This window comes from Tannerella sp. (assembly GCF_052170195.1).
GTDB lineage: Bacteria > Bacteroidota > Bacteroidia > Bacteroidales > Tannerellaceae > Tannerella.
In genome coordinates, this window is the sequence record NZ_JBQNAZ010000013.1 from 1 (window position 1) to 55,873 (window position 55,873).

Consider the following 55,873-nt stretch of genomic DNA (forward strand, 5'->3'; position numbering starts at 1 on the left):
GCCCCATCCCGCAAGGGTGGGGTATCGACATCCGGACCTTGTTCGGAGGGCTGAAAGCCTGAATGAAATTCATTCTTATTTCTTCTATCGCGGAATCTGGGTTAAAAAAGCGACGAAAAACCAAAAAAAAAGATGCAAATCGGCAGCAAAAACGGTCTTTTTCTGCGTTTATTGTCTTTTTTCAGAAAAAAAGCATGGTTGTTACAAAAAGATTACATACCTTTGCCTCAAGTAACCATTAAAAGTTGTGCCGTACTTATATATTATATCCGGATGTAATGGGGCAGGAAAAACAACGGCCTCATATACGATCTTGCCGGAGATGCTGGGCTGTAAAGAGTTTGTCAATTCGGACGAAATAGCGAAGGGACTGTCACCTTTCAATGCCGACAGTATCACGGTTGCCGTAGAAGCCAGCCGGATTATGTATAAGCGAATCAGAGAGTTGATCTCGGCAAACAAGACTTTTGCATTAGAGACGACCTTGGCCAGTCGTTCGATTGCCAGGCTGTTGCAGAATGCACAGGAAAAAGGATATTATGTGACATTGCTTTACTTTTGGCTCAATACGCCCGATTTGGCGGTGGAGCGGGTACGCAACCGAGTCATGGCAGGAGGGCATAATGTAACGGAAAGTACAGTGCGCAGGCGTTATGTAACCGGCATTCAGAATCTTTTCCAGTTGTATATCCCGATTTGTGACTATTGGATGATTACCGACAATTCGTTATCCCCGATGGAGGTGATTGCCAAAGGCTTTAAGAATGGAAAGAAAGAAATTTATAACACTGTTGTTTATAATAAATTAGAAACTTATGAATGAACGAGAGTTAAGCAAATTTGAAGAAAACGTCGTAAAAGGAGCCAGCTTGGCGTTTCAACGTTTGGTCAAGAAAAGAAAAGAGGAAAACGGAGAATTAGTTTTTGCTCGCAACGGACAAATATTTCGTGTAAAAGCCGTTGATTTGTAAGACAAACAGACTTTTCGACGAGAAAACGTCCGCCATTTCAATTAGCAAAAGACTATTTATATATCATCGATACCGCTTGACATAAGGAATACATTTTTACTCTTTCTTACTGTTTGATTGATTGTCGCAAAACGATGCAGTTATCCCCATCGTCTTTGTGTCTCTGTTTTTATCCCCGTACCAGATTGTCGGCGGCAACAATTCTTTAGAACTCCTGCGACTGCGGTTATTTTTCTATAGCTGAACATCCCCGGCAGAGGGCTGCAAACCTGACTTTTCATACAACAAAAGTCTTATTGGACAGCTGATCACATAGATCAGCAGAAGGCATGGTTAGGGGAGCAGACAAACACAAGGGGCAGACTCCGTCCCCATATAGGAATTGCTTTCCCCTACGTGGGAAATTGTTTCCCCTACGTGGGGGACGATTCGTCCCACGTGGAAGGAGTTTCGTCCGAAATCGAAAGGCTTGTAAGGACGCAATGAATTGCGTCTCTACTACACCTCCTATTGTTCGGGCAGGATTTCGATCCAATACCCGTCAGGGTCTTCGATAAAATAGAGCCCCATTTCTTCATTTTCGAAACATACGCACCCCATTTCCTTGTGATAACGCCGTACCTCGTCGTAATCGCCGGGAACACGCATGCAGAGATGATACTCACATTCTCCGAGGTCGTAAGGTTCGACACGGTCGCGCAACCATGTGAGTTCAAGCAGAAAGTCGGTCTGTTCGTCGGTCAGATAGACCAGAATAAACGAGCCGTCGGCCGCCACTTTCCGACGCTTTTCCTTTAACCCCAACGCCTTCTTATAAAACGCCAGACTGCGCTCCAAATCCAGCACATTAAAATTGTAATGATCGAATTTACTTTTGATAACCATTCTATTTCGATTTAAAAAGTGATACTTTCTCCTGTTTTTGTCCATCCGGCGAAATGACATCCCGCCCTTTCGGCATACGATCGGAAAGCGTTTGCCGTCTCGTACGACTCTCCGAAATGCATCGGCGCAAACCAATCCGTACGAATCGCATCGACAAACTGTTCCGCCCCGCGCATGTAGTTCGTTCCCAACCTCGCATCGACGGGAAACATCGCTAAATCGAGATGCTTCGTCACATTCGTCAAGGTTTTGAGCTCGCGAAGATAAAGTCGTTCGCTGGCCATCGCTTCTTCTTCCGTCGACTCCTCGTCCCAATGCCAGTTATTGAGATCGCCCGCGTGAAAAATCATTTTCTCCTCGGTCTGAATCAGAAACGAGACACCGACATCCGTCGAGCCGAAAGCCTTGACACGAACAAGTTCATCCTCCCACACGTCTCCCTTGATTAAAAAGGAGGCATCGTCTGCCGAAACAAGTTTCTTTTTCAAGATGTCTTTTGAAAACACATAGCGGATGTCGGGACATTTCTCCTTCCAAGTCAATATCTCCGGATTAAAATGATCGGGATGCCAGTGCGTACAAAGCACATACACTCGCCCGGAGAAATTCGACAAAGCACGTTCTACGACCTTGTTTTCCGAATCTTTCCAATAATCGATAATCAGTATGCTTCGCTCGTTTTCCAGAAGATATCCACTGTGAAAGATATATGTCAGTTTCATTCGTTATTCGTTTTTTTTTTGCAAAGGTACATTTTTTGCCCCAATCCCTCCTCGTCCCTTCGATTCATTCAGGTCCCATTTCTCTTTTCGTTTCCCGGAAAAATCATATCTTTGTGCCGACTTACCGGAACGAAATTACCAATTCTCCACATCGTCCGGTCACAGGTCAACTAAATCAAGCAAACATTTTTTGAGGAAACTGCTCCCTGCGAGACGAAAGTCCTGCAGGGAGGAAAAGAACGTATAATAACGATGAGAAAAAGAATGTTTGTGATATGCGTGGGATGGGTAACGGCCATCGCCGCCTGCGCACAAAAAGTGGCCGTAAAAAGCAATGTGCTTTACGATTTGACGACGACGATCAACGTCGGCGTCGAATATGCGCTTTCCGACCGGTGGACAATAGAGGTCAGCGGCAATTATAACCCGTGGACGTTCACTCAAACCATCAAAAACGGAGACGGAACGGTGTTAGAACGATACGACGGAATGTTGCGCCATTGGATGGTACAGCCCGAAGTAAGGCGATGGTTGCGCCACACGTTCGACGGCCATTTCGTCGGTCTGCACGCGCTGGCAGGCCAATATAACTGCGGAGGGCTGGGTATCCTGCCCAACGGATGGGCCGACGGACTGCAAGGTGCCGACGGACTGCAACACAAGCGCTTCGAGGGATGGATGGCCGGTGCAGGTGCGGCATACGGATATCTTCTGAAACTGAAGGGACGACTTTGGGTCGAATTTTCGATCGGAGCAGGCTACCTCTATCTCGACTACGACAAATATTCACCCCGCGAAAGCAAGCCGAGAGAAGACAGCCGTTATGCACATTATTTCGGACTGACAAAGGTTGGTGTCTCGGCTGTCTTCCTGCTCAAACAGTCCCCGCGCCGAAGCCATACGACACCCCGCTTGGGTTTTAGCAATTAAAATCATACCTTTGCACCGCGAACAAAAAAACAGAACATAAAGCGCATGATCAAAGCATTGCAGCAATTGGGCGAGTATGTCTTGCTGATGAATAAAGTGTTCACCATCCCGACACGATGGAGCATGTTCTTCAAGCAATTGATGCGTGAAATCTATAAGCTCGGCGTCGATTCGATCTGGATCGTCGTCATCATCTCCGTCTTTATCGGGACGGTTATCGCCATACAGATCTCGCTGAACATCACCTCGCCGCTTATCCCTAAATTTACCATCGGATATACGACGCGCGAAATCATCCTGCTCGAATTTTCGTCGTCGATCATGTGTCTGATTCTGGCCGGGAAGGTAGGCAGTAACATCGCCTCCGAAATCGGGACGATGCGGGTAACCGAACAAATCGATGCCATGGAAATTATGGGAATCAATTCGGCCAATTTCCTGATCATGCCGAAAATTGCAGGGATGATGCTCTTTATCCCCGTACTCGTAATATTCAGTATGACGACCGGCATCTTCGGTGGTATGTTCGCCAGCTATATCGTAGATGGGATGACCCCTTCATCGTTCGAATTCGGGTTACAATATTTCTTCAACCCGTTCTACATCTCCTATTCGATGATCAAGTCGGTCGTCTATGCCTTTATCATCTCTTCGGTCGCCTCCTTTTTCGGTTATAACCTGAAAGGCGGCTCGCTCGAAGTAGGTAAAGCCAGTACGAACGCCATCGTCATCAGCAGCATCCTGATCCTGCTGGCCGACGTAGTCTTAACCCAAATCATGCTTACCTGATGATCGAGATCAAGAATCTGGCAAAAGCCTTCGACGGACGCACCGTACTCAACGACATCAACGCCGTCTTCGAAACAGGAAAAACCAATCTCATCATCGGACGCAGCGGATCGGGCAAAACCGTTATGCTCAAAAGCATCATCGGACTGATTCGCCCTGACGAAGGAGAAGTCTTATACGACGGTCGTAACATCGTCCGGATGAGCAAAACGGAGCTGAACCTGCTGCGCCGCGAAACGGGCGTACTCTTTCAAGGCTCGGCACTCTTCGACAGCATGACGGTGCTCGAAAACGTGATGTTTCCGCTCGATATGTTCTCGAAAGAAACAGCCCGCGAACGTGAGAAACGCGCCAGATTCTGTCTCGAACGCGTGAATCTTTCCGAAGCATGCGACCTCTATCCCTCCGAAATCAGCGGGGGAATGATGAAACGAGCGGCCATCGCCCGCGCCATCGCGCTGCAACCCCAATACCTGCTCTGTGACGAACCGAACTCCGGACTCGACCCGAAAACCTCGTTAGTCATCGATAATCTGATCCAGAGCATCACGAAAGAATACAACATGACGACGATCATCAATACGCACGACATGAATTCGGTCATGAACATGGGCGAAAACATTGTCTTTATCAAGGAAGGGGTGAAAGAGTGGCAGGGTACCAAAGAACAGGTCGTTTCATCGAACAATAAAGCGCTGAACGATTTTATCTTCGCTTCCGATCTGCTGCGCAAAGCCAGTGAGCTGGAAGAGCAGCAACTGCGCGAAGGATAAGCCCTCTGCAATCCGCCCTGCATCCTTCAAAGCGGATCCGACCGGGTCCCCTTTCCAATACAACACAAAAAAATGCAGGTTCCCGCGTGCCTTACGCGAAATCCTGCATTTTCACTATCTACTGCTATGTGTATTACTCTGCCGCTTTTTCTTCGGCCGGGGTCTCGGCTACCACCGTCGCATCGCTGGCGCTCTTCTTACGCGAACGACGCGTCTTGGCTGCCGTCTTCTTCGTTTTAGCCGTCAACATGTTTTCGTTGAAGTCTACCAGTTCGATAAAGCACATGGCGGCATTGTCGCCGGCACGCGTACCCGTCTTAATGATACGGGTATATCCACCCGGACGATCCATCACCTTCGGCGATATTTCGGTAAAAAGAATTTTCACCGCATATTTGTCCTGCAACGAAGCAAATACGACACGCTGTGAATGATTCGTTACCTCTTTCGACTTCGTGATCAGCGGCTCTACGTATTTGCGTAATGCTTTCGCTTTGGCCGTAGTGGTAAAGATACGTTTATGTTTAATCAGCGACGATGCCATGTTGGCAAACATCGCTTCACGATGCGCCTTCGTGCGTCCCAAATGATTTACTTTCTTATTGTGTCTCATCGTTTTTTACTCTTTATCTAATTTATATTTTGAAATATCCATTCCGAAGGAGAGATTCAGATTCTCCAACAATTCGTCCAATTCAGTGAGCGATTTCTTCCCGAAATTGCGGAACTTCAACAAGTCGTTCTTGTTAAACTGCACCAACTCACCTACCGTATCCACATCGGCCGCCTTGAGGCAATTCAACGCGCGAACAGAGAGGTTCATGTCAATCAGTCTCGTCTTGAGCAGTTGACGCATGTGCAGAATGTCTTCGTCAAACTCTTCGTTTCCGTCAACATCAATCGTCTCCACAGCAATCTTTTCGTCGGAGAAAAGCATGAAGTGATGAATCAAGATCTTAGCCGCTTCTTTCAACGCATCTTTAGGATGAATCGAACCGTCCGTGGTGATTTCGAACAGAAGTTTCTCATAGTCGGTCTTCTGTTCTACACGAAAGTTCTCCACCGTATATTTCACATTGCGTATCGGCGTGTAAACGGAATCGATAGCTATGACCTGCACATCGGGGTTCGACGGATCTGCATTCTCTTCAGCCAGCACATAGCCGCGTCCCTTGTTCATGGTCAGCTCCATCTGGAACGAAGTTTTCGGATCCAAATGACAAATTTCCAATTTGGGATTCAGGATTTCGAAACCTGCGGGTTTCAGATCACCGGCTTTCAGCACCTCCGTATTGGCCACGGTCAAAACTACCTTGGGCAGCTCTTCCATCTCTTCGGCGATGCATTTAAAGCGCACCTGTTTCAGATTCAGGATGATGTTTGTCACATCTTCCATCACCCCCGGAATGGTTGCAAATTCATGATCCACCCCTTCGATTTTCACTGACGAGAAGGCGTAACCTTCCAGCGAAGATAAGAGAATACGGCGTAACGCATTACCGATGGTAATACCATAACCCGGTTCCAGCGGACGAAACTCAAACTTTCCGAAGAAGTTGTTCGCCTCCAACATCAAGACTTTATCAGGTTTCTGAAATGCTAATATCGCCATAAGATCATTATTTAGAGTACAATTCGACAATCAGCTGTTCCTTGATGTTTTCAGGAATATCCGCACGTTCAGGCACGTGAAGGAACTTTCCGCTCATCGCGCTCTGCTCCCACTCGATCCACGGATATTTACTGTGATTAAATCCGGAAAGGGCATCGCTGATCACTTCGAGCGATTTCGACTTCTCGCGTACGCCGATAATCTGACCGGGCTTCACACTGTACGACGGGATGTTCACGACTTTACCATCGACTACGATATGACGATGCGACACGAGCTGACGGGCGGCGTCGCGCGTCGGAGCCAGTCCGAGACGGAACACGATATTATCGAGTCGGCTTTCGAGCAACTGCAACAATACCTCACCGGTAATTCCTTTTGAACGGGATGCTTTTTCAAACATGTTCCGGAACTGTTTCTCAAGTACGCCGTAAGTATATTTTGCTTTCTGCTTCTCACGTAACTGCACGCCATATTCCGATGTTTTACGTCTGCGGTTGTTTCCGTGCTGTCCGGGAGGATAGTTCTTTTTCGAAAGGACTTTATCCGCGCCGAATATCGCTTCGCCAAACTTACGGGCAATTTTTGTTTTTGGTCCTGTATATCTTGCCATTTTATTCTTTATTTTTAATCGTTCTTCGGAATCCCGGAATCGTGCAGCCGCGATTGCAGAGAGGGTGAATAGTGCAATCTAATCACGTCTTCAGAGAATTCACTTGATCTGTTAATTATACTTTTCTTCTTTTGGGCGGACGGCAGCCATTGTGCGGCAGCGGCGTCACATCGATAATTTCCGACACTTCAATACCGGCTCCGTGAATGGTACGAATAGCCGATTCACGACCGTTACCCGGCCCTTTGATATACACTTTCACCTTGCGCAGGCCTAAATCATACGCCACCTTGGCGCAGTCTTGAGCAGCCATCTGAGCGGCATAGGGCGTGTTCTTTTTCGAACTGCGGAACCCCATCTTACCGGCCGACGACCAACTGATTACCTGACCATCATTATTGGTAAGCGACACAATAATGTTGTTGAAAGAAGAATGGATATGGGCTTGACCATACGCCTCTACTTTCACTTTTCTCTTTTTTGCTGCGACTGTTTTCTTTGCCATCTTTACTGATTATTTTGTAGCTTTTTTCTTGTTTGCAACTGTCTTTTTCCTTCCCTTACGCGTACGGGCATTGTTCTTTGTGCTCTGACCACGCAACGGCAGACCGATACGGTGACGCACACCACGGTAACAACCGATATCCATCAAACGCTTAATGTTCAATTGTACTTCCGAGCGAAGATCACCTTCCACCTTATATCCTTCACCAATGACCTCACGAATCTTAGCCGCCTGATCATCCGTCCAATCTTTGACTTTGATATTCTTATCAACGCCAGCTTTTTCTAAAATCGAGTTGGAAGCGCTGCGACCGATACCGAAGATATAGGTCAATGCGATTTCCCCTCTCTTGTCCTGTGGCAAGTCCACACCAACTATTCTTATCGCCATATTATTTAGATCTTTATTTATATTTGCTGTTTACTACTAACCCTGACGTACTTTGAACTTGGGGTTCTTTTTATTAATCACATATAAACGCCCCTTCCGGCGTACAATCTTGCAATCGGGCGTCCGTTTCTTTAAAGATGTTCTTACTTTCATCGTTCTATCTTGTTTTTAGTTTTTCTCATTTATAGCGGAATGATATCCGACCTTTCGACAAATCATAAGGCGACATTTCTACGCGCACCTTATCGCCGGGAAGTATCTTGATATAATGCATCCGCATCTTCCCCGATATATGTGCCGTAATCTCGTGCCCGTTCTCCAGCTCGACCCGAAACATTGCGTTCGACAATGCTTCCACGATCACTCCGTCCTGTTCTATTGCAGCTTGTTTAGCCATATATTATATTTCTTTTCCTACTACTTCTTCCAAATATTCGAATGATGAGAGAATCATCGGCCCTTCGGGACGTATGGCAATACAGTGCTCAAAATGCGCCGAGCATTTTCTGTCTTTCGTCCGTACAGTCCAGCCGTCCGATTCAAACACGACATGTTTACCGCCCTGATTGATCATCGGCTCGATACAGATACACATTCCGCTCTTCAGTACCGGTCCGCAACCGCGGCGCCCGTAATTGGGGACTTCCGGCTCTTCGTGCATCTTGCGTCCGCATCCATGCCCGACCAGCTCACGTACGACCGAGTAGTTTTGCTTCTCGCAATAGGTCTGCACCGCACTGCTGATGTCACCGACCCGATTTCCGACACGGGCTTGTTCGATTCCTTTGTACAAAGCTTCTTTCGTCGTACGCAACAACTTACGGACATCTTCAGCGACGTTACCGACACAAAACGTGTAAGCAGAGTCACCCACGAAACCGTTCAGCTTCGTCCCGCAATCGATCGAGACGATATCTCCGTCTTTCAAAACATCTTTATCCGACGGGATTCCATGCACGACATGTTCATTGATCGATGTACAAATCGAATTCGGGAAACCTCCGTATCCCAGAAAAGCAGGTTCCGCGCCATGATCGCGTATGAATGCTTCGGCAATCTTATCCAACTGGAGGGTAGTGACTCCCGGCGCAATGTGTTTCGCCAATTCGCCCAGAGTCTTTCCCACCAATTGATTCGCGGCGCGCATCAATTCTATCTCTTCATCCGTCTTCAGATAGATCATCGTTAATATGCGGCTATAGAACCTGTGCGTCCTTTGATGCGTCCTGATTTTAACAAGCCATCATAATGACGCATCAAGAGATGACTTTCTATTTGCTGCAAGGTATCCAATACGACACCGACCAGAATCAACAACGATGTACCGCCGAAGAATTGCGCAAAACCTTGACTGATTCCCAAGATCCGTGCAAAAGCCGGCATAATAGCCACGATGGCAAGGAAGATCGCACCCGGAAGCGTGATCCGGCTCATAATCTCGTCCAAGAATTCTTTCGTAGCCTTTCCCGGTTTTACTCCCGGGATAAATCCGTTGTTACGCTTCAAGTCGTCTGCCATTTGAGTCGGATTAATCGTAATGGCCGTATAAAAATACGTAAATGCGATAATCAACAAGGCAAAGACAAAGTTGTACCAGAATCCCGTATTATCCATAAATGCCTGCATGAAAGCACTGTTTTCGCCCTTACTGGAAAATCCCGCAAGCGAAATCGGAATAAACATAATTGCCTGAGCAAAGATGATCGGCATCACGTTAGCAGCATTTACCTTCAACGGAATATACTGACGCGCACCGCCATACTGTTTGTTTCCGATGATGCGTTTCGCATACTGAACAACGACTTTACGTGTTCCCTGTACTAACAAAATCGCACCGGCCATCACCAGAAGCAGGAACAAAATTTCAAAGAGGAACATCACCAGACCTCCGGATTTCTCCGTCACCCGCGATGTAAATTCTTCGAAGAGCGAATGAGGCAGACGCGCAATGATCCCGATCAGAATGATAAAAGATATACCGTTACCAATTCCTTTGTCGGTAATACGCTCACCCAGCCAAAGGACAAACATACTTCCTCCCGCCATGATGATGGTTGAAGAAACTTTAAACCACCAGTCGGTAGGCATCGCCGCTCCTGCACTTCTGAGCTGCACGTTCAGGTTCACCAGATAGGCCGATCCTTGCAGAATCAGCACAATCACGGTGAGATAACGCGTCCATTGATTAATTTTTTTCCGTCCGCTCTCTCCTTCACGCTGCATCTTCTGAAACGAAGGAATCACAATCGCTGCCAACTGCATCACAATCGAAGCAGAGATATAAGGCATGATTCCCAAGGCAAAAATCGACGCGTTCGAGAATGCACCTCCCGAGAACATGTCCAAAAGCGCCATCAGTCCACCGCGTGTTTGTTCGCCCAGTGCCGTCAGGTCTTTCGGATCGATACCGGGAAGTACGATATATGTGCCGAAGCGATAAATCAGCACCAATAAAAGCGTTATCAGGATACGCTTCCGCAGATCCTCTATCTTCCAGATATTTTTAATTGTCTCAATTGCTCTCATAATTATTCCGCTTTTTCGGCGTTGTCACCCAGTTTGGAAACCGTACCGCCGACTGCCACAATGGCCTCTTCCGCCTTTTTCGAGAAAGCATGTGCTTCAACATCGACTTTTGCAGACAAGGTGCCTTTGGCAAGTACTTTGACTAATTGCGAGGCAGAAATAAAGCCGGCACTCCGCAGTTCTTCCAGCCCGATCTTGTTCAGACTCTTCGCTTCGGCAAGCTCCTGCAAAGTCGAAAGATTAATCGCCTTGTAGGTAACCCGATTGATATTCTTAAAGCCGAACTTCGGCAAACGCCGTTGAATAGGCATCTGTCCACCTTCGAATCCCACTTTGTGTTTGTAGCCCGAGCGCGATTTAGCCCCTTTGTGACCTCTTGTCGAAGTGCCACCCAGGCCCGAACCCGGACCGCGACCGATACGTTTTCTGGTTTTTACCGAACCTGCTGCCGGTTTCAAATTAGATAAATTCATATCAATTTCTATTTTTTACCGGACACCTTTCTATAAAAGCGTCCTTCGATTATTATTTTTCAATTGAAACTAAATGTTTCACCACCTCTACCATTCCCCGGATCGAAGGAGTATCCTCGTGTTCAACGACACGATTCATTTTTCTCAGTCCTAATGCATCCAATGTTCTTTTCTGAACCTGCGGGCATTTAATTCTGCTTCTTACTTGTTTTATTTTAATTGTTGCCATTCGAACTTCCTCCTTCTTTATCCTTTAAATACTTTTTCAACCGACACGTTTCTGTTTTGTGCCACCATGGCCGGACTTCTCAGTTCGCTCAGAGCAGCGATCGTCGCTTTTACCAAGTTATGCGGGTTGGATGATCCTTTGGATTTAGCCAACACGTCCGTAATACCAACGCTTTCCAAAACAGCGCGCATAGCACCTCCGGCTTTCACACCGGTACCGAGAGTAGCCGGTTTGATCAGGACTTCGGCTCCGCCAAACTTTGCCGCTTGCTCATGAGGAATCGTTCCCTTATGAATGGGAATACGAACCAGGTTCTTTTTTGCCGACTCCGTACCTTTCGAAATTGCGGTCGTTACTTCACTGGCTTTTCCCAAGCCCCATCCGACAATACCATTTTCATTTCCGACTACGACGATGGCGGCAAAACTGAATGTACGTCCACCTTTCGTCACTTTCGTCACACGATTTATCGCTACCAAGCGATCTTTCAGTTCTAAATCGTTCGTCGATTTTACTCTATTATTTATTGCCATCTTTCTTAAAATTTAAGGCCGCCTTTCCGTGCAGCATCGGCTAATTCTTTAACTCTCCCATGATACAGGTATCCGTTACGGTCGAACACCACGGCCTGTACACCGGCTTCCTGTGCATTTTTTGCAATCACTTCGCCAACTTTCGCAGCGATTTCCTTCTTCGGAGCTTTGTCCGCCAACTTCAACGACGAAGCAGCAGCCAACGTCTTTCCGGTCGTATCATCGATTACCTGTGCGTAAATCTGCTTGTTGCTTCTGAACACTGTCAGACGTGGGCATTCCGAGGTACCTGATACTTTATTTCGTATGCTTTGTTTGATTCTTAATCTTCTTGTTTCTTTCGTTGCCATATATAGTCTATCTCCTATTTCATCGCTTACTTAGATGCAGATTTACCAGATTTTCTTCTAACCACTTCGCCCACAAACTTAATACCTTTTCCTTTATAAGGCTCAGGCTTACGGAACGAGCGAATCTTCGCACAGATCTGTCCGAGCAACTGTTTGTCGGCCGACTCTAAAATAATGAGCGGGCTCTGATTACGCTCCGACTTTGTCTCTACTTTTACCTCATTAGGTAACTGAAGGTAGATATTGTGCGTATAGCCTAACGAAAGGTCCAGCAACTGACCGGTATTCGCAACACGATAGCCGACACCGACCAGCACAAGCTCTTTTTTATATCCTTCGGATACCCCTACAACCATATTGTGAATCAAAGAGCGATAGAGGCCATGCAAAGCACGGTGCTCTTTTTCATCCGTCGGTCTTTCAACCTTTAATATTCCGTCTTCCACAGACACTTTGATCTCGGGATTCACTTTCTGTGTAAGTTCTCCTTTCGGTCCTTTTACAGTGACCATATTATCTTTCACTGTAACGGTCACACCACTTGGTATGTGAACAGGTAATTTTCCAATTCTTGACATCGCTATACTCCTCCTATTAATAAACGTAACACAATACTTCACCGCCGATCTTTAATTCGCCGGCTTCCTTATTTGTCATCACCCCTTTAGAGGTAGAAAGAATTGCAATTCCAAGACCGTTCAGCACTCGCGGCATCTCGCGGTAACCTACATACCGGCGAAGACCCGGAGACGATACGCGCTCTAATTTCTTAATCGCATTTACCTTATTCACGGCGTCATATTTCAGAGCGATTTTAATCGTTCCCTGCACGCCTTCGTCTACAAACTTAAAGTTAAGAATGTAGCCTTTGTCAAAAAGAATCTTTGTGATTTCTTTTTTCAAATTCGACGCCGGCACCTCTACTACGCGGTGCTGCGCCTTGATCGCATTACGCAATCTTGTTAAATAATCTGCTATAGGATCTGTCATAATATTTAATTAAATTGATCCGGACCATCCGGACAATATTTAACACTCATATACTTGCTGCTTTTACCAACTTGCCTTTTTCACTCCGGGAATGAGGCCGTTGGAAGCCATCTCACGAAACTGAATACGCGAGATACCGAACTGACGCATATATCCTTTCGGACGACCCGTCATCTTGCAACGGTTATGTAAACGCACCGGCGATGCATTTTTAGGAATAGACTGCAACGCTTCATAGTTGCCTTCTTTCTTCAACTGCGCCCGTTTAGCCGCATATTTCGCTACCAGCTTTGCCCGTTTTACTTCGCGGGCTTTCATTGATTCTTTCGCCATATCTCAATTCTTTTTTACATTCTTGAAGGGCAATCCAAACTCGCGCAGAAGAGCAAATCCCTCTTCATCCGTTTTTGCGGAGGTCACAAAGGTAATATTCATTCCCAATATTTTCGTAATATTATCAATATTTATTTCCGGGAAAATAATCTGCTCCTGAATACCGAGTGTATAATTACCCCGGCCGTCGAGTTTGCTTTCAATACCTTTAAAGTCACGAATACGAGGCAATGCTACACGTACCAGACGTTCCAAGAACTCATACATACGCTCATGACGCAGAGTAACCATGACTCCGATCGGCATTTTTTTACGCAGTTTGAAGTTGGAGATGTCTTTCTTCGAATACGTTGCGACGGCTTTCTGGCCGGTAATACTCGTCAACTCGTCTATAGCCACGTCAATAATCTTCTTATCAGCCGTTGCCATTCCCAGTCCTTGATTGATAACGATCTTCTTCAAAACAGGGACCTGCATAACAGACGTGTAGTTAAATTCTTTCTTCAACGCCGGTATAATCCGGTCTCTGTAATCTTGCTTTACTGTTGCTATCGTACCCATTATTTAATCTCCTCTCCTGATCTTTTAGCATAACGCACTAACTTCCCTTTCACTTCTTTGCGACCCACGCGCGTCGGTTTTCCTGTTTTGGGATCCAACGGATTAAGGTTCGAAATATGAACCGATGCCTCCTTCGTTTCGCGTCCGCCTTGTGGATTCTGGGCATTAGGTTTCGTATGCTTCGTAACCATGTTAACCCCTTCCACAATGGCACGTTTTTCTTTTACAAGCATCTCCAATACGCGCCCTGTTTTGCCTTTATCTTCTCCGGCGTTTACATAAACGATATCGCCTTTCTTTATATGTAACTTACTCATCACAATACCATTTTACTGATTAAAGTACTTCCGGTGCCAATGAAACAATTTTCATATTGGTTGCACGTAGCTCACGAGCTACCGGACCAAAAATACGGCTTCCCCGGATTTCTCCCGCCTGGTTCAACAATACACAAGCGTTATCATCGAAACGGATATAAGAACCGTCCTGACGACGGATTTCTTTCTTTGTCCGTACAACAACCGCCTTCGATACAGCGCCTTTCTTCATATCACTCGAAGGAATAACGCCTTTTACTGCTACGACAATGATATCGCCTACCGTGGCATAACGTTTACGCGTACCACCTAACACACGGATACACAGAGCTTCTTTCGCCCCGCTATTGTCCGCTACTACTAATCTTGTTTCTTGCTGTATCATTTTACTTAGCCCTTTCTATAATCTGTACCAAACGCCATCTTTTCGTCTTACTCAAAGGGCGTGTCTCCATAATCTTTACCGTGTCACCCACGTTACACTCATTCTTCTCGTCATGAGCATGATATTTCTTCGTTTTGTTCACGAATTTTCCGTAAATCGGATGTTTTTCTTTCCATTTTACGGCAACGGTGATGCTTTTATCCATCTTGTTGCTGAATACCACGCCCGTTCTTTCCTTTCTTAAATTTCTCGTTTCCATATCAGGCTTCATGATTATTCGTTATTCAATTCACGTTGACGCAGCACTGTTTTCAGACGTGCAATCGTCCGGCGTTGCTCTTTCATTGCGGCAGGATTATCCAACGGCGAAATGCTATGATTAATCCGCTTCTGATTCAAAGACGACACTTCCGCGTCAATTCTTTCAGCCAATTCTTTGGTACTTAATTCCCTTACTTCTTTAATCTTCATAACATTTACACTGTTTCATTTTGCATATCATAGTCGTAGCGCACAACGAATTTAGTCGTCACCGGAAGTTTCTGAGCAGCTAAACGCAACGCTTCCTTGGCGATATTAAACGGTACACCTTCCACTTCAAAAATCATACGTCCCGGCGTAACAGGAGCCACGAATCCTTCGGGATTACCTTTTCCTTTACCCATACGCACATCCAACGGCTTTTTAGTAATCGGCTTGTCCGGGAATATACGCACCCACACTTGTCCTTGACGTTGCATATAACGCGTAACGGCAATACGGGCGGCCTCAATCTGCCGGCCTGTGATCCATTTCGTACCTAACGATTTGATTCCAAACGAGCCGAAAGCCAACTGATTTCCCCGCTGGGCATTGCCTTTGGCACGCCCTTTTTGGGATCTTCTAAACTTTGTTTTCTTTGGTTGTAACATAGTTCTCTAACTGTTAAACAATTTAACGATTGGCTTTTTCTTTGTCTCTCTCTCTTCTGCGTTTGAACGGTTTGCCGCCGCGATCACCACGATCACCACGTCCCATACCGCCTTCACCTCCCCGACGACCGAAGTCTTTCGTAGTTGTAAATGAAGGAGACAGATCTCTTTTACCGTATACTTCGCCACGGCAAATCCAAACCTTTATTCCTATCAAACCGACTTTCGTCAGTGCTTCTGCCAGTGCATAATCAATATCGGCGCGGAATGTATGGAGAGGAGTACGTCCTTCCTTATACATTTCGGAACGTGCCATTTCAGCACCATTCAGACGTCCCGACACCTGCACTTTTATACCTTCTGCTCCCATCCGCATGGTCGAGGCAATAGCCATCTTCACGGCACGACGGTAAGCGATTTTTCCTTCCAGCTGACGCGCAATATTATTAGCTACAATCACGGCATCCAATTCCGGACGTTTGATCTCAAAAATATTGATCTGAACCTCCTTGTCGGTGATTTTCTTCAATTCTTCTTTGAGCTTGTCAACTTCCGAACCGGCTTTTCCGATGATGATTCCCGGACGCGACGTACACACCGTAATGGTGATCAGTTTTAACGTACGTTCGATCACGATGCGCGAAACGCTTGCTTTAGCCAGACGGGCATTCAAGTAGTTGCGGATTTTACTGTCTTCCAGCAAAGTGTCACCATAACTCTTTCCACCGTACCAGTTTGAATCCCATCCACGAATGATTCCCAAACGATTACTAATCGGATTTACTTTCTGTCCCATCTGTTCTTAATTTTGACTTTCTTTATTATTCTTTGCTTCTGCCTCTACATTTCTCGTATCGACGAACAGGGTCACATGGTTCGAACGCTTACGGATACGATACCCTCTTCCCTGAGGAGCCGGACGCATACGCTTGAGCGTTGCTGCTCCATCAACATTGACGGACGTAACGAACAACTCTCCGCTTTCTGCTTTCCGCTCATTCTTCTGCTCCCAGTTGGCAATCGCCGAACGAAGCAATTTTTCTACCGGTGTAGCTGCGTCTTTATTGGAGAATCTCAAGACACCCAGTGCCCTAAACACCTCCATGCCGCGAATCATATCGACTACCAGACGCATTTTACGCGGTGAACTCGGCACATTGCGCAATTTCGCAAAAGAAACACTTTTCAAGGCTTCCTTTCTGGCTTCTGCTGATATTTTCTTTCTTCTGCCCATTTATTTTACTTTTTTCATTTTCTTACTTCTTGTTTCCAGCATGGCCACGGAATATACGCGTCGGTGAAAATTCTCCCAGCTTGTGACCCACCATATTCTCGGTGATGAATACGGGAATAAACTTGTTCCCATTATGCACAGCAATCGTATGTCCTACAAAGTCCGGAGATATCATTGACGCTCTTGCCCACGTTTTTATCACCGTCTTCTTACCCGACTCATTCATCGCCAAGACTTTCTTTTCCAATTTTACATTGATATATGGACCTTTTTTTAACGAACGACTCATAGTTTTTCAATTAATCATTTTACTTCTTTCTTCTTTCAATGATATACTTGGAAGACGGCTTCTTCGGTGCTCTCGTCTTCATGCCCTTAGCATATAAGCCCTTGCGAGAACGGGGAAGACCTCCGGAGGCACGTCCTTCACCACCACCCATCGGGTGATCTACCGGGTTCATCACGACACCACGGTTGTGCGGACGACGGCCGAGCCATCTCGAGCGTCCTGCTTTCCCGGATTTCTCCAAGGCATGGTCCGAGTTGCCGACGCTACCTACGGTCGCTTTACATGCCGACAAGATCTTACGGGTTTCGCCCGAAGGCATCTTGATGATGGCATAATCACCTTCTTTCGATGTCAACTGAGCAAATGCACCAGCCGAACGAACCAACTTCGCTCCTTGTCCCGGACGAAGTTCGATGTTATGAATAATCGAACCGACAGGGATGCTCTGCATCGGCAAAGCATTGCCGACTTCCGGCGTTGCATCCTTTCCGGACATCACTGTCTGGCCTACTTCCAAACCATTCGGAGCGACGATGTAACTCTTGTCTCCGTCAGCATAATACAACAGGGCGATACGAGACGTCCGGTTGGGATCGTACTCAATCGACTTCACGGTTGCAGGAATGCCATCTTTGCTTCTCTTGAAATCAATAAAACGAAAACGACGCTTGTGACCGCCACCGATATAACGCATTGTCATTTTTCCGGTGTTGTTACGGCCGCCCGTTCTCTTTTTCCCGACTACGAGAGACTTCTCCGGTGTACTTGCAGTGATCTTATCAAATGCACCGATAACTTTGTGTCTTTGCCCCGGTGATGTGGGCTTCAATTTACGTATTCCCATTTCCTATCAAATGTTACTGAAAAAGTCGATGACTTCTCCTTCTTTCAATGTTACAATTGCTTTCTTATAGGCTGCCTGTTTTCCGTTGATGATTCCGGATTTCGTATAACGGCTCTTGCGCTTTCCCGAGTAATTCATCGTATTCACGCTCTCTACGCTTACGTTATACATCTCCTCAACAGCCTTCTTTATCTCTAATTTATTCGCATCCGGAGAAACACGGAAACCAAAGCGGTTAGGCTTCTTATCTGTAACTGCAGTCTGCTTCTCGGTTACGATCGGCTTAATGATAATTCCCATCTTTATTCCCTCCTTATGCGTTTAAAAGTTTCTCAATGACAGCGACAGACTGTTCTGTAAACACCAAGTTCGCAGCATCCATCACTTTGTATGTGTTTAAATCCGACGCGGCTATTACCTTCGCACGCGGCAGATTACGAGCCGACAAAGATACGAAATGATTGCTTTCCGGCAAAACCAGCAGCATCTTCTTCCCATCCAACTTCAAGACTTTCAACATCGAAAGGAAGTCTTTCGTTTTCGGAGTATCCATCGTAAAGTCTTCAAGAACCATAATCGAGTTCTCTTTTGCCTTATACGAAAGAGCCGAACGGCGGGCTAACGCTTTCACTTTCTTATTCAGTTTAAAGCTATAATCGCGCGGCTTCGGTCCGAATACACGACCTCCACCGACCAATACCGGCGAATTGATATCACCGCGGCGAGCTCCACCACTACCTTTCTGGCGAATAAGTTTACGGGTACTTCCCGACACCTCGCTTCTTTCTTTCGATTTATGTGTCCCTTGGCGATTATTCGCCATATATTGTTTCACATCCAAATAGATCGCATGATCATTCGGCTCAATACCAAACACTGCATCGCTGAGTTCAACCGTTCTGCCGGTTTCTTCCCCTTTCCTGTTAAATACGTTTAGTTTCATTGCCTTACTTCTCAATTAATACGATTGAACCTTTTGCACCCGGAATAGAACCCTTCACCAACAGCAAGTTGTTCTCCGGCATCACTTTGATTACTTCAAGGTTTTGAACCGTTACGCGTACATTTCCCATCTGTCCGCCCATGCGTGTACCTTTGAAGACCTTCGCCGGATACGAACAGGCACCAATAGCACCCGGTTTACGCGCACGATTGTGCTGACCATGCGTGGTCTGACCTACACCACCAAAACCGTGGCGTTTCACGACTCCCTGAAATCCTTTTCCCTTCGATGTGCCGATCACATCTACAAAGGTCGCATCATTCAAAAAGTCTACGGTAAGTACATCTCCGAGCTTATACTCGGCATCAAAATTCTTGAACTCGGCCAAGTGTCTCTGCGGGGCTACGCCTGCTTTCTTGAAATGACCGGCTTCCGGCTTCGTCGTATGCTTTTCTTTCTTTTCCTGAAAGCCCAACTGAATCGCCTCATAGCCGTCCTTTTCCATTGTCTTAATCTGTGTAACCACACAAGGACCTACTTCGATAACAGTGCATGGAAGATTCTTTCCCTCGGCACTGAATACGGATGTCATTCCGATTTTTTTTCCTAATAATCCTGGCATTTCACTCTGTTTTTAATTTTACACTTTAATCTCTACTTCCACTCCACTGGGCAATTCCAGCTTCATCAAAGCATCTACCGTTTTGGCTGTCGAGCTGTAAATGTCTATCAAACGTTTGTAAGACGACAGTTCAAACTGCTCACGTGACTTTTTGTTCACGAATGTCGAGCGGTTTACGGTAAAAATCCGTTTGTGAGTCGGCAGCGGAATAGGTCCGCTTACGACCGCTCCGGTAGCCTTCACAGTCTTGACGATTTTCTCGGACGACTTGTCGACCAGCGAGTAATCGTAAGATTTCAATTTAATTCTGATTTTTTGGCTCATATCGTTAGTTTCTAATATTATTTGACTAAATCAACCCGCCCTTGTACTTCGGTCAGCACTTGCTTGGCAATCGACGACGATACTTGTGCGTAGTGCGAGAATTGCATGGACGAAGTAGCACGACCGGACGTAATCGTACGCAAAGCCGTTACGTAACCGAATGTTTCGGCCAACGGTACTTTTGCTTTAACAATACGGGTACCCGTACGGCTCGACTCCATACCTTCCACATTGCCACGACGTTTGTTCAAGTCGCCAATTACATCCCCCATATTCTCTTCGGGCGTTACGACTTCGAGTTTCATGATCGGTTCCATCAGGACAGGACCGGCTTTTTCCGCCGCACTCTTGAATGCCTGAATCGCACAGATCTCGAACGATAACTGGTCGGAGTCAACCGGGTGGTACGAACCGTCGATCAACGTCACCTTCAGCTTATCCAACGGGTAACCGGCCAATACACCATTCGTCATCGCTTTCTCAAATCCTTTCTGTACGGAAGGAATAAATTCTTTCGGCACGTTTCCGCCCTTTACTTCGTCAACGAATTGCAAATGTCCCTCAAATGTTTCGTCTGCCGGTTCGATGCGAACAATAATATCGGCAAACTTACCACGACCTCCTGTTTGTTTTTTGTATACTTCGCGTAACTCAACAGACTGCGTAATCGCTTCTTTGTACGACACCAAAGGACGACCCTGATTACATTCCACCTTGAACTCGCGACGCAGACGGTCTACGATAATTTCGAGGTGAAGCTCACCCATACCACGAATGACGGTCTGACCGGTTTCTTCGTTTGTTTCCACACGGAACGTCGGGTCTTCTTCCGCCAGCTTGGCCAGTCCGGCTCCAAGTTTATCAAGGTCTTTCTGTGTTTTCGGCTCTACCGCCACACCAATCACCGGATCAGGGAATTCAATCGATTCGAGCGTGATCGGATTATTTTCGTCACACAGCGTATCACCGGTACGTATATCTTTAAAACCTACTCCGGCACCGATATCACCGCAGCCGATTTTCTCCATCGGGTTCTGCTTGTTCGAGTGCATCTGGAACAGACGTGAAATACGTTCTTTCTTTTCGGAACGCGTATTCAACACATAAGAACCTGCCGCAATCTCACCCGAATACACGCGGAAATAGCAGAGACGGCCCACATACGGGTCCGTAGCGATCTTAAACGCCAAAGCCGTGAGCGGTTCTTCGGGCGTCGGCTTGCGCTCGATGGTAACATCCGGGTTGCGCGGATCATGGCCTGTAACAGCCGGCGTATCATCCGGACTCGGCAAGTATGAGCAAACGGCATCGAGCAGCGTCTGCACTCCTTTATTCTTAAACGACGAACCACAGATCATCGGATTGATCTTCATATCGATCGTCCCTTTACGGATGGCCACACGAAGCTCATCTTCCGTAATTGTGGAAGGATCGTCGAAATATTTTTCCATTACCGCGTCATCACACTCGGCTACGGCTTCGAGCATTTTATCGCGCCATTCCTGCGCCTCAGCCAGAAGCTCTGACGGGATTTCTTCCACTTCATATTGGGCGCCCATCGTTTCATCGTGCCAGAAAACAGCCTTCATGGTCACGAGATCGATCACACCTTTGAAGTTTTCTTCGGCACCGATCGGAATCTGGATCGGACAAGGCGTTGCCCCCAACACGTCACGCACCTGACGAACCACTTCGAAGAAATTCGCTCCCGAACGGTCCATCTTGTTTACGTATCCGATACGCGGCACATTATATTTATCGGCCTGACGCCACACCGTTTCCGACTGCGGCTCTACTCCACCCACGGCGCAGAACGCAGCCACTGCACCGTCAAGGATACGCAGCGAACGTTCCACCTCGACCGTAAAGTCAACGTGACCCGGAGTATCTATCAAGTTGATTTTAAATCTCTCGTTGTTGTAATTCCAGAACGCTGTCGTTGCAGCGGAGGTAATGGTTATCCCTCGCTCCTGCTCCTGTTCCATCCAGTCCATCGTAGCGGCGCCATCGTGCACTTCTCCGATTTTATGCGTCAGACCGGTATAAAACAGAATACGTTCCGAAGTGGTCGTTTTTCCCGCGTCGATATGGGCCATAATGCCAATATTACGCGTATTTTTCAATGTTGCATCTGCTTTGCTCATCTTCTTTCTCTCATTAAACATTAAAAGCGGAAATAAGCAAAAGCACGGTTGGCTTCTGCCATACGATGCATATCTTCCTTACGTTTGAAGGCACCACCCTGACTGTTGAACGCATCTACGATTTCAGCGCTCAATTTTTCAGACATGGATTTTCCGCCACGTTTGCGAGCGTACTCTATTAAATTTTTCATTGAAATGGACTCCTTACGATCCGGGCGGATCTCGGTCGGCACTTGAAAAGTGGCACCACCCACACGGCGGGACTTTACTTCGACCTGAGGAGTTATGTTCTCGAGCGCTGCTTTCCAGATTTCGAGCGCTGACTTTTCTTCATTCGGCATCTTGGCTTTAACACGCTCCAATGCGGAATAGAATATCTCATACGATACGGTTTTCTTACCGTCGTACATCAAATGGTTTACAAACTTTGTAACCCGAACATCACCATAGACAGGATCCGGGAGAACCTGCCGTTTTTTAGGCTTTGATTTTCTCATTTTGTTTTCAGAATTTTCGTTCTTGTTCTTGGTTGTTGATTTCTTACTGTCTTCAACGGCTCCTCCGAACCATTTACTCAACCCTCATTCATCAATTTCTTTTACCCCAATAACTAAAAACCGATTATAAAATTTCTAACTCGTAAACTCTTCTCTCTTTTCAAAATATTACTTCTTCGCGGCACCTGCCTTCGGACGTTTCGCCCCATACTTCGAACGACGTTGCGTACGCCCAGCTACTCCGGCCGTATCCAATGTCCCACGCACGATATGATAACGCACACCCGGCAAATCTTTTACACGGCCGCCACGTACCATCACAATCGAGTGTTCTTGCAAGTTATGGCCTTCTCCGGGAATATACGAGTTCACCTCTTTGTGATTCGTCAAACGAACACGGGCAACTTTACGCATCGCGGAATTCGGCTTCTTCGGCGTGGTCGTATACACACGCACGCAAACACCTCTTCTTTGAGGACACGCATCCAGTGCAGGTGACTTACCTTTCACCGCCAACGTCTCCCTTCCTTTTCTTACTAATTGCTGAATTGTAGGCATTTTTCTACTATTTAAACACTATTATATTTGTTTACACTTTTCCAAATTCGGGTTGCAAAGATACAGACTTTTTTTTATCCGACAAGTATTTCCTCAAAAAAATTGGATTTCAATGCCTTTGTTCAACCGAACGAATCGCTAAAAAAATTTTCAACAACCACAGTACATCCGTTCGCGACGGAACGACATTCCAATTTCCAAGCCCCCTTTTTTGTAGACGGAATCGCGATATTCTCTACATTATGTAACGTATAAGATGAAGATATGCTTCACCGAAAGCAATCGTAGAACGACACTGCGCAAACTTTTCAAGCCTTATATTTATAGCGCACAACACCTTCCGGCCTTACACATCCACAAAACTCTCACTCCGTTCGTAATAAAGGACTCCTTACGAATAAAAAGAGCCGCCTCGTTTTTTTTTGAGACAGCTCTTTTATTGATCCGAACAACCACCGGCTTATTAAAGACCGAAAGCCGCTTTCACCTTGTCCGTATAGTCAAGTTTCTCCCAAGTAAACAATTCCACGTCGCAAACCACGGGTTCCGCACTATAGCGCGAATGGAATGTTTTTCGAACTGTCTGAGGAGTACGTCCCATATGTCCGTACGAAGCTGTTTCCAGATAAATCGGATGACGCAGTTTCAGGCGATCTTCGATAGCCTTGGGACGCATATCGAAGAGCTCCCAAATCTTATCGGCGATTTCCCCGTCGCTGAGTTTCACATTCGACCGCCCAAACGTATTGACAAAAATATTCATCGGCTTATTCACACCGATGGCATACGAAACTTGCACCAACATTTCATCGGCGACACCCGCCGCCACAAGGTTCTTAGCGATATGACGCGCCGCATAGGCAGCCGAACGATCGACTTTCGAAGGATCCTTACCCGAGAAAGCGCCACCACCATGTGCTCCTTTACCGCCATACGTATCGACGATGATCTTACGCCCTGTCAGTCCCGTATCGCCATGAGGTCCGCCAATCACGAACTTACCTGTCGGGTTGACGAAATACTTGATCTGGTCGTTGAACAGAGCCTGCACATGCTCGGGATATTGAGCCTTGACACGCGGAATAAGAATGGCTTTCACATCTTCGGCAATTTTCTGCTGCATGGCAGCGTCGGCCTCTTCCTGTGAGCGACCGTTGCCGGCCGTAATAAACTCGTCGTGCTGGGTAGAAACGACAATCGTATCAATACGCAGCGGCTTGCCGTGGTCATCGTATTCGATCGTCACCTGACTTTTTGCATCGGGACGAAGATACGGCATCTTCTCAAGCTCATTTTTACGAATTGCGGCAAGCTCAAGCAGCAAACTGTGCGAAAGATCTAACGCCAGCGGCATATAGTTTGCCGTTTCGTTCGTCGCATATCCGAACATCATTCCCTGATCACCGGCGCCCTGTTCGTAGGGATCGGAGCGCTCCACACCACGATTGATGTCGCCACTCTGTTCATGAATGGCCGATAACACGCCACACGACTTAGCCTCGAACTGATACTCGCTTTTCGTATAACCGATCTGTTCGATTACCCGACGAGCCACGTCCTGCACATCGACATAGGCTTTCGATTTTACTTCTCCTGCCAGCACAACCTGACCGGTCGTTACCAGCGTTTCGCACGCAACTTTCGAATCTTTGTCATACGCCAAAAATTCATCCAGCAAGGCATCCGAAATCTGATCGGCTACCTTATCGGGGTGTCCTTCAGACACCGATTCGGAGGTAAATAAATAACTCATTATTGATCTATTAAAAATAAAACATCTTATTACGAACCGAACTTACGGATGGAGCCGCGTGGCCGAACAGCAGGAAAGAATCTTCATTTTTTAGCATTTTTTCCCGTGGTTGCAAGCCATACAAATCTATCCACGTCCAATTCGGTGGCAAAGATACGACTTCCCGCAACACTTACCGTTTTCGCTCTGTTAATTATCTAAAAACCGCAAAAGCTTCTTGTACGTACCCTTATTATATATGAATATCCGATATTATTCCGTACATTTGTCTGTCGACAACGTAACACAAGAACAATGACATGCTCATGGAAAAGATTCAAAAAGTAGAGATACGCGTGCATCGCGGGTTGATAGCCGATTTAGGCGATGACGAAAAGCGATGGATGGCGGCGGCGATCGAAGCGGCAAAGAAAGCATACGCACCGTATTCGCGTTTTCAGGTCGGTGCGGTAGCCGTGCTTGAAGACGGTACGTTAGTATCGGGAAGCAATCAGGAGAATGCGGCTTACCCGTCGGGGCTCTGTGCCGAGCGGACAACATTGTTTGCCGCCGGGGCACAATATCCCGACCTGCCGGTAAAAGCGCTTTTCCTCGTAGCGTTGAAAGACGGGGAAGTACAGGAGAAAATCAGTCCGTGCGGAGCATGCCGTCAGGTTTTGCTCGAGACAGAGCAGCGTTACCGGCGCCCTATGCAGGTCTGGATGTGCGGACGTTCGGAGTTTTGCCGGCTCGACTCGGCAGAGTCTTTACTCCCTCTCTCGTTCGGATCGGCCGATTTACTCGGATAACATGGTATTTATAACAGCCTCAGACTATCCAAAAAAAGCTAAATCTCTATCGAATACGTTAATAAAAACAAAACCCGGAAGATTGGCTCGAAATAATGATTTATGTTTGCCACCGATAATTGTTAAAAGAAAATGACAATGAACACGTCACAGTTTCAGAAGAGACTATTGAACATGCAAGAGAATATGATGAATTTTGCATTGATGTTGACGGCCAATCGTGAGGATGCGCAGGATTTGTTGCAGGAGACATCGCTCAAGGTTTTAGACAATCGGGAGAAATATGCGGACAACCGGAATTTCAAGGGTTGGGTGCTGACCGTGATGCGCAATATTTTCATCAATAATTATCACCGTGTGTTGCGTACGCAGACTGTCGTTGAACAAGATATCGATTTATATAATCTGAATGTTGCGAACGACTCGAACTTCGAGACGCCCGACGGCGCATATCAGCTTCAGGAAATTACGACGGCCATAGACTCGCTGAACGAAGAGCTGAAAGCTCCTTTCTCGATGTATGTGAGCGGTTATCGCTACCACGAGATCGCCGAGGCGCTGCACATCCCCTTAGGAACGGTTAAGAGCCGGATCTTCTTTGCCCGTCAGGAATTGAAGACGAAGCTAAAAGAATTTAACCCCTGATATATCCCTCTGCTTTTCTTATGCCTGACGACGGGCGGACGATTGTTTCCGCGCGACGGCTTCCAATTCTTCATCGCTCAGGTCTTTTCCATGCTGCTCGTAAGACAGGCGAAACGTACAGCCGCTTTTATATTCGGAGCATCCGTAAGCCGTTTTCCCGCGCAGCAAAGTTCCTTTCCCGCAAATCGGACAGGTAGGCGGGCAATTGGCTGACACCGTATCCCGAGCGACGGTCGCCGGTTTCTTTCGTTTCGGTTTCGCCGGTTTTTCTTTCGCGGAGGTTTTTGCCTTCTTCTCCTCTTTGGAGCCGAAAGCCGTTTCTTCAATCGTAATCGTAGTCGTAGCACGGTCGGTACGGACGTTCCGCACTATCTGCCCGACCATCTGCTTCAGCTCGTCGAGAAACGCTTCGGCCTGATAAACGCCCTGCTCGATCTGACGCAGTTTCTTCTCCCATTGCCCTGTCAGTTCGGCGCTTTTAAGCAACTCGTCACGAATGATACCGATCAGCTCGACTCCCGTAGCAGTGGCCGACAGATTCTTACGTTCCTTACGGATGTAGTTGCGTTTGAAAAGCGTTTCGATGATCGCCGCCCGCGTAGAAGGACGGCCAATGCCATTCTCTTTGAGAGCATCGCGCAGTTCCTCATCCTCCACGAATTTCCCGGCCGTTTCCATCGCACGGAGCAAAGTCGCCTCGGTATAGGGCTTGGGCGGAGTCGTCCATTTCTCCGCGAAATCCGGCTGATGCGGCCCGCTCTCTCCTTTCACGAAGTCGGGCAGCACATTATTCTCCTCCGCGGCCGGTTCGCCTTCGACGGTTTCTTGCGCTTCTTTCTCAAAGACAACGCGCCACCCCGGTTTCAGGATCTGCTTGCCGGTTGCTTTAAAACCGACCTTCTCGACCTCTCCCAAGACGGTGGTCGTAGAAATCTCACAATCGGAATAGAACGCGGCGATAAAGCGGCGTGCCACCAGATCGTAGACTTTCCGTTCAGGGTCCGTCAGGTTGCGCGCCGGCACACCGGTAGGCACGATGGCATGGTGATCCGTCACTTTGGTGTTATCGAACACTTTTTTGCTTTTCCGGATCGGGGCCGACAGCAGCGGAGCCGTAAGACTCACATAATCGGTCAGTCCTTTGAGCATATTCGGGATTTTCGGGTAGAGATCATCGCTCAGGAACGTCGTATCGACACGCGGATAAGTCGTCACCTTTTTTTCATACAGCGACTGAATGAGCTTCAACGTATCTTCGGCCGAGAACGCGAATTTCCGGTTGCATTCCACCTGCAACGACGTCAGGTCGAACAAACGCGGAGGCGCTTCTTTTCCTTTCTTTTTCGTCACACCGGTTATGACGAACGGACGGTCTGTTACCGCCTCCAACAACGCCTGCCCCTCTTCCTTGCGGGCGAATTTGCCCTGCGTAGCGGAAAAAGTCGTTTCGCGGTACCTCGTTTTCAGTTCCCAGTAAGGCTCCGGCTCGAAGTCCTCGATCTCCTTTTGCCGTTTCACGATCAGCGCCAGCGTTGGAGTCTGCACGCGTCCGATGGAAAGCACCTGTTTGTTTTGCCCGTAACGAAGCGTATAGAGGCGCGTGGCATTCATCCCGAGCAGCCAGTCGCCGATGGCACGCGAGAGACCCGCTTCGTAGAGGCGTTGATAGTCGGACTGGTCTTTGAGGTTCTTGAATCCTTCGCGGATGGCGTCTTCCGTCAGCGACGAAATCCACAGCCGATAGACCGGGCAGCGGCAACCGGCTTTCTGCATCACCCAGCGCTGAATCAGCTCTCCTTCCTGACCGGCATCCCCGCAGTTGATGACCGCCTCGGCGTTCCGGATCAGGCTTTCGAGAATACGGAACTGCTTCTCGTAGCTATCGCTCGGAATCAGCTTGATGCCGAACCGCGGAGGAATCATGGGCAGCGACTGCAGACGCCACGATTTCCATTCGGGCGTATAATCGTGCGGTTCTTTAAGCGTGCAGAGATGGCCGTATGTCCACGACACCTGATAACCGTTCCCCTCGATATAGCCCTCTCTCCTTGTCCTCGCTCCGAGTACTTCCGCAATCTCGCGCGCCACACTGGGCTTTTCTGCAATACAAACTTTCATTCCGGGATGTTAAATGACGGACAAATATCGCTTTTTTTGCCCGCCGATGCAAATTTTTCACCCTAAGCGAACTTTATTTCCGTTCGACGATCTCGCCATAGAAACGCGATGAACCGCGTCTCTACCATATAAATTGTGGGCTGTTATCGCGGGCGAACACAGAGGTTCACCCCTACGCGGCATACCGAACGCTGTTTGCTGATGGCTGAACGCTAACGATTACGTCAGGCTTTCAGCCCTCCGCCGAGGGGGTCGCCTGTTTTCCCAACGCTTCGCATTGGGCTGAATTATCTCGCCCTTTCAGGGCTGTTTTTCAATTGTTAATGGTCAATGGTTAATGGTTATGCCGGGTACACGGTATCCGAACACCCCCCTTTGTCATTCCGAACACAGTGAGGAATCCCGCGGGGAAAAGGGAAGAGATTCTTCGCTTCGCTCTGAATGACAAGGGAAGGTAGTCAATGTAGGGGCGAACCTTGTGTTCGCCCTTTTTTTGTGTTATGTCCGAACGCAAATTTCGCAAATGGGCGCGAATCAACGTAATTCAATTGTCAATGGTTAATTGTTATGCGTGGTACACGCCGAATCATGTGCCTGGTATAACAATTGACAATTAACCATTGACAATTAATATGAGCGTCTCTACAACCCCGAAACGCTACGTATTCATTCATTTTAAAAAAACGTAATCTGATAAAGAAGGCTGCCCCTTCCGCGAAGAGTCGATGACTCCGCCGGGGGGCAGCCTTTTTCTACCAATACCTGTGTTTAATTACTTTGCGATAGCGATCGGGAATTACATCATTCCGCCCATGCCACCCATGCCCGGGTTCATCGGAGGAGCCGGTGTTTCTTCCTTCTTATCGGCTACGACACATTCGGTGGTCAGGAACATGCCGGCGATCGACGCGGCATTTTCGAGGGCGATACGTGTCACTTTGGCAGGGTCAACGACTCCGGCCTCACAGAGGTCTTCGTACACATCGGTGCGAGCGTTGTATCCGAAAGCGCCCTTGCCTTCTTTTACCTTCTGCACGACTACGGCGCCTTCCTTGCCGGCGTTGTTCACGATCTGACGCAACGGCTCTTCGATGGCGCGTTTCACGATCTCGATACCGGTCGTTTCATCTTCGTTCTCACCCTTGAGGCCTTCGAGTACCGAAATAGCGCGGAGATAAGCAACTCCACCACCGGGCACCGTACCTTCTTCGATCGCGGCGCGGGTAGCATGCAGAGCGTCGTCTACACGGTCTTTCTTCTCTTTCATTTCCACTTCCGAAGGAGCGCCGACGTAGAGCACCGCTACTCCGCCTGCCAACTTGGCCAGACGTTCCTGCAATTTCTCCTTGTCATAGTCCGACGTCGTCGTTTCGATCTGAGCCTTGATCTGTCCGATACGCGATTCGATCGCGGCCTTGTCGCCGTTCCCTTTCACAATCGTCGTATTGTCTTTGTTCACCGTGATCTTGTCGGCCGATCCGAGCATATCCATCTTGGCATCTTCCAGTTTCATGCCTTTTTCTTCGGTTATCACCGTTCCGCCTGTCAAGATGGCAATATCTTCGAGCATCGCCTTACGACGGTCGCCGAAGCCCGGAGCCTTCACGGCGCACACTTTCAGCCCACCGCGCAGACGGTTCACTACCAGCGTAGCCAAGGCTTCGCTGTCGATGTCTTCGGCAATGATCAGCAAGGCGCGACCCGACTGAACGACTTGTTCCAGAATGGGAAGCAGGTCTTTCAAAACCGAAATCTTTTTGTCGTAGATCAGGATGTACGGATTTTCGAACTGCGTTTCCATCTTTTCCGTGTCGGTCACGAAATAAGCGGAGATATAACCGCGATCGAACTGCATTCCTTCCACAACCTCCACGGTCGTTTCCGTTCCTTTGGCCTCTTCAACCGTGATGACGCCTTCTTTCTTCACCTTCTGCATCGCTTCGGCAATCAGCTTGCCGATGCTCTCGTCGCCGTTTGCCGAGATTTTAGCCACATGCTCGATACGTTCCATGTTCGTACCTACCGCTTCGGACTGCGACGCGATGCTTTCTACCACTTTCGATACAGCCTTGTCGATACCGCGTTTCAAATCCATCGGATTGGCTCCGGCCGTTACGTTTTTCAGCCCTACCCCGATGATGGCCTGTGCCAAAACGGTAGCGGTCGTCGTACCGTCGCCGGCCTTGTCGTTCGTTTTCGAAGCCACTTCCTTCACAAGTTGCGCGCCCATGTTTTCGTACGGACAAGCGAGTTCTATTTCTTTCGCCACCGTTACACCGTCTTTGGTGATTTGCGGAGCGCCGAATTTCTTTTCGAGAATCACATTGCGACCTTTCGGGCCTAATGTTACTTTAACGGCATTTGCCAGTTCGTCCACACCTTTCTTCAGAAGGTCGCGGGCATTCATGTCGAATTTAATTTCTTTTGCCATGATATTTTGTTATTATTTTTTTAAATCGTTTATGTTCCGTTGGGTTGATCAGATGATAGCTAAAACGTCGGACTGACGCATGATCAGGTATTTCTCTCCGTCGAGTTCGATTTCCGTACCGGCATATTTGCCATACAGCACGTGGTCGCCCTGGGCCAACACCATCTCTTCGTCTTTCGTACCTTTACCGACCGCGATAATTTCGCCTTTCAACGGTTTTTCCTTGGCCGAGTCCGGGATAATGATTCCGCTCGCCGTTTTTTCTTCAGCTTCTGCCGGCTTAACCAGCACTCTGTCTGCTAATGGTCTAACATTCATGTTTTCTACGTTTTAATTATTAATACTATATTTATTTGTTTCTATTTTGTTTGATCTGCTGCCCATGCGAATACGAATACCGTGCCAAATTCAATCTTCCCCTCCAATCTGTCACTTTTACCGACAATACGTCCGAAATTCAATCCAAGAATATGACAAGATGTCTCGTTCGGTTCTTTTTTGTCGGTCATTCGTTCCGCCGATGCTTCCGTTCACTTTTCGGAACGCTTATCCGCGCGCGAGCAGCCGTTCAATCAGTTCGTCCGTATCGACGGATTCCTGTTCGCCGGACTGCATATTCTTGAGGTTGATCTTCCCATCGACCATTTCGTTTTCGCCGACGAGGGCTACGAACGGAATCTTTTTCGCATCGGCATAGCCCATCTGCTTCTTCATCTTCGCCGCTTCGGGGTACAGTTCGGCACGTATGCCGGCCGCACGTACCCGTGCCATAACAGGCAACAGATAAGCCGCTTCTTTCTCGCCGAAGTTGACGAACATGACCTGCGTCGTTTTGAGCGAATCGGCCGGATAGAGGTCGAGCTGGTTGAGCACGTCGTAGATCCGGTCTGCTCCGAACGAGATGCCGACCCCCGACATGCCGTCCATCCCGAACACACCCGTCAGATTGTCATACCGACCTCCGCCGGTGATACTGCCGATCTCTACATCGAGGGCTTTCACCTCGAAGATGGTACCGGTATAATAGTTCAGTCCGCGCGCCAGTGTCAGGTCGGTTTCGAGCGTGGCCGCAAGCGGCAACGTCTCGATATGATTCAGAATATATTCCGTTTCTTCAATCCCTTTCAGACCCGTCTCGGATCCGGCGAGCATCTCTTTGAGCACGGCCATTTTCTCGCGGTTATCGCCTTTCATAACGATAACAGGTTGCAACTTCGCAATCGCTTCTTCCGAAATACCCTTGCTCCGCAATTCGTCGTTAACGCCGTCGAGACCGATCTTATCGAGCTTATCCATCGCCACGGTGATGTCCGTGATTTTATCCGCCTCACGGATCATCTCGGCAATACCGGTCAGGATTTTGCGGTTGTTCATTTTAATACACACCCGTATGCCGAAACGGCGGAACACTTCGTCCATGATCTGGATAAATTCCACCTCGTTCAGCAACGAATCCGACCCGACTACATCGCCGTCGCACTGATAAAACTCCCGATAGCGGCCTTTCTGCGGCCGGTCGGCACGCCATACGGGCTGTATCTGGTAACGCTTGAACGGAAACGAGAGATCGTTGCGATGCTGCACGACAAAGCGGGCGAAGGGTACGGTCAAATCATAACGTAACCCTTTCTCACAGGCTTTGGCCGCAAACTTCAGGGCGTTCTTTTCGTGCAGTTCCTCGTCCGTAAATCCCGCCAGACAATCGCCGGAATTCAGAATTTTAAACAGCAAACGATCGCCCTCTTCGCCATACTTTCCCATTAAGGTGGAGAGATTTTCCATGGCGGGCGTTTCAATCTGTTGAAAGCCGTAGAGATGATAAACGTCGCGAATCGTATTAAATATATAGTTGCGCTTGGCCATCTCTTCGGGCGAGAAGTCGCGCGTTCCTTTCGGAATAGAAGGTTTCTGTGCCATTCGTTAATTTCGTCTTCCTCCTAAAAAGATCAGGATGTAATACAAAAGAGTCGCCAGCGATCCGAGTGCGGCAACGACATACGTATAGGCTGCCGAGCGCAACGCGTCTTTGGCCATTCCGTCCGTCTGATAATTCGTGATACCGGCTGTTTTCAGCCATGCCAGAGCACGACGGCTGGCATTGATTTCGACGGGCAGGGTGATGAAGCTAAACAGCGTCGTCACGGCAAACAGGATGATGCCGATCAGCAGCAGCTGCGGAAAAGCTTTCAACATCAGCATGCCTCCGAGCAGTACCCACTGCACGATATTGGAAGAAAAGCTGACGACAGGGACAAGCGCCGAACGCATCTTAAGAGGACCGTAAGCCGTTGCGTGCTGTACGGCGTGCCCGCATTCGTGTGCCGCTACGGCAGCGGCGGCAATGCTGTTGCTTGCGTAGACCGGTTCACTGAGGTTCACGGTCTTATTAACCGGATTGTAATGATCGGTCAGTTGACCGGCCACCGAGATCACCTTCACATCCGTGATACCGTTTTCGCGCAGCATCTTTTCCGCCACCTCTCTCCCCGTCATGCCGTTGGGCATCGGGATTTGAGAATACTTTTTAAACTTGCTCTGCATCCGGGCCGATACAATCCAGCTGATGACGGCAATGCCGATAAAGAGCACCCAATATAAAGAATACATAGTCATCGTTTCTACAATTGAAGTTAATACTATATCATCACCGGCTCTGATGCAAAAACAGTGCCAGTCGACAAAATGTCAGTTACCTGCCGAAAACGCATGCGGGAAAATCACTCGGTATACCGGATAATCGTCTGTTCGCGGTCAGGTCCTACGGATACGATCTTGATGGGAACACCCAGCTCTTCTTCAAGGAAAGAGAGATAGGCATTAAACTCTTCCGGAAATTCGTCTTCACTTTTCATTGTTGTCATATCTGTTTTCCATCCGGGCAGCTCCGTATAAACAGGAGTAGTTGATGTTTCCGTCACTTCAAAGGGGAAGCGGGTCACCTCCTTCCCATCGATCCGATAGGCGACGCATGCCTTGATCGTATCGAACGTATCCAGCACATCGCTTTTCATCATGATAAGCCGGCTAACACCATTGATCATAATCGCATACCGCAACGCTATGAGGTCGATCCATCCGCAACGACGTTTACGCCCGGTAACAGAGCCGAATTCGCATCCGCGCTGACACATCTCTTCGCCCGTTTCGTCTTTCAACTCCGTCGGGAACGGACCGCTTCCGACACGCGTACAATAAGCCTTGAAGATGCCGTACACCTCGCCAACATTTCGCGGAGAAATGCCGAGTCCGGTACAACAACCGGCACAGACGGTATTCGATGACGTAACGAACGGGTAAGAACCGAAGTCGATGTCGAGCATCGTGCCTTGCGCCCCTTCGGCCAGTACCGACTTGCCCTCGGTCAGGTATTCATTGATCTCATGTTCGCTATCGATCAGTTCGAATTGCTTCAGGTATTCGAGTGCTTCGAACCACGGTTTTTCCAGATCGGCTATATTGTATCCGTAGTTCATGGCACGCAGCATATTTTCATGACGGCGTTTGGCTTCGGCATATTTCTTTTCAAAATCATGGAGAATATCCCCGACACGCAACCCGTTACGGCTGATCTTATCCGTGTAGGTCGGGCCGATGCCTTTGCCGGTCGTACCGATTTTACCGGTGCCTTTGGCCGCTTCATTGGCCTGATCGAGGATTCGATGCGTCGGCATGATCAGATGGGCTTTCTTCGAGATACGCAGCTGTTTCCGGATATCGTATCCGCTGGCGGCCAACGCCTCGGCTTCTTCTCTGAACAATAACGGGTCGAGCACGACACCGTTTCCGATGATGTTGATTTTACCGCCCTGGAAAATACCGGACGGAATGGAGCGCAGGATATATTTCTTTCCTTCGAATTCGAGCGTGTGCCCGGCGTTCGGGCCTCCCTGAAAACGTGCGACCACATCGTAAGACGGTGTCAATACGTCAACGACCTTTCCTTTACCTTCGTCGCCCCATTGTAAACCTAAAAGAACATCTACTTTCATCTTCTTATATTATTTTTGTTTGTTTTTCCGTTTCTCACGTAGCGACCGACTTTTTGCTCCGGTGTGCTATCCGGAATTTGCATTTCGAACAAATCCCGTAAACATAGAGCGAATGATACTCGTACGTGAACCGCGGAGTACGTAAACGCGATACTCCGTCCGAGAGACGTTCGTCTTTGATTTCCTTGACCGCCCCACAGTAACTGCATATCGCATGGTGATGGGTTGCGGCTGCATCGTGCAGCTCGTACTGTACCAGTTGCGCGGTGAATTGATGACGGATTACGATATGCGCATCCATGAGGGTCTCGATCGTGTTGTAGATGGAGGCCCTGCTGACATGGAAATGATCGTCGTCAAGCTGTTTGTGCAGCATCTCGACATCGAAGTGCCCCTGAATCCGGCAGATATGATCCAGAATCATGAAACGCTCCGTTGTTTTCCGCATCCCTTTCTCAATCAGATAGCGTGAAAACCGAGCTTTCATTTTCTCGAAGTCATACAGGTCGGGAGTCATTTCTTTTTCTTATCGTTTTTAAGTAAACAATCAATCCGTTAATCTTAATTATATGTCGGCAGGAAGGAATATTCCTTGCTATACCGCAGCATCTGCTCTATATACCCTTCGGTATAATCGAGCGTAATATCGATCACTTCGCCCTGTGCATTCTTAACTTCCTTCATGACCGGATTGACAAACCCTTTGTATGGAGCGAGGTTCAGACGCTGATAGCGTGCCAGCACCTCATCGTGAAGGGCCCGGTCTACTTTAACGCCATACGTTTCCACCAATTGCTTGCCGGCATTGAAATCACCTTCGCTCTTGATGCGTTGAAGCTCCGCCAGCAGCTCGCCGAAGAGCGTCCGCAACTTTTCGTAGTCGTTAATGGCAACGAACGTCTTACCGTCACGTTTCTCGAATGAGACGACATTGTCCGGCTTCCCTTTTTCGTAAGCCCAGCGGGCAATAAGCTGCCGGTTTCGCATGTGTGCCTCTTCGACGTCTTTGCCCGACTGTATGCGCACAAGCTGAGTCATCAAGCCATTCATAAGATACTTGTAATATTCGGCCTTGTAAGCTTCGGGATCGCTCAACAGCCCCAGTTCGAGCAGTTTTTTATCGGCCAGATAGTACAGCGCAAAAATGTCGGCGCGCGCCTCTTCAAGGGTTGAGCTGTATGCTCCGAGCGCATTCGGGTCTGTGCCTTCGAGCAGCTGTCCCGAGCCGTGTCCGAGGCACTCGTGCAGGTCGGTATGCAAGTTGTCGGTAATGAAACCGTATTGCTCGATCCGTTCGCGTTCCGCATCGTTGATCACAAACTCTTCCTTGAATCCGTTTCCTTTCGCCGCTTTGTCGTAGGCCTCCGTGATATTCTCGATCGTCACCGACTTGGAGCCGTAGTGCTTGCGTATCCAGTCCGCATTCGGCAGGTTGATACCGATCGGCGTTGTCGGGTAACAGTCGCCTCCAAGCATCGCCACGGTGATCACTTTCGCTGTGATACCTTTTACTTCTTCTTTCTTAAAACGCTTGTCCATCGGCGAATGGTCCTCGAACCATTGCGCGTTTTCGCTGATGATTTTTGTACGCTTCGTCGCTTCCCGATTGATGAAGTTCGTAATCGACTCCCAGCTTGCTTTCATGCCCAGCGGGTCGCCGTACGTCTCCGTAAAGCCGTTGACAAAGTCTACTTCCGACGCAAGGTCTTTCACCCAGAGGATGGCATAGGCATCGAACGTTTTGAGGTCGCCTGTACGGTAATATTCGATCAGTTTCTCGATAACGGCTCTCTGTGCGTCATTCTCGGCAAAGGGCACGGCCTTTTGCAACTCGTCGACGATGCGTTCAATCGCTTGCGTATACAATCCGCCAACTTTCCAGACCTTTTCAACGAGCTCGCCGTTTACCTTAGCCAGCCGACTGTTGAGGCCGTAGGAGACAGCCATCGTATCGTTCGGGAGACGCATGCGGGCATAGAAATCTTCCGCTTCTTTCTGTGTGATGCCGCCCTCATAGTAATTATTCGCCGAAGCCAGAAGGATATCGCCTTCACCGCTCTGTACGGTCCGTTTGGGCATCACCTTCGGATCGAAAATGACCGGCGTGATTTCTTCAAGCCACTGCTCCACGCTCTGTCCCTCGCGAAGCGGTAAGCGGGCCGCATCAACCTGACGGATACATTCCGCAAAGAATTCCGGCGTAAGACCCGTCGGTTCGAATTTGTCTTCGGCATAATGATGGTGGATACCGTTAGCCAGCCATACGCGTTTAAGGTATGTTTCCAGCGCCTTGAACTGCGCGTCGTTCCGATCGCCTTTATATTCCTGATAAACGGCTTCGAGCGAGCGGCGAATAGCAAGATTATAACGGCAATTCTGGTCGAACAGCATATCGCGGCCCATCAACGCGGCTTCCGAAAGATGATAAAGCAACTGTTTTTGTTGCAAAGTCAAGGTTTCGAATCCGGGGACTTCGTAGCGAAGTATTTCGATGTCGGCAAAACGATCGACCGTGTAGTCGATCTCCTGCTGTTTTGCAGCTTCATCATGAACAGTCTGCGATTTGTTGCCGCAGGCAGTAAACAGTACGGTTGTCATAAGTGATACAATTAACTTTTTCATCGAGTTATTATTTTCAAGACGTGCAAAGTTAATGATTAATTTGGAAACATCCGTTTTTTCGTAACCATAAGCAGATGTTTAAAAGGAGCTGCCGCCTTCTTACCGCATGTCTCACGCCCCCTGTCCCAACTTCTGCTGTTGAAAAACATACAGTCCGTTTTCTTTTTCCAATAATTTGCCGTACCTTCGTGTCCCGTAATGATAACAGATGAATTAAAACGACTATATCGCCTGCAAACCGGTACGGAGGCAAGTGAAGTAACAGAACTTCCTTCGTCAGGTTCGAACCGGCGTTATTTCCGGCTGGCAGGCAAGACCTCATTGATCGGGGTATGCGGTACCTCTATCGAAGAAAATGCAGCTTTTATCTATATGGGGCATCATTTCAGGCAGCAGGGATTGCCTGTTCCTGAAATCTACACCCACTCCGACGACAAGCGTTTCTATCTGCAGGAAGATCTCGGTGACACGCTGCTTTTTCACGCCATCGAAAAAGGACGGCAGAGCAGTGTCTTCAGTCCGGAAGAGCGGGCATTACTGAAGAAAACGATCCGGATGCTGCCGGCGTTTCAGTACACCGGTGCACAAGGCTTCGACTTTTCGCGATGCCATCCGCAGCCCGAGTTCGACAGCCGATTGGTCATGTGGGATTTGAATTATTTCAAATACTGCTTTCTGAAAGCCACCGGTCTCGAATTTCAGGAGGCGCGACTCGAAGACGACTTCCAACAGATGTGCCGTATGTTGTTACGCGACTCGGAAGAGACTTTCCTGTACCGCGATTTTCAGTCACGTAATGTGATGATCAAAGACGGAGAACCCTATTTCATCGATTTTCAGGGAGGACGCAAAGGGCCGGTCTATTACGATGTAGCCTCGTTTCTTTGGCAGGCCAAGGCGCGGTATCCGAACGAGCTACGGGAAGAGCTGCTCGGCGAATATATTCAGGCGCTCCGAAAATATACGGACGTGAATGAAGCAGCGTTCCGTAACCGACTCAGACAATTTATATTGTTCCGCACCCTACAGGTATTGGGGGCGTATGGGTTTCGCGGCTATTTCGAGAAAAAACCTTATTTCATTCAAAGCGTACCGTATGCGTTAGAGAATCTGCGCGAACTGCTACACGAAGATTATCCGGAATATCCGTACCTCTGCACTATTCTGAAACAACTGATTCAACTGAAACAGTTCTCGGAGGAACACCGCAAACGCATGCTCGAAGTAAAGATCGTGAGTTTTGCCTACAAAAAAGGAATCCCGAACGATCCGAGCGGCAACGGCGGAGGCTTTATCTTCGATTGCCGGGCCATCAATAACCCCGGCAAGTACGAACGATTCAATCATTTCACGGGTCTGGACGAACCGGTTATCCGTTTTTTGGAAGACGATGGTGAAATCACTGCTTTCCTCGGCCATGTATACTCGCTCGTGGATGCATCCGTCAAACGATACATAGACCGTGGATTTACGAATCTGATGGTTTCTTTCGGATGTACGGGCGGACAGCATCGTTCCGTCTATTCAGCCCAACATCTGGCCGAGCATTTACATCAGAAGTACGACGTTAAAGTGCGGCTGATCCACCGTGAGCAGAACATAGAAGAAACTTTTGAGCCCAAAGAGAAATGAAAGCCATGATTTTTGCCGCAGGGCTCGGATCGCGTCTCAAACCGCTGACCGACGAGACGCCTAAAGCATTGCTACCCGTCGGCGGGAAGCCTATGCTCGAACATATTATCCTGAAGCTGAAAGCTGCCGGATTCACCCATCTCGTCGTCAACATTCATCATTTGGGCGAACAGATCATTGAGTTCCTCACCTCAAAAAGTCATTTCGGGCTTCACATCGATATCTCGGACGAACGTAACTATCTGATGGATACCGGAGGCGGAATCAAACAGGCACAATCGTTTCTGAAGGGCGACGAACCGTTTCTGGTGCATAATGTGGATATCTTCTCAAATGTCGATCTGGAAGCGCTCTATCGTCATCATCTGACATCGGATGCACTGGCCACGCTCGTGGTAAGCCACCGCCAGACCGCACGCCGACTGCTCTTCGGGCAGAAAAAAGACCATCGTCTCTACGGCTGGCGTAATCGCAACACAGGGGAGGTACGCTCGCACTATCCGCAGTTCGACCCGTCGAAATACTTGGAATATGCCTTCGGAGGCATCCATGTCATCTCTCCCAAAATCTTCGACCTGATGGAAGAATGGACCGGCAAGTTTTCAATCATCAACTTCTATCTTTCAGTCTGCGCCAAAGCTCCGATCTGCCCCTACGTGCAGGACGGCCTTCGCCTGATAGACATCGGAAAACCCGAAGCACTCGCCGAAGCGGACACATGGCTGCGCGATAACGGGTTGTTATAAAACGAGGAAAAGAATCGGCAGCAAGTCTTTTAACTCCACCCTTAATTGTTTTAAAGCTTGCTGAATACGATAATCAACTGTTTTGGGCGATACATTCAGCCGCTCAGCAATTTCTTTATACGTAAGCTGATGGAAGCGATTTAGCTCAAAAGCCTCGCGATAACTTTCCGGAAGACGCGTCAAAGCCTCTTCGATCCGTCGGGTCAACTCTTCGTAGTCGTAGAAATCGGGATTTTCGAAGTGCGATGACATCTTTTCATGGACGACATGGTACACTTTTCGTTTCAGCTCATTGCGATCAATTAAAGAAAGACAACGGTTACGTACCGCACGGAACAAATAGTTCTTCAGCGACGTTTCAAACGAAACCTGCCGCCGGTTTTCCCACAACCAGACCATAACATCCTGTACTACTTCTTCGCCATCTTCCGGCTCGATAAACTGCCGCGTATAGGCCCATAGCACCGGATAATATTTTATAAAAAGTGCATCAAAAGATTTCCCGCATCCGTGACGGATTTGCAAAAAGAGTGTTTCGTCCGATATTCTATAACCTTTATCCTTTCTCATGTTCTTATTTCTTTCACAAAAATACGATAAAAAGACGAAGAAGAATCTTAGCTTCCCTAAAAATATCCCTCCCAACGAACGAGCAAGTTTAGGATATTTGACATGTAAACCGTCTTCATAATATGGAAACAGGGAATAAGATCGATGAGGCGACTTTGCTGGAATATCTTTCCGGAAAGATTTTCGGAAAAGAAAAAGTCGATGTGGAAACATGGATTGCACAATCGGAAACCAATGAGCAACTGGCTCGCGATATACATTATATCTATTACAGTACAGAGGTATTGAGGACAATCCGTGAAGCAAAAACGATAGAAGCGTTGAGAAATGTCCGTCGCAAAATCGTATGGCGACGTCTGAGCACGGTCGGGCGATGGGCACAAAGGATAGCCGCTGTTTTATTCATTCCGCTCTTTTGTGTGCTACTTTACCGGCATCTCCCCGAAAAGACAACCGGAAATGTAGAACTACACACTTCTCCGGGCATGGTGGCAACAACCACTCTTCCCGACGGGAGCATGGTCTGGCTCAATGCTGACTCACGCATAACTTATCCGAGTGTATTCACAGGTGACTGTCGGGAAGTCGATCTTGAAGGCGAAGCATATTTCTCGGTACGTAAACATCGCAACCGACTGTTCATCGTACACACCTCTTCCGGAGCAAAGGTCGAGGTACTAGGCACGGAGTTTAATCTGGAAGCTTATCGGAAAGATGAACTAGTCAACGCCACGCTGGTTTCCGGCTCTGTTCGCTTCACGTACCCATCGGGCGATCACGGAGAAGCGTCTATCGTGCTGAATCCGAACGAATATGTCCGATATAACAAAACGACAAAGCATTTAATTTCCAATACAATAATCCCCGAAACACAGACTGCTTGGAAAGACGGTTTGGTCATCTTCCGTAACACCCCGTTCAAAGATGCGTTAAGAATCCTCGAAAAACGTTTTAACGCTCAGTTCGATGTAAAAAACAATAAATTATACGAACATTCGTACACCGGACGCTTCGACACGCAACAACTACCGCTTATTCTGGAACATTTCCGTATCTCTTCGGGTATTCGGTATCGAATAATCGAGCCGGAGAGGAAGGAGGATGCCGCACAAGAGAAAACAATCGTAGAGATTTTTTAACACAGATATTATAATCATTTACCCAAAAACATGAAGAACGTATGAAAAACAAGCAAACAAACCGGAAAATCAGGCGCGGAATCCTGTCGTGCCATTTGTTACAGCGCAAATTACAAGGGTTTGCGTTGATAACTTGCCTGTTGCTCTGCGCAGGAGGAATGCGAGCGGCGGAAAACTATGGACAATCGACGCTCCTAACACTGAATGCACAAAATCGCACGATGCAGGAGGTCTTGGACGAAATCGAGCGACAGTCTGAATTCCATTTCTTTTACAACAACCGTCGGATAGATATGGCGCGTGTGGTCACCATTAAAAGCGAGGGAAGAAATATCTTTTACGTATTAGACCGATTATTTGCCGACATGGACATTCAGTACAAGGTGCTGGACAAAAACATCATCTTATCTCCTAAAGAATTATCGGTAAAAACGGTAGTACAGGATGACAAGCGAAAAGTTGTGACGGGCATCGTCATGGATGCATCGAACACGCCAATCATCGGAGCAAACATTATCGAAAAAGGCACGGCGACAAATGGCACTGTAACAGATCACGACGGACGATTCGCCTTATCTGTCTCCAATCATGCCTCCCTTATTGTTTCTTATATCGGCTATCACACGCAGGAACTTGATACACGAAATAAAACGTCGTTTACCGTCGTGCTGATTGAAGATACGAAAAGTCTGAGCGAAGTAGTGGTAACTGCTTTAGGTATCAAACGAGAAGAAAAAGCGCTCGGCTACTCGGTGCAGAAAATCGGAGGGGAGGCGCTCTCTGCCGTGAAAGGGACCGATGTGGCATCCAGTCTGACGGGTAAAATTGCCGGTCTGGCTATTCATAACAGTTCCGAGATATCGGAAAAACCAAAGCTTATGTTGCGTGGGGAAAATCCGCTGATTGTGGTAGATGGTGTCGCTTATGGAAATATAACTCTACACGATCTCTCGGCCGAAGATATTGAAAGTATCGATGTACTGAAAGGTGCAACGGCTTCAGCCTTATACGGTGTGCGTGGTCGTGCAGGCGCCATCATGGTCACAACGAAAAAAAGCGGTGAGTCCGGCATACTGACTGTCAATATTTCGAATCATACAATGGCCGGAATGGGCTATCTGAAAATCCCGAAAGCACAAACGTCGTACAGTACGGGAAACTACGGACAATTAGAATACAACAGCGGTTATGTATGGGGAAACTACATGGATGGTCGCGAAGTAAAACAGTATGACCCGCTGACGATGGAACAGCAAATGATGCCCTTGCTACCGAGAGGAAAGAACAATATCTCGAACTTCTTCCGCTCGGGTATTATTACCAATACAAACGTGAGTATTTCGCAGGCCGGCAAACTGGGAGGTTTTCGTATCTCGGGAACACAAGTTCACGAACGAGGTTCCTATCCTAATACAAGCCTGAATAAATATATTCTGACAGGCAACGGCAACATCACATACAACAACTTTAAAATTGACGCCAGCTTCTCTTATAAAAAAGAAAAAGTGCCGAATATGCCAAGAGTCAATTACGGCAATGGCAATATCTTCTATAACATGTTGATATGGAGCGGAACGGAGTACGATGTATTCGACTACAAAAATTACTGGAAAGTCAAAGACCGGAAGCAAAACTGGCCTTTCGAAGCATGGTATGATAATCCTTACTATATCATGAATGAGCGGATTCATCAGCAGGATAAAAATCTGTTTACAACGAACGTTACGCTCTCATACGATTTTATGAAGAATCTCTCTGTCATATTCCGTTCGGGTTTCGATAATTACAACAATGATGAGGACTACCGCCAGTCGATCGGTGACAGCGGTCAGAAACGCGGATATTACAGATATGAACAACACGACGGATCCAGTTTCAATAACGACCTCATCGTGAAAGGAGATTATTCCCATAACGACTTTGGTATTGATCTAATCGCCGGTCTCTCGTCTTACTGGTATAAAACCGTTTCGTTCACAAGTAATACTCGTGGCGGGCTTTCAGTGCCGGGATTCTACTCCCTGAACGCTTCGGTAGAACGACCGAACGTTTCGAAAGAAATAAGTGAGAAAGCGCTCTACAGTATCTATGGAAAAGCAGGTCTATCATGGAAAAGTACGATCTATCTCGACATCACCGGACGTAACGACTGGTCGTCAACACTCCCTTCTTCTTCAAGATCTTACTTTTACCCTTCCGTATCAGGCAGCATGATCCCGACAGCTCTCTGGAATCCGGTCGAAGATATCCTGGACTTCTGGAAAATCCGCGCCTCGTGGACAGTAGCCAAAAGAGATCTGGAAGTGTATGAACTGAACCGGATATATTCTGTAGAAACAGATGTGTGGAACGGATTGTCTACTGCAACATATCCGACCACCTTGCGTGATCCGAATATCAAGCCCGAAACGGAATCGTCCTTTGAGTTCGGTACAGACTTCCGTTTCTTTAATAACCGGTTAGGATTCGATTATACGCTTTTCAATCGGCTACGCTACGACCGACTGATCTCATCCAAAATATCGACAGGCTCAGGCTTCGGACAAATCACAACGAACACTGCAGAAGAAATCCGGCAGCGAGGCATGGAGTTTACTCTCAGAGGTAAACCTGTCGTGAATCGCGACTTCACATGGGAAGGAGCATTGAATGCAGCATTTTTCCATTGGTATTACGACAAACTCGATCCGGTGTACAGTTCGAAAGATCCCCGCATCAAAGAAGGAGAACGTTACGATAAATTCTTCTACTACGATTGGGAACGCGATCACGAGGGAAATATCGTTCATCAGGCAGGGTTGCCTGTCAAGAATAAATATCAAAGTGTGATCGGAAACAGCGATCCGGATTTGATCCTGGGTCTCAGTTCCAGCTTCAGATATAAAGATTTCAATCTGAGTATCTCATTAGATGGTCGTTTGGGAGGTATGATGTATTCATGGACAGAACAGGCATTATGGCATGCAGGATCACATCCGGATAGTGATAATCAGTGGCGCTACGACGAGGTAGTGAACGGAAAGCAGAATTACGTCGCCCCAGGTTCGAAAGTAGTGAACGGATCTGCCTCATACGATGCTTATGGTCGGATGCTGCAAGATACCCGTACATTTGCACCGAACGATATCCCCGTATCATACCAGAGCTACACCATGGTTTATAATGAAAATCCGTGGGATCACCAGCCTCGCCAGAATATCCTCGATGCCTCCTTCGTCAAGCTGCGCGAAGTGGCGCTGAACTATTCCTTCCCTGCCCCACTCGCAGATAAACTACTTATGAAAAATGTGCAGATCGGCATAATCGGGCAAAACTTGTTGATGTGGAGCAAAGCGTTCAAGTATTCAGACCCGGATCGCGGAAAAGAGAACCTGAACTCTCCGACCACCAGATATATCGGTTTTAATATTCATTTGACATTATAATACCTATCATTATGAAAAAGATAATTTATCCCTTACTCTCCGTCATGCTGATTGCTTGCGGCGATTTCAACGATATCAACTTGAATCCGGATACACCGACAATGGTGACTCCCGATTTTTTAGCGACAAGAGTCATTCTCAATACGACGGACAGCCCGGCAAGCAAATGGCTATTTGGCGACTCGTGGCTGATGAAGTCTACCGGCTTTACCGAACACATGGAATGGTATATGTACAATAAATTCGAACGCGGCAATTACGATGCTTATGCCTATTTGATTGACACGAAGAAGATGGTAGAGCTGGTACGTGCCGATCAAGGCATGGCAGAAAACAAAAAACAGGCCTACGAAGCGCTGGATTATTTTATGCAGGCGCTAGTTTTCTATAACGCTACCATGGCTATGGGTGATGTTCCTTGTTCGGAAGCCTTGAAAGGGGAATCCGAAGGCATTGTTTCGCCCCAATATGATACCCAGGAAGAGGTATTCGGAATCATTCTGAAAAACTTACAGAAATCTTCCGAGCTATTCGGTTCGGCTTCGGCATTCGATGGTGATTTTATTTATAACGGGAATCCGGTCAAATGGCAGCGTGCAACGAACAGTTTCATGTTGCGTGTACTGAACATGTTAAGCAAAAAACAGACCGTGGCCGGTATTGATGTACGCAACCTGTTCGAGAAAACAGCTGCCTCTCCTCTTATCGAGAGCGAAGCCGACAGTTATCAGCGCACATACGATGCCGGCAAAAGCAGTCAGTGGTATCCGTTCTACCATGAGAAACAGAACTTCTGGCCATATCCTGTTTTCACTTCGTTTTTCGTAAATATGTTGAAGGACTTACAGGATTACCGCCTCTTCTATTTTGCAGAACCGGCGAAAGCGTTGACTGCTGACATGTCTTCTTTCGATGCATACAGTGGTGTAAATCCCGTGCTGGAATACGGACAGATTCAAGCCGAATTCGCTGCCGGAAAACATTCTACGATAAACAAACGTTATCACCGTATGCCACAGGGCGAGCCGGTAAAGTTCATCGCCTACACCGAGACTCAATTTATCTTGGCCGAAGCAGCTTTGCGAGGATGGAAGATACCCGGCTCGGCCAAGGAGCATTATGAAAAAGGAGTCCGTGCCGCCATGAAATTTACGGCAGAACATACTCCCGAAGCATATCGGCACGGAAGAACGATAGATGATGCGTATATCGACGGATATTTAAAGGGTAAAGCTGCATTTAACGAGACAGAAGGGTTAAAACAAATTATGATTCAGAAATATATAGCATCGTTCGTACAGTTACCGTTTAACTCATATTACGATTATCGGCGTACGGGCTATCCTAAATTGCCATTAGATCCGGCAACGAATATGAATGAAATCAAAACACAGTATCCGGTGCGATGGATGTATCCTGAAAACGAATATGAACGCAATAAGGAAAATGTAGAAAATGCAATAAAACGTCAGTTTAACGGAACAGACACCCCAAACGACGTTATGTGGTTGTTAAAATAATACACAAATAAGATGAGACACTTGAAATATATTTTTGTTTTGTTCCTGCTCTGTGCCGGTTGCCGTCAAGAAAGCCCTAAAGAAATTACCCTCCTGCAGTTCAATATCTGGCAGGAGGGGACAATGATCGAAGGCGGATTCGCGAGTATCGTGAACCATATCGCTCGTTTGCAACCGGATTTTGTCACATTCAGCGAAGTACGCAATTATAACGATACAGACTTTATCGCCCGTCTGATTGACGCATTGTCGGAGGAGGACATAACATATTACGGCGAACGGAGTGTAAGTACGGGGATTATATCGAAATATCCCATCCTGAAGCAAGAAATCGTTTACCCGCTGCAAAACGACCGAGGTTCAGTGTTGAAAGCCTGTTTTCTGATCGAGGGAAGAGAGGTCGTTGTTTATTCGGCGCATTTGGATTGGCTCAACTGCTCCTCTTACCTCCCTCGCGGTTACGGAAGCAGCGATTGGAAAAAGTTACCTCAGCCGGTTACGGACATAGACTCTTTACTGGCCGACAACAGGGCCTCTTTTCGCGATGATGAAATACGCGCCCTGCTCTCTGACGCATTAAAAGAGCAGGACAAGATCGTACTGATCGGGGGAGATTTCAATGAGCCATCCCATCTCGACTGGCAAGCCGATACGAAAAACATACGCGATCATCGTAACGTTGTGATCGAATGGGACTGCTCAGTTCTTCTGTACTCTAACCGATTTATCGATGCATTCCGCGAAAAGTATCCCGATGCCGTCGACTATCCAGGCTTCACCTTTGCGGCAGATAATCCTGCGGCGAAACTCGATCAATTAGTCTGGTCACCCGATGCCGATGACCGGGAACGTATCGATTTTATCTACTACCGTTCAGACAATACGATCGCACTGAAAGATGTCCGGATCGTCGGACCGAGTGGTTCCATTCTTCGGGGAGAGCGAACTCCTGATTCCGGTAAAGATACGTTTATCGAACCGATGGGAATATGGCCGAGCGATCATAAAGCGTTACTTGCAACCTTCATCTTGCTTCCTAAAGGTTACAATCAGGCTGTAAAACAATAAATCAAAACGGATTGCAGAAATGTATAAATAGATAAGCACAAAAGAAAAATAAAAGAATCCCCGTGTAAGCATAAAAAAGACCTCTGCAAAAGCCTTCTCAAAACAAACTAAAGAAAACGTACAATCAATCAATAAATTAAACGAATAATTTTGATGTTTAAATGGAGTTTTGCAGAGGTCTCTAAAAGTTGATCGACCTGTTCAATTTGCAAAAAAACAATTATTAACTATTTTTATGTTGTCTATCTTGTTTTAAGCATATAATTTTGTACTTAATCTCATACGCCTCATACTCATAAGATTTTAACAATCAGATGATCGTATAACACCAATAGGAGCAATTGGATTTAAAAGCAAAAATGTGGTAATGAAAAGTCCGACTCTTTCGGGTTCCAGAACATGGAAAAACGGTGATATTGCATATAACACCGGGTCTGCACCAATACGTTTTGGATAAGTGCCCCCTCAAATAGGACAGAAAAGAGACAAAAGAATCAGTAATCATAAATAATGAGCATATATGAACACAAAACTCAGTTTGGCTTTGTTTGCCATAATAATGACATGTATGGTAGGATGCAGCAAAGACGAAGATGTAATTATATCTCCTAAGAGTTTTGCAGATAGAAATTTCCGTGAATTTCTCCTGCTGAATTATGACACCGACTTTAACGGCCAGATCAGTGAGAAAGAAGCTGAAGCCGTAAAGGAAATCGATTGTAGCTCAAAAAATATCCAGTCGATGAAAGGTATCGAGTATTTTACTTCATTAGAGAAATTGATCTGTAATGACAACCCGTTCGGTTCGCTCGACTGTAGCAACAATCCGCAATTAAAAATGCTAAATTGCAGAAAAAATCACAATCTGAAAACATTAAACATCAGCCAATGTGCCAAGTTAGAAGTCCTTTATTGCGACAGCACACAGATTGAATCACTCGACTGTAGCGGTAATCCGCAGTTGAAAATATTGAACTGCGGAAGCAATGGCTTTCTGGAGACATTGAATGTCCATCGGTGTGCCGTCTTAGAAAGACTATACGCCATCAGAGTAAATATCAAAGAGCTTGATTTGAGCGATAATGTCGGTCTGAGAATATTTCACGGTGGGAGTTACAGTGCCCTTAAGTCGATTGATTTAACAAAAAGCCAATCCTTAGAAGAGTGTGTTTACGGTTCAAGTCTTTCTTTCAACCAACTAGAATTTATTGATGTAAGTAACACTCCCGTGAAGAAATTGATTATCCATCAATGCGAAGCAGGGAATATTCACGGATGTACAGAATTGGAAGAATGCACGATAATGGCTTATTCTCCTTCCAATAATATAAAAATAGATTTGAGTAAAAGCAAGAAACTGAAAGTCCTGGACATTTCGAACATAAACCATGTAGACTTAAGTAGCTGTATTAACCTCAAGCATCTGACTTATAGTGGAACTGACCATCTTGATGTTTCAAATTGTAGCCACTTAGAAGTACTGATCTATCACGAATTTGGAGATAATGCCCGGCCCCTCAATATATCCCAAAACCCAGCATTGCAAATTTTTTCGTACAATGGAAACAGCAAGGTGGTTTCGTTCAAAGAAAACAAAGCATTGAGAAACCTCCGATATAACGCCTCCCATACAGAGCATCTGGATTTGAATGAGTGCACACTATTGGAAGATCTCGTTATTATTGGTGGTTCGGAACAATTTACGCTGAACGTAGACAATTGTAAGTCGGTTAAATCTTTTAAAATTATTCATAGCGACTTCTCCTTGCTTGATGCGAGAGGACTTACCGATATAAAATCAATCACTATAACAGGTTGTGACAACTTAGTCAGCCTCGAAGCAAGTGGATTAAAAAAACTTGAGAAGTTGACGATAAGCGGAGTAAGTAAAATGAAAAATATGATGGATATTGATGTCAGCGGTTGTACGGCTTTGACCCAACTTGATCTGAAGGAGTCCAACCAGATTCGTTCACTTAATGCAAGCAACTGCACGGCTTTACAGGAATTTCGGCCTGATGCTTATTTTTATCCGCGCAATATGGTTGAATTGAACTTAAGTGGTTGTACAGCACTGAAAAGTCTTGAGTATAACGATAGAGGTCTTGCCCGACTGGATGTTTCCGGTTGTACGGATCTCATAACTCTTCTATGCCATCACAACGGTTTGAAAACGTTAAATGTCTCAGGTTGTATCGTTTTAACTAATCTTGATTGTGGTAGTAATGAATTGAGCACATTGGATGTAAGTTCATGCAGCAAGCTGTCCTCATTATGTTGTTCTGGTAATAGTATGAATTCTTTATACCTATCCCAAAATCAAACCATACCAAAACTCGATAAGGATACTAACACTCAAATCATAAGAAAATAACAAAAGAAAGCCTTTGTATAATCCATTCATGACTATTTTACTATGGCTGAAGAAATAATGATTCATCAGGGAGGGAAGTCGGAGAAGTATGAAACGTTACTGCCGCAGATGAAAGGTTTGCTCTCGGGAGAGTCTGACAGGGTGGCCAATATGGCCAATTTTGTGGCCGCTCTCCAAACGACGTTCGGTTTCTTGTGGGTTGGTTTTTATGTCGTGCGTGAAGAGGAGTTAATACTGGCTCCTTTTCAGGGTCCGGTAGCTTGCACGCGTATCCGTCACGGAAAAGGAGTGTGTGGCACCGCCTGGAAAGAGCGGTGTACGCTGGTGGTCGACGATGTGGATGCTTTTCCCGGACACATCGCATGCAGCTCCGCCTCGAAATCGGAGATTGTTGTTCCGATGATACGCGACGGTGAAGTCGTAGCGGTACTCGATATCGACAGCAAAGAGTATGCGACGTTCGACAACGTCGACGCAGTCTGGCTGGAGAAGCTCGTGCAGGCTTTTCCGTGGTAATATCGATCCGTGAATAGAGGAAGAAACATTCGGGACAGGAGCATAAAAGAGAGAGGCGGTTTTGTTCTACAACCGACTTGCACTATCTTTGCACGCTCAAAAACAACCGGAGCATGTTTTATTACGAAGCAGATATAGAGAGAGTCCTTTCCGGACAGCCTTTCCCGTTGATTTCGGAAACAGCCGACGAGCTGGGGCTGGAAACATACGTTATCGGAGGCTATGTGCGCGATATTTTCCTGCGCCGTCCGTCGAAAGATATCGACGTAGTGACGGTCGGGAGCGGCATCGAGCTGGCCAAGGCCGTTGCGAAACGGTTGGGCAGAAAGGCACATCTGTCGGTCTTCAAAAATTTCGGCACGGCACAGGTGAAGCACGGAGAGCTGGAAGTGGAGTTCGTCGGGGCACGCAAAGAGTCGTACCGGCGAGACAGCCGCAAGCCGATTGTCGAAGACGGCACCCTCGAAGATGATCAGAACCGCCGTGATTTTACGATCAACGCCTTGGCCCTGTGTCTGAATGGCGATCGCTACGGTGAACTGGTTGATCCGTTCGGCGGGGTGGAAGATATGGAAGACTTGCGTATCGTCACGCCGCTCGATCCGGACACGACGTTCAGTGACGATCCGCTGCGCATGATGCGCGCCGTGCGTTTTGCATCGCAGCTCGGCTTCTTTATCGATCCCAATACGTTCGACGCCATGACACGCAACAGAGAGCGTATCGGGATCATCTCGAAAGAGCGTATCGCCGACGAGTTGAATAAGATCGTGCTGTCGCCCAAGCCCTCGATCGGGTTCGAGCTGCTCGACAAATGCGGATTACTGGAACTGATCTTTCCCGAACTGTGCGCTCTTAAGGGCGTCGAGACGAAAGAAGGCATCGGACATAAGGATAACTTCGCCCATACGCTAATGGTACTCGACCGGCTGAGTCGTACGACGAACGATTTGTGGTTGCGCTGGGCAGCGCTGCTGCACGACATTGCCAAGCCGGCTGTCAAACGTTTTGACAACCGTCTCGGCTGGACGTTCCACAACCATAATTTCATCGGCGAAAAAATGATTCCCGGCATCTTCCGAAGGATGAAACTGCCGATGAACGAGAAGATGAAATACGTGCAGAAACTCGTTTCGCTGCACATGCGCCCGATCAGTCTGGCAGACGACGAGGTGACCGACTCGGCCATCCGTCGGTTGCTCTTCGAGGCCGGCGATGATGTGGACGACCTGATGAAGCTCTGCGAAGCCGATATCACGAGCAAGAACCCCGAAAAAGTGCGCCGTTTCCTGAATAATTTCCGTCTGGTACGTGAAAAAATGGCGCAGATCGAGGAGAAAGACCGGGTACGGAACTTTCAGCCGCCTGTTTCGGGCGAGGAGATTATGGCGACGTTCGGTCTGCCGCCCTCGCAACCTGTCGGAGTGCTCAAGGAAGCGATTAAAAACGCGATCCTCGACGGGGTCATCCCCAACGAGTACGAGGCGGCGGTACGTTTCATGCACGAGAAAGCCGCCAAGATGGGGCTTTCACGTGTTTAACCGGTCGACACTTTTTACACCTTTGACTGTTCGGATTTTCTTCGTCAGCATGTTCAGCGCGGAAGTATCTTTGACCATCACGGTGAAGTTGCCCTGAAACAGTCCGTCGACCGAATCGATCTGGAGTGAACGCAGCGAAACACCGTCTTCCTTGCCGATGACCGACGTGATGTTCGTCACAATTCCGATATCGTCGTTCCCGATAATCCGCAACGTAACCGCGTATCCGTCGGTTCCTTTGCCGCTCCAGCGCGCCTGAATGACGCGATAACCGAACTTGCTGAACATCTCCTGCGCATTCGGACAGTTCGTGCGGTGAATTTTGATGCCGCGTGTGGAAACGAATCCGAAGATCGCGTCGCCGAAGATCGGATTACAGCATTTCGACAGTTTGTATTCAATACCCGTCAGGTCTTTGTCGATGACAAGTACATCCTGATGCGAGGAAATCGTTTCGGCCTCCGTCGTCGTGATGTACTCTTCCGCGCTTCGATTCTCCATGTGTTCGGCCGCTTCCCGCTCTTTCCGTCCGAAATCAAGGTAATCGTCGATGATTTTATTCACATCCGATTTCCCTTCGGCCAAATGGATATAAAAATCCGTCACCGTCTTGAAACCGCTCTTTTTGATATAACGCATCAGCAGAGCCTCTTCTACTTCAATCTTCCGATTCTTAAAGCGCCGCTGCAACGATTCCTTCGCATATTCGACGGCTTTGGCCGACTCTTCGCGCAAGGCCTGTTTGATTTTCGAACGCGCTTTCGAGGTAGTCACGAACGAGAGCCAGTCGCGTTTCGGTGTCTGGGTCTGGGAGGTAACTACTTCGACCGAGTCGCCGTTACGCAACAGGTGACGAATCGACACGTTCTTGCCGTTCACTTTCCCCGACACGCACCGACTGCCTACCTTCGAATGAATGGCAAATGCAAAATCGAGCACCGTCGCACCTTTCCCCAGTTTAATCAGTTCGCCGGTCGGCGTAAATACATAAATCTCATCCTGATAAAGGTCCATCCGGAACTCCTTCATCATGTCCATCGGGTTCGAGGTCTGCGTCTCGAGCATGGCGCGGACATCACTCAGAAACTCATCTAATCCATGCTCTTCCCTGATCCCCTTGTATTTCCAGTGTGCGGCCAGGCCTCGTTCGGCCACTTCGTCCATCCGGCGCGTCCGTATCTGCACTTCGACCCATCGGTTCTTCGGCCCGAGTACCGTGATATGCAAGCTCTCGTAGCCGTTACTCTTAGGCACGGAAATCCAGTCTTTCATCCGCTTCGGATTCGGCTGATACATATCGGTGATGATCGAGAATACCTGCCAGCATTCCGAACGTTCTTTGTCGAGCGGCGAATCGAGAATGACACGGATGGCAAACAAGTCGTAGATCCCTTCGAAATCGATGTTTTGTTTCCTCAGTTTGTTGTTGATCGAGTGGATGGACTTCGTGCGTCCTTTGATATCGAATTTCAGCCCCGACGCTTCGAGTTTCTCCTGTACGGGTCTGATAAATTCGGCAATATATTCGTCGCGCGAACGTTTTGTCTCGTTCAGCTTCGTTTTGATGTACTGATACTTTTTCGGATCGATGTATTTCAGCGACAAATCTTCCAACTCGCTCTTGATGGTATAAAGACCGAGTCGATGCGCCAGCGGCGCGTAGAGATACGATACCTCCGTAGCCAACCGGATACGATCCTTTTCGTCCCTGATCTGCTTGCCCATGCGCATCATGCAGAGGCGGTCGGCAATCATGATCAGGATGACGCGCACGTCTTCGGCAAACGAAAAGAGCAAGTGATGAAAATTCTCGGAGTTGACGGCCGTATTACGGGCATAGAGATCGGAGGTTTTCAGCAGACGGCGAATCATCAGCGCCACCTCGTCGTCGAAAGTACATTCCACCTCATCGAGTGTGATAGCCTCTTTCATCACCGGCCGATAAAGTAACAGCGCGATGACGGACGTCCGTTTCAGTCCGATATCTCTCGTCGCAATCAGCGCCGTGTTGATATTACGCAACAAGCCGTTGATCCCGTTGCGGTCACGTCCGTAACAGTCGAGTGCGACGACCCGTCTCATCAGGCTTTTCATCTTCGGCGCATCCTCTTTCTGCAAGCAATACGACAAATGTGAAAACAACAGACGATATGTCGTGAAAAACTCTTTCTTTTCCTCCGGTGTAAAAAAAGGCATTGTCTTATCCATAGCGATGAGTCTGTAAATTCGTAAAAATAATAATGATTCGGATCAGGATCTGATGTGGCCGGTGCGACCGGCAACGCGCTCCTCTCAGTCGAGCAGCGCAAGCATCTGTTCGTAGGTGAAGCCGCGGAAATCGGGAATCACGAGGTCGCACAGCCCGGCGATGGCTTCGGCCGGGTTCGTCGTAGCTAACCCGACCACCTTCATACCCGCCCGGCGCCCCGACTCGATCCCGTGAAACGAATCTTCAAAAACGATGCAGTTCTCCGGCACCGTACCGCACGTCTCGGCAGCCAGCAGATAAGCGTCGGGAGCGGGTTTCGACCGGACAAACATCTCGGCCGTGAGGATATGCTCGAAAATCTGCCCCAACTCCGGACGAACCCGGTGAACATGCGTCATCTTGGCTTGGTCCGAACTTGTCACCACTGCCATACGCACCCCGTTTCGTTGCAATACTTCTAGAAGCATTTCGATCCCCGGAATATAATCGTAGCGCATGGCGCTCTCGAACTCCGCCAAACGGTCGAGAATCAATTGTTGCGCTTCGCGCTGATCCTTGAAATACTTCTCGAATATCTGTATCAGCGTTTGCCCCTTGATGATGCTCCCGAAATCGGGTATATCGGGTTGAAGTATCGGCGCTAGCTCTCTCCAGAAACGTGTATAATGCGTTTCGGTGTCGAAAATAACCCCATCCAGATCGAACAGGGCGGCTATCGGTTTCGTTTTGTCCATCTTGATCACGTTTTCGCGTAAAATCCGAGGACAAAGGTATCATTTTTTATCGCTTTTTGGGCTTTTCCGTTTCTCTTTTCTACTCTGAAAAGGTCGCCGGTTACGAATCTATATTAGTGAAAAACGAAAAGTGAAAAGTGAAGCCCTGCGGGCGTTGAGGTGTTGAATTGTTGAGGTGTTGGCTGGAACAATTACGAATGACAAATTACGAATGACGATATTCCGAACGCAAATAATATAAATGGCGCAAATACATCATTGTATGCCCCATAGAGACGCAATTCATTGCGTCCTTATAACGTGTACCCGGCATAACAATTGACCATTAACCATTGACAATTATTCTATGGGTTCGCCCCTACACGGTGTACCGAATGCAGACTGCCGATGGCCAAACACTGATAATTATGTCAGACTCTCAGCCCTACAAACAAGGTATGGACATCGATACCCCACCCTTGCAGGATGGGGCTGAAATAGATCGGGCTTTCAGCCCTTGTGCCCCCCCTGCGGGCGTTAAGGTGTTAAGTTACTGATTTTTTGGGCTGAATGTTGACAACTGAAAGCTGAATGCTTCAACAGCCCTGAAAGGGCGTATTAATTCAGCCCAATGTGGAGCGTAGCGAAGCGTTGGGAAAAAGGCATCTCCTCGGCAGAGGGCTGAAAGCCTGACATAACATCATCCGAAAGCAAACGGCGCAAATAAACGCAGGACTAAGTAATATTAAAGGAACTTCTCTCGGTAATAAAAGGCTCAAGAGTCCAGCCATTAAAAACTTCCAAATTCTTTCAAGGCTTCC

64 protein-coding genes (1 of these 64 cut by a window edge) are annotated in these 55,873 nt (G+C 47.6%); 16 read left to right on the forward strand and 48 right to left on the reverse strand.

Annotation, left to right across the window (positions count from 1 at the left end; translation table 11 throughout):
* Positions 1-247: 247 nt before the first annotated feature.
* On the forward strand, positions 248-823 hold the full coding sequence (locus ACTTKA_RS05290; protein WP_442724245.1) for an AAA family ATPase: 576 nt from the start codon (positions 248-250) through the stop codon (positions 821-823).
* Positions 816-971 carry a hypothetical protein gene (locus ACTTKA_RS05295; protein WP_167536503.1) on the forward strand — a complete coding sequence of 52 codons (156 nt, stop codon included), beginning with the start codon at positions 816-818 and terminating at the stop codon, positions 969-971. Before ACTTKA_RS05290 ends, ACTTKA_RS05295 begins: the two co-directional genes overlap by 8 nt.
* A gap of 507 nt (positions 972-1,478) precedes the next feature.
* Here the strand turns inward: ACTTKA_RS05295 and ACTTKA_RS05300 are convergent.
* Entirely contained in the window at positions 1,479-1,856 is a 378-nt protein-coding gene (locus tag ACTTKA_RS05300; protein WP_442724246.1) for a VOC family protein, read from the reverse strand.
* Between the two features lie 11 nt (positions 1,857-1,867).
* Positions 1,868-2,578 carry an MBL fold metallo-hydrolase gene (locus ACTTKA_RS05305; protein ID WP_442724247.1) on the reverse strand — a complete coding sequence of 237 codons (711 nt, stop codon included), beginning with the start codon at positions 2,576-2,578 and terminating at the stop codon, positions 1,868-1,870.
* 252 nt (positions 2,579-2,830) lie between these two features.
* Here ACTTKA_RS05305 and ACTTKA_RS05310 point away from each other — a divergent pair, with 252 nt between their 5' ends.
* Genes ACTTKA_RS05310 through ACTTKA_RS05320 form a run of 3 tightly spaced genes read left to right on the forward strand, consistent with a single transcriptional unit; the run spans position 2,831 to position 5,070 of the window.
* Positions 2,831-3,508 (forward strand): DUF3575 domain-containing protein, encoded by a 678-nt coding sequence (locus ACTTKA_RS05310; RefSeq protein WP_442724248.1) that lies wholly within the window; start codon positions 2,831-2,833, stop codon positions 3,506-3,508.
* Positions 3,509-3,553: 45 nt separating this feature from the next.
* On the forward strand, positions 3,554-4,297 hold the full coding sequence (locus tag ACTTKA_RS05315; RefSeq protein ID WP_442714460.1) for an MlaE family ABC transporter permease: 744 nt from the start codon (positions 3,554-3,556) through the stop codon (positions 4,295-4,297).
* Positions 4,297-5,070, forward strand: a complete 774-nt coding sequence (locus ACTTKA_RS05320) for an ABC transporter ATP-binding protein (RefSeq protein WP_442714461.1) — start codon at positions 4,297-4,299, stop codon at positions 5,068-5,070. The genes ACTTKA_RS05315 and ACTTKA_RS05320 overlap by 1 nt, the downstream gene beginning before the upstream one ends.
* 133 nt (positions 5,071-5,203) lie before the next feature.
* On the opposite strand, the gene rplQ is transcribed toward ACTTKA_RS05320, so the two are convergent.
* From rplQ to metK, 34 genes are all read right to left on the reverse strand, one after another.
* The gene (gene rplQ, locus ACTTKA_RS05325; protein WP_442714466.1) at positions 5,204-5,683 is read right to left on the reverse strand and encodes a 50S ribosomal protein L17; all 480 of its coding nucleotides are present in this window, start codon (positions 5,681-5,683) and stop codon (positions 5,204-5,206) included.
* Between the two features lie 6 nt (positions 5,684-5,689).
* Positions 5,690-6,682, reverse strand: a complete 993-nt coding sequence (locus tag ACTTKA_RS05330) for a DNA-directed RNA polymerase subunit alpha (RefSeq protein WP_442724249.1) — start codon at positions 6,680-6,682, stop codon at positions 5,690-5,692.
* A 7-nt stretch (positions 6,683-6,689) separates the two neighbouring features.
* Positions 6,690-7,295 (reverse strand): 30S ribosomal protein S4, encoded by a 606-nt coding sequence (rpsD, locus tag ACTTKA_RS05335; protein ID WP_442714468.1) that lies wholly within the window; start codon positions 7,293-7,295, stop codon positions 6,690-6,692.
* 115 nt (positions 7,296-7,410) lie between these two features.
* Positions 7,411-7,800 (reverse strand): 30S ribosomal protein S11, encoded by a 390-nt coding sequence (gene rpsK, locus ACTTKA_RS05340; RefSeq protein ID WP_014224921.1) that lies wholly within the window; start codon positions 7,798-7,800, stop codon positions 7,411-7,413.
* A gap of 9 nt (positions 7,801-7,809) precedes the next feature.
* The gene (gene rpsM, locus ACTTKA_RS05345; RefSeq protein WP_124752208.1) at positions 7,810-8,190 is read right to left on the reverse strand and encodes a 30S ribosomal protein S13; all 381 of its coding nucleotides are present in this window, start codon (positions 8,188-8,190) and stop codon (positions 7,810-7,812) included.
* Positions 8,191-8,226: 36 nt separating this feature from the next.
* The gene (gene ykgO / locus ACTTKA_RS05350; protein ID WP_014224919.1) at positions 8,227-8,343 is read right to left on the reverse strand and encodes a type B 50S ribosomal protein L36; all 117 of its coding nucleotides are present in this window, start codon (positions 8,341-8,343) and stop codon (positions 8,227-8,229) included.
* A 25-nt stretch (positions 8,344-8,368) separates the two neighbouring features.
* On the reverse strand, positions 8,369-8,587 hold the full coding sequence (gene infA, locus ACTTKA_RS05355) for a translation initiation factor IF-1 (RefSeq protein WP_014224918.1): 219 nt from the start codon (positions 8,585-8,587) through the stop codon (positions 8,369-8,371).
* 3 nt (positions 8,588-8,590) lie between these two features.
* Positions 8,591-9,373 carry a type I methionyl aminopeptidase gene (map, locus tag ACTTKA_RS05360; protein ID WP_442714469.1) on the reverse strand — a complete coding sequence of 261 codons (783 nt, stop codon included), beginning with the start codon at positions 9,371-9,373 and terminating at the stop codon, positions 8,591-8,593.
* Positions 9,374-9,375: 2 nt separating this feature from the next.
* On the reverse strand, positions 9,376-10,716 hold the full coding sequence (gene secY / locus ACTTKA_RS05365) for a preprotein translocase subunit SecY (protein WP_442714470.1): 1,341 nt from the start codon (positions 10,714-10,716) through the stop codon (positions 9,376-9,378).
* A 2-nt stretch (positions 10,717-10,718) separates the two neighbouring features.
* Positions 10,719-11,189, reverse strand: coding sequence for a 50S ribosomal protein L15 (gene rplO / locus ACTTKA_RS05370; protein WP_442714471.1), 471 nt, complete (start codon positions 11,187-11,189; stop codon positions 10,719-10,721).
* A gap of 52 nt (positions 11,190-11,241) precedes the next feature.
* A complete protein-coding gene (rpmD, locus tag ACTTKA_RS05375; protein ID WP_442714472.1) occupies positions 11,242-11,418 on the reverse strand; it encodes a 50S ribosomal protein L30 in 177 nt (58 codons plus the stop codon).
* 17 nt (positions 11,419-11,435) lie between these two features.
* Entirely contained in the window at positions 11,436-11,951 is a 516-nt protein-coding gene (rpsE, locus tag ACTTKA_RS05380; RefSeq protein ID WP_124752213.1) for a 30S ribosomal protein S5, read from the reverse strand.
* 5 nt (positions 11,952-11,956) lie between these two features.
* Positions 11,957-12,301: a 50S ribosomal protein L18 gene (gene rplR, locus ACTTKA_RS05385; RefSeq protein ID WP_014224912.1), complete on the reverse strand. Its 345-nt coding sequence runs from the start codon at positions 12,299-12,301 to the stop codon at positions 11,957-11,959.
* 26 nt (positions 12,302-12,327) lie between these two features.
* Positions 12,328-12,879, reverse strand: coding sequence for a 50S ribosomal protein L6 (gene rplF, locus ACTTKA_RS05390; protein ID WP_442714473.1), 552 nt, complete (start codon positions 12,877-12,879; stop codon positions 12,328-12,330).
* Positions 12,880-12,895: 16 nt separating this feature from the next.
* Positions 12,896-13,291: a 30S ribosomal protein S8 gene (gene rpsH / locus ACTTKA_RS05395; protein ID WP_442714474.1), complete on the reverse strand. Its 396-nt coding sequence runs from the start codon at positions 13,289-13,291 to the stop codon at positions 12,896-12,898.
* Between the two features lie 63 nt (positions 13,292-13,354).
* A complete protein-coding gene (rpsN, locus tag ACTTKA_RS05400; protein WP_124752216.1) occupies positions 13,355-13,624 on the reverse strand; it encodes a 30S ribosomal protein S14 in 270 nt (89 codons plus the stop codon).
* Between the two features lie 3 nt (positions 13,625-13,627).
* Complete coding sequence (gene rplE / locus ACTTKA_RS05405) at positions 13,628-14,185, reverse strand: 50S ribosomal protein L5 (RefSeq protein WP_124752217.1); 558 nt, start codon at positions 14,183-14,185, stop codon at positions 13,628-13,630.
* The gene (rplX, locus tag ACTTKA_RS05410; RefSeq protein WP_124752218.1) at positions 14,185-14,502 is read right to left on the reverse strand and encodes a 50S ribosomal protein L24; all 318 of its coding nucleotides are present in this window, start codon (positions 14,500-14,502) and stop codon (positions 14,185-14,187) included. The genes rplE and rplX overlap by 1 nt, the downstream gene beginning before the upstream one ends.
* Positions 14,503-14,521: 19 nt before the next feature.
* Entirely contained in the window at positions 14,522-14,887 is a 366-nt protein-coding gene (rplN, locus tag ACTTKA_RS05415; protein WP_014224906.1) for a 50S ribosomal protein L14, read from the reverse strand.
* Position 14,888: 1 nt separating this feature from the next.
* On the reverse strand, positions 14,889-15,146 hold the full coding sequence (rpsQ, locus tag ACTTKA_RS05420; protein ID WP_041591185.1) for a 30S ribosomal protein S17: 258 nt from the start codon (positions 15,144-15,146) through the stop codon (positions 14,889-14,891).
* Between the two features lie 14 nt (positions 15,147-15,160).
* Positions 15,161-15,358, reverse strand: a complete 198-nt coding sequence (rpmC, locus tag ACTTKA_RS05425; RefSeq protein WP_442714475.1) for a 50S ribosomal protein L29 — start codon at positions 15,356-15,358, stop codon at positions 15,161-15,163.
* Positions 15,359-15,363: 5 nt separating this feature from the next.
* Positions 15,364-15,798 carry a 50S ribosomal protein L16 gene (gene rplP / locus ACTTKA_RS05430; RefSeq protein ID WP_124752221.1) on the reverse strand — a complete coding sequence of 145 codons (435 nt, stop codon included), beginning with the start codon at positions 15,796-15,798 and terminating at the stop codon, positions 15,364-15,366.
* Between the two features lie 22 nt (positions 15,799-15,820).
* Entirely contained in the window at positions 15,821-16,594 is a 774-nt protein-coding gene (gene rpsC, locus ACTTKA_RS05435; protein WP_124752222.1) for a 30S ribosomal protein S3, read from the reverse strand.
* Between the two features lie 6 nt (positions 16,595-16,600).
* A complete protein-coding gene (rplV, locus tag ACTTKA_RS05440; protein ID WP_442714477.1) occupies positions 16,601-17,032 on the reverse strand; it encodes a 50S ribosomal protein L22 in 432 nt (143 codons plus the stop codon).
* A gap of 22 nt (positions 17,033-17,054) precedes the next feature.
* Positions 17,055-17,321 (reverse strand): 30S ribosomal protein S19, encoded by a 267-nt coding sequence (gene rpsS, locus ACTTKA_RS05445; RefSeq protein ID WP_014224899.1) that lies wholly within the window; start codon positions 17,319-17,321, stop codon positions 17,055-17,057.
* 19 nt (positions 17,322-17,340) lie between these two features.
* Positions 17,341-18,165, reverse strand: a complete 825-nt coding sequence (gene rplB / locus ACTTKA_RS05450; protein ID WP_442724250.1) for a 50S ribosomal protein L2 — start codon at positions 18,163-18,165, stop codon at positions 17,341-17,343.
* A gap of 6 nt (positions 18,166-18,171) precedes the next feature.
* Positions 18,172-18,465 (reverse strand): 50S ribosomal protein L23, encoded by a 294-nt coding sequence (rplW, locus tag ACTTKA_RS05455; RefSeq protein WP_442714479.1) that lies wholly within the window; start codon positions 18,463-18,465, stop codon positions 18,172-18,174.
* 13 nt (positions 18,466-18,478) lie between these two features.
* Positions 18,479-19,108 carry a 50S ribosomal protein L4 gene (rplD, locus tag ACTTKA_RS05460; protein ID WP_124752226.1) on the reverse strand — a complete coding sequence of 210 codons (630 nt, stop codon included), beginning with the start codon at positions 19,106-19,108 and terminating at the stop codon, positions 18,479-18,481.
* A 4-nt stretch (positions 19,109-19,112) separates the two neighbouring features.
* Positions 19,113-19,730 (reverse strand): 50S ribosomal protein L3, encoded by a 618-nt coding sequence (gene rplC / locus ACTTKA_RS05465; protein ID WP_014224895.1) that lies wholly within the window; start codon positions 19,728-19,730, stop codon positions 19,113-19,115.
* 18 nt (positions 19,731-19,748) lie between these two features.
* A complete protein-coding gene (gene rpsJ, locus ACTTKA_RS05470; RefSeq protein ID WP_014224894.1) occupies positions 19,749-20,054 on the reverse strand; it encodes a 30S ribosomal protein S10 in 306 nt (101 codons plus the stop codon).
* A gap of 17 nt (positions 20,055-20,071) precedes the next feature.
* A complete protein-coding gene (gene fusA, locus ACTTKA_RS05475; protein WP_442724251.1) occupies positions 20,072-22,198 on the reverse strand; it encodes an elongation factor G in 2,127 nt (708 codons plus the stop codon).
* A gap of 20 nt (positions 22,199-22,218) precedes the next feature.
* Entirely contained in the window at positions 22,219-22,695 is a 477-nt protein-coding gene (rpsG, locus tag ACTTKA_RS05480; RefSeq protein WP_041591184.1) for a 30S ribosomal protein S7, read from the reverse strand.
* 168 nt (positions 22,696-22,863) lie between these two features.
* Entirely contained in the window at positions 22,864-23,253 is a 390-nt protein-coding gene (rpsL, locus tag ACTTKA_RS05485) for a 30S ribosomal protein S12 (protein ID WP_124752228.1), read from the reverse strand.
* A gap of 463 nt (positions 23,254-23,716) precedes the next feature.
* Positions 23,717-25,006 carry a methionine adenosyltransferase gene (gene metK / locus ACTTKA_RS05490; protein ID WP_442724252.1) on the reverse strand — a complete coding sequence of 430 codons (1,290 nt, stop codon included), beginning with the start codon at positions 25,004-25,006 and terminating at the stop codon, positions 23,717-23,719.
* Between the two features lie 305 nt (positions 25,007-25,311).
* Here metK and ACTTKA_RS05495 point away from each other — a divergent pair, with 305 nt between their 5' ends.
* Both ACTTKA_RS05495 and ACTTKA_RS05500 read left to right on the forward strand, forming a co-directional pair.
* Positions 25,312-25,794, forward strand: coding sequence for a cytidine deaminase (locus tag ACTTKA_RS05495; RefSeq protein ID WP_442724253.1), 483 nt, complete (start codon positions 25,312-25,314; stop codon positions 25,792-25,794).
* Positions 25,795-25,932: 138 nt separating this feature from the next.
* A complete protein-coding gene (locus ACTTKA_RS05500) occupies positions 25,933-26,439 on the forward strand; it encodes an RNA polymerase sigma factor (protein ID WP_442724254.1) in 507 nt (168 codons plus the stop codon).
* Positions 26,440-26,457: 18 nt separating this feature from the next.
* On the opposite strand, the gene ACTTKA_RS05505 is transcribed toward ACTTKA_RS05500, so the two are convergent.
* From ACTTKA_RS05505 to ACTTKA_RS05540, 8 genes are all read right to left on the reverse strand, one after another.
* The gene (locus tag ACTTKA_RS05505; RefSeq protein WP_442724255.1) at positions 26,458-28,557 is read right to left on the reverse strand and encodes a DNA topoisomerase 3; all 2,100 of its coding nucleotides are present in this window, start codon (positions 28,555-28,557) and stop codon (positions 26,458-26,460) included.
* A 796-nt stretch (positions 28,558-29,353) separates the two neighbouring features.
* Positions 29,354-30,988, reverse strand: coding sequence for a chaperonin GroEL (groL, locus tag ACTTKA_RS05510; protein ID WP_442724256.1), 1,635 nt, complete (start codon positions 30,986-30,988; stop codon positions 29,354-29,356).
* A 48-nt stretch (positions 30,989-31,036) separates the two neighbouring features.
* Positions 31,037-31,306, reverse strand: a complete 270-nt coding sequence (gene groES, locus ACTTKA_RS05515) for a co-chaperone GroES (protein WP_442714292.1) — start codon at positions 31,304-31,306, stop codon at positions 31,037-31,039.
* A 228-nt stretch (positions 31,307-31,534) separates the two neighbouring features.
* Positions 31,535-32,905: a histidine--tRNA ligase gene (hisS, locus tag ACTTKA_RS05520; RefSeq protein WP_442724257.1), complete on the reverse strand. Its 1,371-nt coding sequence runs from the start codon at positions 32,903-32,905 to the stop codon at positions 31,535-31,537.
* Between the two features lie 3 nt (positions 32,906-32,908).
* Positions 32,909-33,595 (reverse strand): zinc metallopeptidase, encoded by a 687-nt coding sequence (locus tag ACTTKA_RS05525; protein WP_442724270.1) that lies wholly within the window; start codon positions 33,593-33,595, stop codon positions 32,909-32,911.
* Positions 33,596-33,705: 110 nt separating this feature from the next.
* On the reverse strand, positions 33,706-34,977 hold the full coding sequence (locus tag ACTTKA_RS05530; RefSeq protein WP_279172744.1) for an adenylosuccinate synthase: 1,272 nt from the start codon (positions 34,975-34,977) through the stop codon (positions 33,706-33,708).
* Between the two features lie 34 nt (positions 34,978-35,011).
* On the reverse strand, positions 35,012-35,494 hold the full coding sequence (locus ACTTKA_RS05535) for a Fur family transcriptional regulator (RefSeq protein WP_442724258.1): 483 nt from the start codon (positions 35,492-35,494) through the stop codon (positions 35,012-35,014).
* Positions 35,495-35,538: 44 nt separating this feature from the next.
* Positions 35,539-37,599 carry a dipeptidyl-peptidase 3 family protein gene (locus tag ACTTKA_RS05540; RefSeq protein WP_442724259.1) on the reverse strand — a complete coding sequence of 687 codons (2,061 nt, stop codon included), beginning with the start codon at positions 37,597-37,599 and terminating at the stop codon, positions 35,539-35,541.
* A gap of 198 nt (positions 37,600-37,797) precedes the next feature.
* On the opposite strand from ACTTKA_RS05540, the gene ACTTKA_RS05545 reads away from it, so the two are divergent.
* The gene (locus ACTTKA_RS05545; protein ID WP_279172741.1) at positions 37,798-39,231 is read left to right on the forward strand and encodes a RapZ C-terminal domain-containing protein; all 1,434 of its coding nucleotides are present in this window, start codon (positions 37,798-37,800) and stop codon (positions 39,229-39,231) included.
* Positions 39,228-39,977: a nucleotidyltransferase family protein gene (locus ACTTKA_RS05550; RefSeq protein ID WP_442724260.1), complete on the forward strand. Its 750-nt coding sequence runs from the start codon at positions 39,228-39,230 to the stop codon at positions 39,975-39,977. The genes ACTTKA_RS05545 and ACTTKA_RS05550 overlap by 4 nt, the downstream gene beginning before the upstream one ends.
* Here ACTTKA_RS05550 and ACTTKA_RS05555 read toward each other — a convergent pair.
* Positions 39,972-40,547 carry an RNA polymerase sigma-70 factor gene (locus ACTTKA_RS05555; RefSeq protein ID WP_279172740.1) on the reverse strand — a complete coding sequence of 192 codons (576 nt, stop codon included), beginning with the start codon at positions 40,545-40,547 and terminating at the stop codon, positions 39,972-39,974. The genes ACTTKA_RS05550 and ACTTKA_RS05555 overlap by 6 nt on opposite strands.
* A gap of 122 nt (positions 40,548-40,669) precedes the next feature.
* On the opposite strand from ACTTKA_RS05555, the gene ACTTKA_RS05560 reads away from it, so the two are divergent.
* From ACTTKA_RS05560 to ACTTKA_RS05590, 7 genes are all read left to right on the forward strand, one after another.
* The gene (locus ACTTKA_RS05560) at positions 40,670-41,686 is read left to right on the forward strand and encodes a FecR family protein (protein WP_442724261.1); all 1,017 of its coding nucleotides are present in this window, start codon (positions 40,670-40,672) and stop codon (positions 41,684-41,686) included.
* A gap of 41 nt (positions 41,687-41,727) precedes the next feature.
* A complete protein-coding gene (locus ACTTKA_RS05565; RefSeq protein ID WP_442724262.1) occupies positions 41,728-45,111 on the forward strand; it encodes a SusC/RagA family TonB-linked outer membrane protein in 3,384 nt (1,127 codons plus the stop codon).
* Positions 45,112-45,122: 11 nt separating this feature from the next.
* On the forward strand, positions 45,123-46,631 hold the full coding sequence (locus ACTTKA_RS05570; RefSeq protein ID WP_442714285.1) for a SusD/RagB family nutrient-binding outer membrane lipoprotein: 1,509 nt from the start codon (positions 45,123-45,125) through the stop codon (positions 46,629-46,631).
* Positions 46,632-46,643: 12 nt separating this feature from the next.
* On the forward strand, positions 46,644-47,699 hold the full coding sequence (locus ACTTKA_RS05575; protein WP_442724263.1) for an endonuclease/exonuclease/phosphatase family protein: 1,056 nt from the start codon (positions 46,644-46,646) through the stop codon (positions 47,697-47,699).
* A 520-nt stretch (positions 47,700-48,219) separates the two neighbouring features.
* Complete coding sequence (locus ACTTKA_RS05580) at positions 48,220-50,073, forward strand: hypothetical protein (protein WP_442724264.1); 1,854 nt, start codon at positions 48,220-48,222, stop codon at positions 50,071-50,073.
* Positions 50,074-50,115: 42 nt separating this feature from the next.
* Positions 50,116-50,589 carry a GAF domain-containing protein gene (locus tag ACTTKA_RS05585; RefSeq protein ID WP_442724265.1) on the forward strand — a complete coding sequence of 158 codons (474 nt, stop codon included), beginning with the start codon at positions 50,116-50,118 and terminating at the stop codon, positions 50,587-50,589.
* A gap of 113 nt (positions 50,590-50,702) precedes the next feature.
* Positions 50,703-52,130, forward strand: a complete 1,428-nt coding sequence (locus ACTTKA_RS05590) for a CCA tRNA nucleotidyltransferase (protein ID WP_314791289.1) — start codon at positions 50,703-50,705, stop codon at positions 52,128-52,130.
* Here ACTTKA_RS05590 and ACTTKA_RS05595 read toward each other — a convergent pair.
* The 3 genes from ACTTKA_RS05595 to ACTTKA_RS05605 all read right to left on the reverse strand — a co-directional run.
* Complete coding sequence (locus ACTTKA_RS05595) at positions 52,119-54,338, reverse strand: RelA/SpoT family protein (protein WP_074449765.1); 2,220 nt, start codon at positions 54,336-54,338, stop codon at positions 52,119-52,121. The two genes, ACTTKA_RS05590 and ACTTKA_RS05595, sit on opposite strands and share 12 nt — an antisense overlap.
* A gap of 84 nt (positions 54,339-54,422) precedes the next feature.
* Positions 54,423-55,073 (reverse strand): HAD family hydrolase, encoded by a 651-nt coding sequence (locus tag ACTTKA_RS05600; protein ID WP_442724266.1) that lies wholly within the window; start codon positions 55,071-55,073, stop codon positions 54,423-54,425.
* A 769-nt stretch (positions 55,074-55,842) separates the two neighbouring features.
* Positions 55,843-55,873 carry the 3' end of a hypothetical protein gene (locus tag ACTTKA_RS05605; RefSeq protein WP_314749035.1) on the reverse strand. 137 nt of this gene lie beyond the right edge of the window, so 31 of the gene's 168 nt are visible here — the last part of the coding sequence; its start codon lies beyond the right edge, outside the window — the gene reads right to left on this strand; the stop codon is at positions 55,843-55,845.

Excerpts from the sequence above, each read along its gene's own strand:
- ACTTKA_RS05295 (WP_167536503.1), top strand. The coding sequence starts at position 816 with ATGAATGAACGAGAGTTAAGCAAATTTGAAGAAAACGTCGTAAAAGGA.
- ACTTKA_RS05300 (WP_442724246.1), bottom strand. The coding sequence starts at position 1,856 with ATGGTTATCAAAAGTAAATTCGATCATTACAATTTTAATGTGCTGGAT.
- ACTTKA_RS05305 (WP_442724247.1), bottom strand. The coding sequence starts at position 2,578 with ATGAAACTGACATATATCTTTCACAGTGGATATCTTCTGGAAAACGAG.
- ACTTKA_RS05310 (WP_442724248.1), top strand. The coding sequence starts at position 2,831 with ATGAGAAAAAGAATGTTTGTGATATGCGTGGGATGGGTAACGGCCATC.
- ACTTKA_RS05315 (WP_442714460.1), top strand. The coding sequence starts at position 3,554 with ATGATCAAAGCATTGCAGCAATTGGGCGAGTATGTCTTGCTGATGAAT.
- ACTTKA_RS05320 (WP_442714461.1), top strand. The coding sequence starts at position 4,297 with ATGATCGAGATCAAGAATCTGGCAAAAGCCTTCGACGGACGCACCGTA.
- rplQ (WP_442714466.1), bottom strand. The coding sequence starts at position 5,683 with ATGAGACACAATAAGAAAGTAAATCATTTGGGACGCACGAAGGCGCAT.
- ACTTKA_RS05330 (WP_442724249.1), bottom strand. The coding sequence starts at position 6,682 with ATGGCGATATTAGCATTTCAGAAACCTGATAAAGTCTTGATGTTGGAG.
- rpsD (WP_442714468.1), bottom strand. The coding sequence starts at position 7,295 with ATGGCAAGATATACAGGACCAAAAACAAAAATTGCCCGTAAGTTTGGC.
- rpsK (WP_014224921.1), bottom strand. The coding sequence starts at position 7,800 with ATGGCAAAGAAAACAGTCGCAGCAAAAAAGAGAAAAGTGAAAGTAGAG.
- rpsM (WP_124752208.1), bottom strand. The coding sequence starts at position 8,190 with ATGGCGATAAGAATAGTTGGTGTGGACTTGCCACAGGACAAGAGAGGG.
- ykgO (WP_014224919.1), bottom strand. The coding sequence starts at position 8,343 with ATGAAAGTAAGAACATCTTTAAAGAAACGGACGCCCGATTGCAAGATT.
- infA (WP_014224918.1), bottom strand. The coding sequence starts at position 8,587 with ATGGCTAAACAAGCTGCAATAGAACAGGACGGAGTGATCGTGGAAGCA.
- map (WP_442714469.1), bottom strand. The coding sequence starts at position 9,373 with ATGATCTATCTGAAGACGGATGAAGAGATAGAATTGATGCGCGCCGCG.
- secY (WP_442714470.1), bottom strand. The coding sequence starts at position 10,716 with ATGAGAGCAATTGAGACAATTAAAAATATCTGGAAGATAGAGGATCTG.
- rplO (WP_442714471.1), bottom strand. The coding sequence starts at position 11,189 with ATGAATTTATCTAATTTGAAACCGGCAGCAGGTTCGGTAAAAACCAGA.
- rpmD (WP_442714472.1), bottom strand. The coding sequence starts at position 11,418 with ATGGCAACAATTAAAATAAAACAAGTAAGAAGCAGAATTAAATGCCCG.
- rpsE (WP_124752213.1), bottom strand. The coding sequence starts at position 11,951 with ATGGCAATAAATAATAGAGTAAAATCGACGAACGATTTAGAACTGAAA.
- rplR (WP_014224912.1), bottom strand. The coding sequence starts at position 12,301 with ATGGCAACGAAAGAAACAAGAAGATTAAGAATCAAACAAAGCATACGA.
- rplF (WP_442714473.1), bottom strand. The coding sequence starts at position 12,879 with ATGTCAAGAATTGGAAAATTACCTGTTCACATACCAAGTGGTGTGACC.
- rpsH (WP_442714474.1), bottom strand. The coding sequence starts at position 13,291 with ATGACAGATCCTATAGCAGATTATTTAACAAGATTGCGTAATGCGATC.
- rpsN (WP_124752216.1), bottom strand. The coding sequence starts at position 13,624 with ATGGCGAAAGAATCAATGAAAGCCCGCGAAGTAAAACGGGCAAAGCTG.
- rplE (WP_124752217.1), bottom strand. The coding sequence starts at position 14,185 with ATGGGTACGATAGCAACAGTAAAGCAAGATTACAGAGACCGGATTATA.
- rplX (WP_124752218.1), bottom strand. The coding sequence starts at position 14,502 with ATGAGTAAGTTACATATAAAGAAAGGCGATATCGTTTATGTAAACGCC.
- rplN (WP_014224906.1), bottom strand. The coding sequence starts at position 14,887 with ATGATACAGCAAGAAACAAGATTAGTAGTAGCGGACAATAGCGGGGCG.
- rpsQ (WP_041591185.1), bottom strand. The coding sequence starts at position 15,146 with ATGGAAACGAGAAATTTAAGAAAGGAAAGAACGGGCGTGGTATTCAGC.
- rpmC (WP_442714475.1), bottom strand. The coding sequence starts at position 15,358 with ATGAAGATTAAAGAAGTAAGGGAATTAAGTACCAAAGAATTGGCTGAA.
- rplP (WP_124752221.1), bottom strand. The coding sequence starts at position 15,798 with ATGTTACAACCAAAGAAAACAAAGTTTAGAAGATCCCAAAAAGGGCGT.
- rpsC (WP_124752222.1), bottom strand. The coding sequence starts at position 16,594 with ATGGGACAGAAAGTAAATCCGATTAGTAATCGTTTGGGAATCATTCGT.
- rplV (WP_442714477.1), bottom strand. The coding sequence starts at position 17,032 with ATGGGCAGAAGAAAGAAAATATCAGCAGAAGCCAGAAAGGAAGCCTTG.
- rpsS (WP_014224899.1), bottom strand. The coding sequence starts at position 17,321 with ATGAGTCGTTCGTTAAAAAAAGGTCCATATATCAATGTAAAATTGGAA.
- rplB (WP_442724250.1), bottom strand. The coding sequence starts at position 18,165 with ATGGGAATACGTAAATTGAAGCCCACATCACCGGGGCAAAGACACAAA.
- rplW (WP_442714479.1), bottom strand. The coding sequence starts at position 18,465 with ATGGGAATTATCATTAAGCCGATCGTAACCGAGAAGCAGACTGCAGTT.
- rplD (WP_124752226.1), bottom strand. The coding sequence starts at position 19,108 with ATGAAACTAAACGTATTTAACAGGAAAGGGGAAGAAACCGGCAGAACG.
- rplC (WP_014224895.1), bottom strand. The coding sequence starts at position 19,730 with ATGCCAGGATTATTAGGAAAAAAAATCGGAATGACATCCGTATTCAGT.
- rpsJ (WP_014224894.1), bottom strand. The coding sequence starts at position 20,054 with ATGAGCCAAAAAATCAGAATTAAATTGAAATCTTACGATTACTCGCTG.
- fusA (WP_442724251.1), bottom strand. The coding sequence starts at position 22,198 with ATGAGCAAAGCAGATGCAACATTGAAAAATACGCGTAATATTGGCATT.
- rpsG (WP_041591184.1), bottom strand. The coding sequence starts at position 22,695 with ATGAGAAAATCAAAGCCTAAAAAACGGCAGGTTCTCCCGGATCCTGTC.
- rpsL (WP_124752228.1), bottom strand. The coding sequence starts at position 23,253 with ATGCCTACAATTCAGCAATTAGTAAGAAAAGGAAGGGAGACGTTGGCG.
- metK (WP_442724252.1), bottom strand. The coding sequence starts at position 25,006 with ATGAGTTATTTATTTACCTCCGAATCGGTGTCTGAAGGACACCCCGAT.
- ACTTKA_RS05495 (WP_442724253.1), top strand. The coding sequence starts at position 25,312 with ATGGAAAAGATTCAAAAAGTAGAGATACGCGTGCATCGCGGGTTGATA.
- ACTTKA_RS05500 (WP_442724254.1), top strand. The coding sequence starts at position 25,933 with ATGAACACGTCACAGTTTCAGAAGAGACTATTGAACATGCAAGAGAAT.
- ACTTKA_RS05505 (WP_442724255.1), bottom strand. The coding sequence starts at position 28,557 with ATGAAAGTTTGTATTGCAGAAAAGCCCAGTGTGGCGCGCGAGATTGCG.
- groL (WP_442724256.1), bottom strand. The coding sequence starts at position 30,988 with ATGGCAAAAGAAATTAAATTCGACATGAATGCCCGCGACCTTCTGAAG.
- groES (WP_442714292.1), bottom strand. The coding sequence starts at position 31,306 with ATGAATGTTAGACCATTAGCAGACAGAGTGCTGGTTAAGCCGGCAGAA.
- hisS (WP_442724257.1), bottom strand. The coding sequence starts at position 32,905 with ATGGCACAGAAACCTTCTATTCCGAAAGGAACGCGCGACTTCTCGCCC.
- ACTTKA_RS05525 (WP_442724270.1), bottom strand. The coding sequence starts at position 33,595 with ATGTATTCTTTATATTGGGTGCTCTTTATCGGCATTGCCGTCATCAGC.
- ACTTKA_RS05530 (WP_279172744.1), bottom strand. The coding sequence starts at position 34,977 with ATGAAAGTAGATGTTCTTTTAGGTTTACAATGGGGCGACGAAGGTAAA.
- ACTTKA_RS05535 (WP_442724258.1), bottom strand. The coding sequence starts at position 35,494 with ATGACTCCCGACCTGTATGACTTCGAGAAAATGAAAGCTCGGTTTTCA.
- ACTTKA_RS05540 (WP_442724259.1), bottom strand. The coding sequence starts at position 37,599 with ATGAAAAAGTTAATTGTATCACTTATGACAACCGTACTGTTTACTGCC.
- ACTTKA_RS05545 (WP_279172741.1), top strand. The coding sequence starts at position 37,798 with ATGATAACAGATGAATTAAAACGACTATATCGCCTGCAAACCGGTACG.
- ACTTKA_RS05550 (WP_442724260.1), top strand. The coding sequence starts at position 39,228 with ATGAAAGCCATGATTTTTGCCGCAGGGCTCGGATCGCGTCTCAAACCG.
- ACTTKA_RS05555 (WP_279172740.1), bottom strand. The coding sequence starts at position 40,547 with ATGAGAAAGGATAAAGGTTATAGAATATCGGACGAAACACTCTTTTTG.
- ACTTKA_RS05560 (WP_442724261.1), top strand. The coding sequence starts at position 40,670 with ATGGAAACAGGGAATAAGATCGATGAGGCGACTTTGCTGGAATATCTT.
- ACTTKA_RS05565 (WP_442724262.1), top strand. The coding sequence starts at position 41,728 with ATGAAAAACAAGCAAACAAACCGGAAAATCAGGCGCGGAATCCTGTCG.
- ACTTKA_RS05570 (WP_442714285.1), top strand. The coding sequence starts at position 45,123 with ATGAAAAAGATAATTTATCCCTTACTCTCCGTCATGCTGATTGCTTGC.
- ACTTKA_RS05575 (WP_442724263.1), top strand. The coding sequence starts at position 46,644 with ATGAGACACTTGAAATATATTTTTGTTTTGTTCCTGCTCTGTGCCGGT.
- ACTTKA_RS05580 (WP_442724264.1), top strand. The coding sequence starts at position 48,220 with ATGAACACAAAACTCAGTTTGGCTTTGTTTGCCATAATAATGACATGT.
- ACTTKA_RS05585 (WP_442724265.1), top strand. The coding sequence starts at position 50,116 with ATGGCTGAAGAAATAATGATTCATCAGGGAGGGAAGTCGGAGAAGTAT.
- ACTTKA_RS05590 (WP_314791289.1), top strand. The coding sequence starts at position 50,703 with ATGTTTTATTACGAAGCAGATATAGAGAGAGTCCTTTCCGGACAGCCT.
- ACTTKA_RS05595 (WP_074449765.1), bottom strand. The coding sequence starts at position 54,338 with ATGGATAAGACAATGCCTTTTTTTACACCGGAGGAAAAGAAAGAGTTT.
- ACTTKA_RS05600 (WP_442724266.1), bottom strand. The coding sequence starts at position 55,073 with ATGGACAAAACGAAACCGATAGCCGCCCTGTTCGATCTGGATGGGGTT.